Source organism: Nocardiopsis oceanisediminis (assembly GCF_048595525.1).
GTDB classification, from domain to species: Bacteria; Actinomycetota; Actinomycetes; order Streptosporangiales; family Streptosporangiaceae; genus Nocardiopsis_A; species Nocardiopsis_A oceanisediminis.
Window position 1 is genome coordinate 6,653,383 of sequence record NZ_JAFMZJ010000001.1, and the last position, 57,671, is coordinate 6,711,053.

Consider the following 57,671-nt stretch of genomic DNA (forward strand, 5'->3'; position numbering starts at 1 on the left):
CGTCAACCCCGACGAGGTCGTGGCCATCGGCGCCGCGCTCCAGGCCGGCGTGCTCAAGGGCGAGGTCAAGGACGTCCTGCTGCTGGACGTCACCCCGCTGTCGCTGGGCATCGAGACCAAGGGCGGGGTGTTCACCAAGCTCATCGAGAAGAACACCACCATCCCGACCAAGCGCTCGGAGATCTTCACCACGGCCGACGACAACCAGCCGTCCGTGCAGATCCAGGTCTACCAGGGCGAGCGCGAGATCGCCCAGTACAACAAGAAGCTGGGCGTCTTCGACCTGACCGGCCTGCCCCCGGCGCCGCGCGGCGTGCCGCAGATCGAGGTCACCTTCGACATCGACGCCAACGGCATCGTCAACGTGACCGCGAAGGACCTGGGCACCGGCAAGGAGCAGTCGGTCACCATCTCCGGCGGGTCCGCGATGTCCAAGGACGACATCGACAAGATGGTCCGCGAGGCCGAGCAGTACGCCGAGGAGGACCGCAAGCGCCGAGAAGAGGCCGAGGTCCGCAACAACGCCGAGTCCCTCGTCTACCAGACCGAGAAGGTCATCAAGGACAACGAGGACAAGATCCCGGCCGAGGTGAAGACCGAGACCGAGGGCGCCGTGGGCGAGCTCAAGAAGGCCCTGGAGGGCTCGGACATCGAGGCCATCCGCTCCGCCAGCGAGAAGGTCGCCCTGGCCAGCCAGAAGATCGGTTCGGCGATCTACGGCCAGCAGCAGGCCGCCGACGGCGCCGCCGGCGCCGGCGCCGCGCAGGACCAGGAGGAGCCGGACGTCGTCGACGCCGAGATCGTCGACGAGGACAACGGCAAGCGCGACGGGAACGCCTGACCGGCGGCCGGACTCTTCGAGGCAAGGAGGCGCAGCGAATGGCGCTGCCGGAGAACGGTAACGGCGAGAAGGGGGAAGGGCCGGTGATCCGCGACAAGCGGCGCATCGATCCGGAGACCGGAGAGCTGCGCACCCCGGAGGGGGAGGCGCCGCAGGAGGCCTCCGCGGAGGAGGCCGGCGCCGGTGCGCAGGAGCCGGTGATCGACGCGGAGGCCGTGGCGGCCGTCGAGGCGGACGTCCGGGTCTCCGAGCTCACCGACGACCTCAAGCGCCTGCAGGCGGAGTACGCCAATTACCGCAAGCGGGTCGATCGCGACCGGCAGGCGGTGAAGGAGCAGGCGCTGGCCCAGGTCCTCGGCGAGCTGCTGCCGATCCTCGACGACATCGGGCGGGCCCGCGAGCACGACGAGCTCAACGGCGGCTTCAAGTCGGTCGGGGAGTCGCTGGAGTCGCTGGTCACCCGGCTGGGGCTGAAGAAGTACGCGGACAAGGGCGACGAGTTCGACCCCAACGTGCACGAGGCCCTGACCCTCGTCCCCCAGCCCGGGGTCGAGGTGCCGACGGTGATCGAGGTGTTCCAGCCGGGGTACCTCATCGGCGAGCGGGTCCTCCGCCCGGCCCGGGTGGTCGTGGCGGGCCCCGCCGAGGAGGAGGCTCCCGCCCCCGCCGCGGACGCGGACGCCGCGCCCGCCCCCGAGGGGGAGGCCGCGGCGGAGGAGGAGGCCCCCGGGGCCGACTCCGCCGGCGGCGGACAGCAGGAGAAGTAGGAGACGTCCCCCGCCCCGGGCGCACGGCCGCGCCCGGGGCGGGGGACGCCGGCAGCGGGACACAGCGGACTCGGAAGCGGGAGAAGGCACGCGTCGATGAGCACCAAGGACTACCTCGAAAAGGACTACTACAAGGTCCTCGGAGTCTCGAAGTCGGCGTCCCAGGACGAGATCAAGTCCGCCTACCGCAAGCTCGCCCGCGCCAACCACCCCGACGCCAACACCGGCGACGAGCAGGCCGAGGAGCGCTTCAAGGAGATCTCCGAGGCGTACAGCGTCCTGTCGGACGAGAAGCGCCGCAAGGAGTACGACGACGCCCGCTCCCTGTTCGGCGGGTCCTACCGGCCGGGCGGCGGGACCGGCGCGGGCGGATTCGACCTCGGGGACCTGTTCGGCGGCGCCGGCGGGGGGACCGGCGGCGCGCCGGGCGGCGGTGAGCGGCTGAGCGACCTGTTCGGCGGGCTGTTCGGCGGCCGGGGCCGGGCCGCGTCCTCGCGGCGCGGCGCCGACGTGGAGACCGAGACCACGCTGACCTTCAACGAGGCGGCCGACGGCGTCACCCGGACGTTCGCGCTGAGCAGCGACGCCGCCTGCCCGACCTGCAAGGGCAGCGGCGCCCGGGCGGGCAGCGACCCGAAGGTCTGCCCCAAGTGCGCGGGCACCGGCCATGAGAGCAAGAACCTGGGCGGCTTCTCGCTGTCCGAGCCGTGCAGCGAGTGCAAGGGGCGCGGTCTGGTCACCGACGACCCCTGCCCGACCTGCAGCGGAAGCGGGCGCGGCAAGAGCACCCGCAGAATCCAGGCCCGCATCCCCGCCGGCGTCTCCGACGGCCAGCGGATCAAGATCGCGGGGAAGGGAGCGCCGGGCGAGAACGGGGGACCGGCCGGAGACCTCTATGTGGTGGTGCACGTGCAGAAACACCCGGTGTTCGGCAAGTCCGGGGAGAACCTGACCATCACCGTCCCGGTGACCTTCCCGGAGGCCGTGCTCGGCGCGGACATCCGGGTGCCCACGCTGAACGGGGTGTCGGTCACCGTGAAGGTCCCGCCGGGCACGCCCAGCGGGCGGACCATGCGGGTGCGCGGCAAGGGCTCCCGGCGCCGCGACGGCACCCTCGGGGACCTGCTGGTCACCGTCGAGGTGCAGGTGCCGCAGAACCTCGGGAGCGAGGCCCGCGAGGCGCTGGAGAAGTACCGGGCCGCCACCTCCGACCAGGATCCGCGCCGCGGGCTGGAGGCCCGGGCCAAGGGAGCGTGAACACGATGAACTACGGCGGCGTCGGCGACGACATCCCGGTCTACGTGATCTCGGTCGCCGCCGAACTCTCCGGGCTCCACCCCCAGACGCTGCGCCAGTACGACCGGCTGGGCCTGGTCCGGCCGGGCCGGACCTCCGGCCGCGGCCGGCGCTACTCGATGCGCGACATCCGGCTCCTCCGCGAGGTGCAGCGGCTCTCCCAGGAGGAGGGCATCAACCTCGCCGGGATCAAGCGGATCCTGGAGCTGCAGCAGGAGGTGGAGGACCTCCGGGAGACCGTGTTCCACCTGCACAACGAGCTGGAGGCGGCGCGCAGCGCGGTCGCCCGGCGCGGCGGCGCGCCCCGCCCCAAGGGGGGCGAGCTCATCCCGGTGCGGCGCACCCGGGTGACCATCTTCAACCCCGCGGCGCACCCGGGCCGCCCCCAGGACGGGCAGGGCGACCAGGGCGAGTGACCGGCCCCCCGGCGGGGCCGGCGCGACGGCCGGGGGCACCCGTGCGCCCCGGCCCCGGACCGATTTGCACGACCGCTTGGTGATTCGCGTGAAGGGGGCGGCGAACACATGAACTACAAACTCACCACGAAGAGCCAGGAGGCCCTGTCGGCGGCGATCCGCCGGGCCACCGCCGACGGTGCTCCGCAGGTCGAACCGGTGCACCTGCTCGCCGCCCTGCTGGAGCAGGGCGAGGGGATCATCCGGCCGCTGCTCAAGGAGGTCGGGACCGACCCGGACGCGCTCGCCGGGCGGACCGACCAGGCGCTGGCCGCGCTGCCCAAGGCCAGCGGGAGCACGGTCAGCGCACCGCAGAGCTCCCGCCAGCTCATCGTCTCGCTGAACACCGCCGCGCAGCGCGCCAAGCAGATGGAGGACGAGTACGTCTCCACCGAGCACCTGCTGGTCGGGCTGGCCGCCGACGGCGGCGAGGCGGCCCGGCTGCTGAACGACGCCGGCGCCGCCCCCGAGGCCCTGCTGGACGCCTTCGAGCGGGTCCGCGGACCGGGCAAGGTCACCTCGCAGAACCCCGAGGAGACCTACCAGGCGCTGGAGAAGTACGGCGTCGACCTCACCGCGCAGGCCCGCTCCGGCTCGCTGGACCCGGTGATCGGCCGGGACACCGAGATCCGCCGGGTGGTGCAGGTGCTCTCCCGGCGGACCAAGAACAACCCGGTGCTGATCGGCGAGCCCGGCGTCGGCAAGACCGCCGTGGTGGAGGGGCTGGCGCAGCGGATCGTCGCCGGGGACGTGCCCGAGTCGCTGCGGGACAAGCGGCTCATCTCGCTGGACCTGTCCGCGATGGTGGCGGGCGCCAAGTACCGGGGCGAGTTCGAGGAGCGCCTCAAGGCCGTGCTCAACGAGATCAAGGAGAGCGACGGCCAGATCATCACCTTCATCGACGAGCTGCACACCATGGTCGGCGCGGGCGCCGCCGAGGGCGCGATGGACGCGGGCAACATGCTCAAGCCGATGCTGGCCCGCGGCGAGCTGCGCATGGTCGGCGCGACCACGCTGGACGAGTACCGGGAGCGGATCGAGAAGGACCCGGCCCTGGAGCGCCGGTTCCAGCAGGTGCTGGTGGGCGAGCCGTCCGCGGCCGACACCATCGCGATCCTGCGCGGGCTCAAGGGGCGCTACGAGGCGCACCACAAGGTGCAGATCGCCGACTCGGCGCTGGTCGCCGCGGCCACCCTGTCGGACCGGTACATCACCGCGCGGTTCCTCCCGGACAAGGCCATCGACCTGATCGACGAGGCCGCCTCCCGGCTGCGGATGGAGATCGACTCCCGCCCGGTGGAGATCGACGAGCTGCAGCGCACCGTGGACCGGCTCAAGATGGAGGAGATGGCGCTGGACAAGGAGTCCGACGCCGCCTCCCGCCAGCGGCTGGAGCGGCTCCGCGCCGACCTGGCCGACCGCCAGGAGGAGCTGAACGCGCTCAACGCGCGCTGGGAGCAGGAGAAGGCCGGGCTGAACCGGGTCGGCGAGCTCAAGACCCGCCTGGACGGCCTGCGCACCCAGGCCGAGCGGGCGCAGCGCGAGGGCGACTTCACCGAGGCGTCCCGGCTGATGTACGGCGAGATCCCCGAGGTGGAGAAGCAGCTTGAGGAGGCCGCCTCGGCCGAGGCCGAGGCGGAGGCCGGGCCGGACGCGATGGTCAAGGACGAGGTCGGCGCGGACGACGTGGCCGACGTGGTCTCCTCGTGGACCGGCATCCCGGTCGGCCGGCTGATGGAGGGCGAGACCTCCAAGCTGCTCCGGATGGAGGACGAGCTGGGCCGGCGGCTGATCGGCCAGCGGGCCGCGGTCTCCGCGGTCTCCGACGCGGTCCGCCGGGCCCGCGCGGGCATCTCCGACCCGGACCGGCCCACCGGTTCGTTCCTGTTCCTCGGCCCGACCGGTGTCGGCAAGACCGAGCTGGCCAAGGCGCTCGCGGAGTTCCTCTTCGACGACGAGCGGGCGATCGTCCGGATCGACATGAGCGAGTACTCCGAGAAGCACTCGGTCTCCCGGCTGGTCGGCGCGCCCCCCGGGTACGTCGGCTATGAGGAGGGCGGCCAGCTCACCGAGGCCGTGCGGCGCCGCCCCTACACGGTGGTGCTGCTGGACGAGGTGGAGAAGGCGCACCTGGAGGTCTTCGACACCCTGCTGCAGGTGCTGGACGACGGGCGGCTCACCGACGGCCAGGGCCGGGTGGTGGACTTCCGCAACACCCTGCTGATCCTCACCTCGAACCTGGGCTCGCAGTTCCTGGTCGACCCGCAGCTGGAGAACGGCGCCAAGCGGGAGAAGGTCATGCAGGTGGTGCAGAACACCTTCAAGCCGGAGTTCCTCAACCGGCTGGACGACGTGATCATGTTCGAGGCGCTCTCCACCGAGGACCTGACCCGCATCGTCGACCTTCAGGTGGACAAGCTGGGCAGGCGGCTGGCGGACCGCCGGCTCGGACTGGAGGTCACCGCCGCGGCCCGCGAGTGGCTGGCGCTCACCGGGTACGACCCGGCCTACGGCGCCCGCCCGCTGCGCCGCCTGGTGCAGGCCGCCATCGGCGACCCGCTCGCCAAGGAGCTGCTCTCCGGCGAGCTGGCCGAGGGCGACACCGTCCGGGTGGACCTGGACGAGACCGCCGACCGGCTCACCGTCTCCCGCGCCGGGCAGCCCGCGGGGGTCTGACGCCGCGCCCGGCCGAAGGGGCCGCCTTCCCGGAAGGGGAGGCGGCCCCTTCGGCTTTCCGGGCCCGCCCCGGGCGGCGGTGCGTCCGGGGCCGCATTCCGATACATTGGGATTGAAAACGGTTTTCATTTCTGCAATGCTTCGGGCGGACCATCCCCCTGGGGCGGCCGGGCACCCTCCCTCTATCCCCGGCCGCCCCGCACTCCGCCGGAAGGAAGACCGAGCATGGCGACGACCGTCCGCCCGCAGGCGGCCGGCGGACCGGCGCGCGAGCGCCCGGGCCGGACCCGGGCGGTGCCGCTGGCCGCCGCGCTCACCGCGGCGCTGGCCGCCTCGGTACTGCTCGCGGTCTCCCTGGGCGCGGCGACGGTGCCGCCGGGCGACACCCTCCGCTACGTCTGGGCCGCACTCACCGGCGGCCCGATCGGCGCCGACGAGGTGACCCCGTACACGATCATCTGGCAGGTGCGCGCCCCGCGGGTGCTGCTCGCCGCGGTGGTCGGGGCCGGCCTCGCCGCGACCGGCGCCGCCGTGCAGTCGCTGGTGCGCAACCCGCTGGCCGACCCGTTCATCCTCGGGGTCTCCTCCGGGGCCTCGGTGGGCGCCGCCTGCGTCGTGGTGTTCGGGCTGTTCGCCGCGTTCGGCGTGTACGCCCTCTCCTTCGCCGCCTTCCTCGGCGCACTGGCCGCGTCGGCCCTGGTCTACGCGTCGGCCCGCGGCCCCGGCGGCACCGTCGCCCCGCTCCGCCTGGTGCTCACCGGCGTCGCGATGGCGTTCGGCTTCCAGGCGCTGATGAGCGTGCTGGTGTTCGCCTCCGCGGACGGCGAGGCCTCCCGGACCGTGCTGTTCTGGCTGATGGGCAGCCTGGGCTCGGCGACCTGGGGCTCGCTCCCGGTGGCCGCCGCCGCGGTGCTGCTCGCGGTGGTGGCGCTGCACCGCTCGGCCCGGTCGCTGGACGTGCTGGCGCTCGGCGACGAGACCGCCGCCAGCATGGGCGTCGACCCGTCCCGGATGCGCCGCCGGCTGTTCCTGCTCACCGCCGTGGTCACCGGGGCGCTCGTCGCGGTGAGCGGCGCGATCGGGTTCGTCGGCCTGGTCATGCCGCACCTGGTGCGGATGCTGGTCGGCGCCGGCCACGCCCGGGTGCTGCTGGTCGCCCCGCCCGCCGGGGCGCTGCTGCTGGTCTGGGTCGACCTGGTCGCGCGGACCCTGGTCGCCCCGCAGGAGCTCCCGCTCGGCGTGATCACCGCGCTGATCGGCGTCCCGGTCTTCGTCGGGCTGATGCGCCGCCGCGGCCACCTGTTCGGAGGCGCCCGATGAGGCTCTCCCTGGACTCCCTCACCGTGCGGGCCGCCGGGCGGCGGCTGGTCGACGAGCTGAGCCTGGACGTGGCCTCCGGCGAGGTGGTCGCGCTGGCCGGGCCGAACGGCAGCGGCAAGTCCACCGCGCTGCGCTGCGTCTACCGCGCGCTCCGCCCCAGCGGCGGGGCGGTGCTGCTGGACGGGGCCGACCTGGCCTCCGTCCCGGTCCGGGAGAGCGCCCGCTCGGTCGCCGCGGTCACCCAGCAGAACACCGTGGAGCTCGACTTCACCGTGGAGGAGATCGTCGCGCTGGGCCGGTTCCCGCACCGCGCCGGCGCCCCCGGCGGGCGCGAGCGGCGGCTCATCGCCGACGCGATGGAGCGCACCGACACCGCCCGGCTGGCCGCGCGCAGCGTGCTCACCCTCTCCGGCGGCGAGCGGCAGCGGGTGTTCATCGCCCGCGCCCTGGTCCAGGAGCCCCGGGTGCTGGTGCTGGACGAGCCCACCAACCACCTGGACGTGCGGCACGCCGTGGCGCTCCTGTCCGACCTGCGCGGCGCCGGCCCGACCGTCCTGGTCGCCCTGCACGACCTCAACCTGGCCGCCGCCGCGTGCGACCGCATCGCGGTGCTCCGCGACGGCGCGCTGACCGCCTCCGGGACGCCGAAGGACGTGCTCACCCCCGAGCTGGTCCGCGAGGTGTTCGGCGTCGGCGCGCACGTCGTCCCGCATCCCGCCACCGGGGCCCCGCAGCTCCTGTACGACCTCGACGAAGGGACCCCGACGTGAGAAGAGCCCGCACCTCGACCGCCCTGGCGCTGCCCGCCGCGGCGGTGCTCGCCGCAGCCGGCTGCGGCGCCGAAGTCGCCCCGGCCGAGGAGGGCGCCGCCGTCACCGTGTCCAACTGCGGCGAGGAGATCGAGTACCGCACCCCGGAGCGCCCGGTCGCCTACGACATGAGCGCCACCGAGAAGATGTTCGCCCTCGGCCTGGCCGACCGGATGCGCGGCATCGTCATGCCCGCCACCACCGAGCCGTCGGTGGAGCGCTCCCCCTACAAGGAGGACTACGAGTCGGTCGAGGTGCTGGGCACCGACGTGATCAGCCGGGAGATCGTGGTGGAGGCCCGGGCCGACTGGGTGCTGGCCGGCTGGAACTCCGGGTTCAGCGAGGAGCGCGGCATCACCCCCGAGCTGCTGGACCAGGTCGGCATCCAGAGCTACATGTTCACCGAGAGCTGCTTCGACTACGGCGACGACCCGGTGGACGTGGAGCCGGTCGAGGCGCTCTACACCGACCTGCGCGACATCGGGGCGATCTTCGGCGTGCAGGACCGGGCCGAGGCGCTCATCGCCGACATGGAGGAGCGGTTCGCCGCGCTGGAGGAGGAGGTACCCGAAGAGCGCGCCCCGGTGTTCGTCTACGACTCCGGGACCGACGAGCCGTTCACCTCCGGCGGGCAGGCCGCGCCCAGCGCGATCATCGACGCGGCCGGCGGGGAGAACGTCTTCGCCGACTTGAACGAGCGCTGGACCACCGTCGGCTGGGAGAGCGTGATCGAGGCCGAGCCGGAGGTCATCGTCATCATCGACTACGGGGACCGGCCGGCCGAGGAGAAGATCGACTTCCTGCTCTCCAACGAGCGGCTGGCCTCGGTGCCCGCGATCGAGGAGGAGCGCTTCCACGTGATCGACTACGCCGAGGCGGTCAGCGCCCCGCGCAACATCGACGCCGCCGAGGGGCTCGCCGGCTACCTCCGGTCGATCGGGCGGTGACCCGAGGCGGGCGCACCGCCGAGGCGGTGGGCGCCCCGGCACCACCTCCGTCCCTCCGCCCGTCCGCCCGCGCTCCGGGGCGGCGGGCCCCCGCTCCGCGAGCACGATGACCGCCCACGACCGGCAAGGAAGCCCATGACCGCCTCTCGCCCCGCATCCGGCGACGGCCCCGCCGCCGCCCCTGAGCAGGGCGGGGGCGCAGCACCGCCCCGCGCCGCCGGGGAGGCGGGCGGACCGCCCTCCCCTCCGGGCCCGGCGCCCGCGCCCTCCGGCGGGCGGACCGCCCCCGGCGCGCCCGGGGACACCGGGGTCCCCGGGGACCTGCGGATGGCCGCCGACCTGTGGCCGGTCCTGCTCGCCGGGGCAGTGGGACTGCTCCCGTTCACCGTGTTCGGCAACTTCCTGGTGCCGATGGCGGAGGACGCCGGCACCGGGGTGGCCGCGCTGGGGTCGCTGCGCGGCCTGGGCGGGCTGTCCGCGCTGGTCGTCGGGGTGGCGCTCGCCCCGCTGATCGACCGGCTGCCGAAGAGGCGGGCCGCCGCCGGCGCACTGGCCGCGCTGGCCGCCGCGGCGCTGCTCGGCGCCGCCGGGGAACTCCTCGCCCTCGGGGCGTTCTGCCTGCTGGTCGGGGCGGCGACGGCGGTGCTCAACCCGGCGCTGACCGCGCAGGCCGCGGACCGCTACACCTCCGACGCCGCGTCCGGGCGGGCGGCGACGCTGGTCACCGCCACCCAGTCGATGACCGCGATGCTCGCCGCTCCGCTGGTGGCGCTGCCCGCCGCGCTGTGGGGATGGCGGGGCGACCTGGTCGCGGTCGCCGCGGTCTCCGTGCTGCTCGCCGCGGTACTGCTGCTCCGCCCCGAGGGCGGGGCGCCGCCCCGGACCGGCGGGCGCACCGGCTACCTCGCGTCGTTCCGCCGCCTGGCGGGCGTCCCCGGCGCCGTGTCGCTGCTGCTGGTCGGCTTCCTGCGCACCGCGGCGTTCATGGGGTACCTGGCCTACCTGGCCGCCTTCTACGACGACCGGTTCTCCCTCGCCCCCACCGCGTTCGCGCTGGTCTGGACGGTCAGCGGCGCCTCGTTCTTCGCGGGCAACCTGTTCGCCGGCCGGATCGCCGGCGTCTCCTCCCGGATCGGCGCCGAGGTGCTGCTGCCCATCGGAGCGGCCGGCGCGACCGCCGCGACCGCCGCGTTCTACTTCGCCCCGTGGCTGCCGCTCGCCCTGGCGCTGACCTCGCTGATCGGCGCCTCGCACGCGGTGGTCGCCGCCTCCGTGGTCACCCTGCTGGTCCGGCGGTGCGGCCCGCTCCGCGGGTCCGCGCTGAGCCTCAACGCCGCGGGCCAGAGCCTCGGGGTCTTCGCCGGCGCCGCCGCGGGCGGCGCCGGCCTCGCCCTGGCCGGGCACCCGGGCACCGCCCTGGTGTTCGGCGCGATGACCCTGGCCGCCCTGCTCATCGGCGCCCCGGCCGCCCTGGGGCGGCGCGCTCCGGCGCCCTGAGGGCCCGCCGGGCGGGGCACCCGGCGCGAGCAGGACGCGTCCACCGCGGCCGTGCCGCGCGGCGGCCGCCGCGCGCCGCCGGGCCGCTGCCGAGCACTCCGGGCGGCCTCCTGTGCCCGACGGTCTCTCAGGCGGCCAGCAGCAGGGCGCGGGGGCCGCCGAAGGCGGGACCGCCGACCGGGCGGCGGGCCGGCATCGCCTCGGCCGAGGCCAGGTCGAAGTGGAGGCCGCCGATCAGGTCGATCAGCCGGAGGCCGAGGGCGCGGCGGATGGCCGCGAGGACCTCGGAGGACGGCTCCTTGCGGCCGCGCTCGACCTCGGAGAGGTAGGGCAGCGACACCTGGGCGTCGTCGGCGACCTCGCGCAGCGTCCGCCCCTGCTCCAGGCGGACCCGGCGGAGCAGCGCGCCGACCGCCTCGCGCATCAGCGGCTCGTCGTCCTGCCCCTCGGCCGGCGGCGCCGGCCGGGGCGCCCCGCCGGGCAGGGAGAAGCCGATCGGGAAGCCGCCGGAGCGGTGCTCCGCGCCGTCCTCGGCGGCCTCGTCGAGAACAGGGCGCAGGACGCGCTCGGTCATGGATGCCTCCGCTGTGCTCGGCCCGCCGTACTCGGCGCGGTGCTCGCGTGCGCCGTCCCCCCGACGATAGTTCGGAGCCCCCTCCCCCGCCATGGGGCGCCGCCCCGTTCTGCGCACGGCAGAACGCCCGGGGCGGCCGTCCCGCCCGGGGTTCTGCCCCGGCGAGCGGGCGCCTGCGGGAAGGGGGCCGCCCCTCGTCCGCGCGGCCGCCCGGTCCCTTCCCCCTTTCCGAGCGGCGCCCACCGGTACCGGCCCGGCCCCTGAACGCCCCGGACCGGATCGGCCCGCCCGGGGAGGCGGACCGCCCGAGCGGCGGCACGGGACGCCGCCCGCCCGCGGGGAGGGGGCCGCGGGCGGGCGGCGCGGGGCGCCGGTCAGGCGGCCCGGGTCGGCAGGGAGCGGGCGTCGATGATCCCGTCGATCAGGCCGTACTCCTTGGCCTGCTCGGCGGTGAAGATCTTGTCCCGGTCGGTGTCCTCGCGCAGCCGCTCGGTGCTCTGGCCGGTGTGCCGGGCGAGGATGTCCTCGATCTGGGCCCGGACCCGGAGGATCTCCGCGGCCTGGATCTCCAGGTCGGCGGCCTCGCCCTGGCCCTCGGTGGAGGGCTGGTGGAGCAGGACCCGGGCGTGCGGGAGCGCGGCGCGCTTGCCCGGCGCGCCCGCCGCGAGGAGCACCGCGGCGGCCGAGGCCGCCTGCCCCATGCACACGGTGGCCACGTCGGAGCGGACGTACTGCATGGTGTCGTAGATGGCGGTCAGCGCGGTGTTCGAGCCGCCCGGCGAGTTGATGTAGAGCTGGACGTCCCGCTCGGAGCTCTCGTGGTCCAGGTGGAGCAGCTGGGCCATCACCACGTTGGCCACCCCGTCGTCGATCGGGGTGCCGATGAAGATGATCCGCTCCGCCAGCAGCCGGGAGAACACGTCGTAGGCGCGCTCCCCGTCCGGCCGCCGCTCGACCACGGTGGGCACGGTGTAGGTGCTCATTCGCCCGCTCCCTTCTCCTCCGCCGGCTTCCGCGCCCCCATGCCGATGCCGTCCGGGACGCCGAAGCCGAACCGGCGCGCGGTGTCCCCGCCGATGTCGGCGACGCTCTCCACCACCTTGTCGATGAAGCCGTACTCTTTGGCCTGCTCGGGGGTGAACCAGCGGTCCCGCCGCTGGTCCTCGGCGACCCGGTCCCGGCTCTGCCCGGTGTGCTCGGCGATCAGCCGCTGCATGGTCTTCTTGGTGTAGGCCAGGTTCTCCGCCTGGATGGCGATGTCGGCCGCGGTCCCGGCCAGCCCGCCGGAGGGCTGGTGCATCATGATCCGCGCGTGCGGCAGGCTGTACCGCTTGCCCGCCGCGCCGACGCACAGCAGGAACTGGCCCATGCTGTAGGCCGACCCCATGACCAGGGTGGCCACGTCGTTGGGGATGAACCGCATGGTGTCGTAGATGGCCATCCCGGCGGTGACCGACCCGCCCGGGCTGTTGATCAGCAGGGTGATGTCGCGCTTGGGGTTCTCCTCGGCGAGCAGCATCAGCTGCCCGCTCACCCGGTTGGCGACCGCGTCGTCCACGGCCGCGCCGAGCAGCACGGTCCGGCCGTGCAGCAGCCGCGTCGCGATCTGGTCGTCGATGCCGCCGGCCGCTCCGGCCTCCGCGGTCGCCCGCAGTGTGTCCGCAAGCATGTGCTCCTCCTCGCCCCGGCCCTGAGGCGGGCACCCGCCCGCCGCGTCCGGTGCCCCCACCCTGCGGCGGCCGCGGACCCCGATGCCACGGTTTCTGCCGGGGGGAGATCTGCTCCCGGCAGACCGCCCCGCTGAACTGCGGCGTTCCCTTCCCGGCGACTCGGGGCCGGGGTGCGGTCGCGGTGTGGGCCACTGCCGCCGAACCGCTCCGACGGCCTCCTGCCGCCCCCGCCGGGCGGCCGATCGACGGGGCGCCCGCACGGCCGGGACGGTGTGTGAGGCCGGACATACGACGGCTGACGTACGCCGAAGACGCCCGGAGGGTGATGACGGCGGGCCCCTTCCCCCGGGAAGGTCGGGGGCATGGAGATCGGGATCTGGACCGGGGTCGTGCTGGGCGTGCTCTCCACGGCCTGCTACAGCGCGGCGGCCGTGGCGCAGCGCCGGCTGGCCGTCGCGCTGCCTGAGCCGCTGACCGGCGGGCGGCCGCTGTCGCGGCTGCTGAGGCACCCGCTGTGGTGGGCCTCGGCCGGGCTCAACGCGGGGCGGGCCGGGCTGCAGGTGGGGGCGCTGGCCTTCGCTCCGCTGACCGTGGTGCAGCCGCTCGGCGTCCTGGTCCTGGTGTTCGGCCTGCCGTGGTCGGCGCGGCTCGGCGGGCGGCGGGTCACGCCCCGGGAGTGGCGCGGCGCGGTGCTCACCGTGCTGGCGCTGGCGCTGCTGCTGTGGGCGGCGGTGACCGGCGGCCGGAGCCGCCCGATGGAGGCCTGGACCGCGGCGGCCGTGGTGGTCGGGGCGCTGCTGCTGATCAGCGGCCTCGCCTGGGCCGCGGGGCGGGCGCCCTCCCCCGGGTTGCGGAGCTGCCTGCTCGGGGCCGGCGCGGGGACCGCCTTCGGGGTGGCCTCGGCGACCACCAAGACCGCCGTCGCGGTGGCCGCCGCCGACGGCGCCGCGTTCCTGCTGCACCCCGCCGCGTGCGGCACCGCGGCGGTCGCGGTCCTCGGCCTGCTCCTGGCGCAGGCCGCCTACCAGGGCATGGAGCTGGGCGCCCCGCTCGGCGTCACCGCCGTCGCCAACCCGGTCTCCGCCTCCGTGGTCGGCGTCGCCTTCATGGGCGAGTCCTACACCGCCGGGTGGACCGGCGCCGGGATCGCGGTGCTGTGCGGGCTGCTCGCCGCCTACGGCATCGCGCTGATGTCGGTGCCGGACGGGCGCGGCCCCTCCCCGCGCCCCCGGTCCCGGCGCGCCCCTTCCCCGGACGGCGCCCCGGAGCGCTCCCCGATCCGGCCCCGCCGGCTCCCCCGCGGCCGGTTCCGGTCAGCGGACGGGTCCGCTTCGGCCCCGAAGGAGGGCCTCCTATAAGGTCGTCGGGCATCCGCACCGCCCGCACCGGGCGGTGCGCCGGAGGCCGGAGGGAGCGGCGGGGCGGAGCATGGACGAGTTCCTCGACGCGGCACTGGGGTTCCCCACGGCCCTGTTCTCCTTCGCCATGGCGGCCGTGCTCGCCTACTGGGTGCTGGCGCTGCTCGGCGCGCTCGACGTCGACCTGCTCGACTCCGGCGCCGGTGACGGCGACGGGACCGGCCCGGCCGCGCTGCTCGGCGCCGCCGGGCTCCGCGGAGTGCCGGCCACCGTCTCCCTGTCCCTGCTCATCGCGCTGGCCTGGTTCTTCAGCCTGGTTGGGAACGTCGTGATCGATTCCCTCGCGGGGTCGCTGTCCACCCCGGTCCTCATCGTCCTCGGCGTCCTCGCCCTGATCATCGCCGCCACCCTGGCCTGGGGGGTGACCAGCGCCATCGTCATGGGGGTGCGCCGATTCCTCCCGGGCGTGCGGGCGGCGCGCACCTCCGGCAAGCTGGTCGGGCGCACCTGCACCGTGCGCACCCTGCGGGTGGACCGCGAGTTCGGGCAGGCCGAGGTGGTCTCCGGGGACGGAACGACCATGCTCATCCAGGTGCGCACGATCGACGACGAGCCGCTCGCCTCCGGCGACACCGCGCTGATCTTCGACCACGACGCCGAGGCCGGCTTCTTCCGCGTCTCCCGGTTCGACCCGGCCCTGGACCCCGGGGAGTCCTGAGCCCCGGGTTCCCCCGAGGCCGCTTGCGGCCAGGCAGGACGCGGAACCGGGGGGTTCCGGTCCGCGTCGCATCCAGCGGGTCGGAACCGGAAGAGCGGCCCGCGGGGACCCCGCACCCGCCCCCGCCGCTCACCCCCGCGCCGGGTCCGCGGCCCGCCGTACTCATCCCCTCGGCAGGTAGGGAGACCAGCCCCGTATGGAAGCCATCGGCATCGCCGGCGGTGTGCTCATCGCCGCTCTCGTCCTCATCGCGATCGTGCTCCCGATCATCCTCATCCGCCTGTTCCGCAAGGTGAAGCAGGGTGAGGCGCTCATCATCTCCAAGGTCCGCGATGTCGACGTGACGCTGACCGGCGCGGTCGTCCTCCCGGTGCTGCACAAGGCCGAGCTGATGGACATCTCACAGAAGTCCATCCTGCTGGAGCGCTTCGGCAGGAACGCTCTGACCTGCAAGGACAACATCCTCGCCGACATCCGGATCAAGTTCTTCATCCGCGTCAACCCGGAGAAGACCGACATCCTGCGGGTCGCCAAGAACATCGGCGTGGAGAACGCCAGCAGCCAGGAGAAGCTGCAGGACCTCTTCGACGCCAAGTTCGAGGAGGCGCTGAAGACCGTCGGCAAGTACTTCGACTTCGAGGACCTGTACACCCAGCGCAAGGAGTTCCGCGACCGGATCGTCGAGGTCATCGGCAACGACCTGTACGGCTACGTCCTGGAGGACGCGGCCATCGCCGACCTCAAGCAGACCCCGCTGGACCAGCACGACCCGAACAACATCCTCGACGCCGAGGGCATCACCAAGATCACCGAGCGCACCGCCATCCAGCACCGGCGCACCAACGAGCTGGAGAACGAGCGCGACAAGGAGATCAAGCGGAGCGACACCGAGACCGCCGAGACCCTGGCCGAGCTGGAGCGCCAGGAGGCCGAGGCGAAGGCCCGCGCCACGCGCGAGATCGAGACGATCCGGGCCCGCGAGGAGGCCGAGACCCAGCGCGTCCAGGCCGAGGAGGCGCTCAAGGCGCGCGCCGCCCAGCTCCGCACCGAGGAGCAGCTGGGCGTGCAGCGGGAGAACCAGCAGCGCGAGATCGCCGTCGCGGAGAAGAACCGCGAGCGCGTCATCGCGGTGGAGTCCGAGCGGATCGAGAAGGACCGGCTGCTGGAGGTCGTCGCCCGCGACCGCGAGGTGCAGCTCTCCACGATCGCCAAGGACAAGGAGGTCGAGGCGGAGAAGCGCGAGGTCGCCGACGTCATCCGGGAGCGGGTCGCGGTGGACAAGACCGTGGCCGAGCAGGAGGAGGCGATCAAGCGGCTGCGCGCCGTCGAGGAGGCCGAGCGGGAGCGCCAGGCCATCATCATCAAGGCCGAGGCCGAGGCGCAGGAGAACCTGGTCAAGGACATCAAGGCCGCCGAGGCCGCGGAGGAGGCGGCCAAGCACCGCGCCGCCGAGGAGCTCACCCTGGCCGAGGCCCGGCAGCAGGCCGCCGACCTGGACGCCCGCTCCCGGATCCGGCTGGCCGAGGGCAAGCAGGCCGAGGCCGCCGCGGAGGGGCTGGCCGCCGTCCAGGTGCGCGAGTCCGACGCCGCCGCGGTGGAGAAGGTCGGCCGCGCGGAGAACACCGTCGCCCGGGAGAAGGCCGCGATCGAGGCCGAGGCCATCGCCGCGAAGCTCAAGGCCGAGGCGGAGGGCCTGAACGACAAGGCCGGCGCGATGGCCGCGCTGGACCAGGTCAGCCGGGAGCACGAGGAGTACCGGCTGCGCCTGGAGGCGGAGAAGGAGGTCCGCCTGGCCGGGATCGACGTGCACCGGCAGGTCGCCGAGGCGCAGGCCACGGTGCTCGCCACCGGGCTGGAGAACGCCGACATCAACATCGTCGGCGGCGACGGCATGTTCTTCGACCGGATGGTCAACTCGATCGGGCTGGGCAAGGCGGTGGACGGCTTCGTCGGCAACTCCGAGGTCGCGCAGAACCTGGCCGGGCCGTGGCTGAGCGGCGAGGCCGACTTCACCGCCGACATGTCCCGGCTGCTCGGCTCGGTGGACACCGCCGACCTGAAGAACCTCACCGTCTCCGCGCTGCTGGTCAAGCTGATCAGGGGCGGCTCGCCGGAGTCGGACAAGCTGCAGCGGCTCCTGGAGACCGCCCGCGAGCTGGGCGTCGCCGACCACAGCGTGGCCGCACTGGCCGCCCTCGACGGCGCGAAGCGGTGATCGGCGCGTGACCGGCGTGCAGACCGACGGGCCCTCCGCCGCGGCGGAGGGCCCCGCCCCCGGCTCCGGCCCGGCCTCCGAGCTCGACGCCGGGACCTACGAGGTCCTCCGCGGCCGCCTCGCCGAGCAGGCGGCCGAGCTGTCCCGGCGCGCCGAGCGGCTGAACGAGCGCCGGCTGGAGGTGTTCGGCTCCAGCGAGCTGCGGCTGCTGGGCACCGAGCGCATCCGCACCGAGCACAACTGCGTGCCGCGGGACATCGTGGCCGTGGGCGGGCTGATGCTGTTCGGCTACAACGTGTTCATCGGCCTCAAACCGGAGACCACCGTCGGCGACGTGTTCGCGCTGCACGCCTTCGAGCGGGAGCACGGGGGCGACGGGTTCCGGTTCGCCGAGGCCGGCCGCGGCGAACTCCCCGGCCTGCTCGACGAGGACCGGTTCCGCCGCGACTTCGGCGAGCTGTACCGCTACTACAAGGACACCCGGCTGATGCAGCTGCGCCGGGTCGAGGGGCGGCTGCTGGCGGTCTTCCAGACCGGGCCGCGCACCGACGACACCCGGGTGCTGCGCTGGTCGGTCACCCCCCGCGGCGAGGTCTCCTACCGGGACAACCGGGGCGAGAAGGACCACGTCTTCCCGTCCCCGTACGACTTCGCCTGGACCGAGACCACCCGGGAGGACCACGTCCTCGGCCGCCACCCGCACATCTCCGTCCAGGGGAAGGTGTTCGTGGAGACGGTCGGCGGCGACCTGACCGTGAAGGTGGAGAACAACACCGAGGTGGGCGAGGGCGTCTACAGCGAGCCGGTGGCCGAGCCGCTGCAGAGCCTGGCCGACGCCGAGGTGCACTACGCCGAGGTGGGGCCGCTGATCCTGCTCCGGGTCCGGCCCTACAACGAGGACGCCCACCGGTACCTGGTGTTCAACACCCGCACCAAGGAGGTCGTCCGCCTCGACGGGATCGGCCGGGCCTGCCGGCGGCTCCCCGAGGACCAGGGCATCATCTTCCCCGGCGGCTGCTACCTGGCGACCGGGGCGGTGAAGACCTTCGACACCGACATCGCCGACCTGGAGTTCGAGCGGACCATCCGGTCGCCCAACGGGGAGGACGTGCTCTACGCCTTCCACGGGCGCGCGGAGGGGCGCAGCCTGCTGCTGCCCTACAACGTGATCCGCAAGGAGGTCGCCAACCCGATCGACTGCCACGGGTACTCGCTCTTCGACGACGGCACCCTGGTGGTGTTCCGCAGCTCCGGCGACGAGCCGACCCGGGTGCACCCGCTGCAGGTGTGGGCCACCCCGTTCGTCTCCGACGTGCACGCCGCGGCGCAGCCCGCGGGCACCGGCCCGCTGGAGCGGATCGGCAACGCCGACCTGGTGCGCGGCATCTCCGACTGCCTGTCCATCACCCGGATGGTGGACGAGATGTCGCCGTCCACCGCGGTGTTCGAGGCGCTCATCGCGGCCTGCCGGCGGCTCGGCGACCACTACCACTGGCTCGGCGAGGAGGAGCTGGGCGCCCTGGCCGGGCCGGTCCAGGAGGTGCGCGCCACCGCCGGGCAGGTGCTGGAGGAGTTCGAGAAGGTCCAGGCGCTGACCGCGCAGGCCGCCGAGGCGATGGACGCCGCCGAGGCGGAGGCGGCCGCGCTGGTCCGCCGGGCCCGCGCGGAGGGCGGCGGCTCCGCCGACGCCTGGGTCGGCCTCCTGGCCGAGCTGCGCCGGGCGCAGGGCCGGGCGGTGGCCCTCGGCGAGATGCGCTACATCGACGCCGACCGGGTGGACGGCCTGCGGCGGCGGCTCGCCGAGGAGCTGGACGCCACCGGCCGCCGCGCGGTGGAGTTCCTCCGCGGCGAGGAGGCGTTCGCCGCCTACCACGCCGAGGTGGACCGGCTGGCCGCCGAGGCGGAGGCGATCTCCTCGGTCGCCGGGGCCGGGCCGGTGTCCGACCGGCTCGCCGAGCAGACCGAGGGCCTGGAGGCGGTCACCGAGGTCGTCGGCGCCCTGGACATCGGCGACGCGCAGGTGCGCACCGCGGTTCTGGAGCGGATCGGCGAGGTGGCCGGTGCGGTCAACCGGGCCCGCGCCGCCCTGCGGGCGCGCCGCCGGGAGCTGATGGACTCCGAGGGGCGCGCCGAGTTCGCCGCCGAGTTCGCGCTGCTCGGCCAGGCGGTGACCGCGGCGCTGGCCGCCGCCGACACCCCGGACGCCTGCGACGAGCAGCTCGGCCGGCTGATGCTGCGGCTGGAGAACCTGGAGTCGCGGTTCGCCGAGTTCGACGACTTCCTCACCGACCTGGCCGCCAAGCGGGAGGACGTCTACGAGGCGCTGTCCGCGCGCAAGCAGGCGCTGCTGGACGAGCGGGCGCGCCGGGCCGACCGGCTGGCCGCCTCGGCCGAGCGGATCCTGTCCGGGGTGCGGCGCCGCGCCGCCGCCCTGGAGTCGGTCGACGACGTCAACACCTACTTCGCCTCCGACCCGATGGTGGCCAAGCTCCGCTCGACCGCCGAGGAGCTGCGCGGCCTGGGCGACACGGTGCGCGCCGAGGAGCTGGACGGCCGGGTCAAGGCGGCCCGGCAGGAGGCCGGGCGGGCGCTGCTCGACCGGATCGACCTCTACGACGACGGCGGGGAGACGCTGCGGCTGGGCCGGCACCGGTTCGCGGTCAACACCCAGCCGATCGACCTGACCATGGTGCCGCACCGGGGCGAGATGGCCGTGACGGTGACCGGCACCGACTTCCGGCAGCCGGTGCGCGACCCGGACTTCCAGGCCACCCGGGGGTTCTGGGAGCAGCTGCTGCCCTCGGAGTCGCCGGAGGTGTACCGGTCGGAGCACCTGGCCGCGGCGGTGCTGGCGGACGCCGAGGCGGGCGCGGACGGCCCGACGGTGGCGGAGCTGTCCGAGGCCGCGCTGGGCGGCGGAGGCGGGCTGGCCGCCGCGGTGCGCGGTGCCGCCGAGGCCCGCTACGACGAGGGGTACGAGCGCGGCGTGCACGACCACGACGCCGCGCTGATCCTCCGCGAGGTACTGCGGCTGCGGGCCGGCGCCGGGCTGCTCCGGCATCCGGCGCGGGCGCGCGCCGCGGCCCGGCTGTTCTGGGCGTTCGGCACCGCGCCGGAGGCCCGGGAGGCGTGGCGGACCCGGGCGGTCTCGCTGTCCCGGGCCCGGGACGCGTTCGGGCTGCGCGGCTCGCCGGCGGTCGGCGCCCTCCGCGCCGAGCTGGCCGGCGCGATCGGCGCGTTCCTCGGCGGGGCGGGGCTGCCGGACGCCCCCTCGGCGGCGGCCGGCGGCTACCTGTTCGAGGAGCTCTCCCAGGCCCCGGCGGGCTTCGGCACCAGCGCGGAGGCCCGGTCGCTGCTGGAGGGGTTCCGCGCGGCGCTGGGCGGGCCGTCGTCCGCGGCGCACAAGGAGTTCGCCGCCGACCTGGCCGCGCTGGGCGGGCTGGCCGAGCGGCACCAGCTCGCCTCGGCCTGGCTGGGCGGCTACGCGGCGACGCTGGACGGCGCCGCGCCCCCCGCCGACGTGCTGGAGGAGGCGGTCGCTGCGGAGCTGTGCGGGGCCGAGGTCCAGCAGTACGACTCCTCCGCCGAGCTGTCGGCGAGCGTGGAGGGGCTGCTCGGCACGCACCCGCGGATCGCGGAGCGCCGCCTGGAGCTGCGGCTGGACGAGTTCCTGGAGCGCACCCGGCGGTTCCGCGAGGAGCGCGCCCCGGCGTTCCGGGAGTACCTGCGCCGCCGCAACGAGCTGGTCGGGGCGGAGCGGTCCCGGCTGCGGCTGGAGGAGTACACGCCCAAGGTGATGAGCGGGTTCGTCCGCAACCGGCTGCTGGACGACTCCTACCTGCCGCTGATCGGCGACAACCTGGCCAAGCAGCTGGGCTCCGCGGGGGACGGCAAGCGGACCGACAACAACGGCCTGCTGCTGCTCATCTCCCCGCCCGGCTACGGCAAGACCACCCTGATGGAGTACGTGGCGAGCCGGCTCGGCCTGGTGTTCGTGAAGGTCAACGGCCCTGCGCTGGGGCACGCGGTGACCTCGCTGGACCCGGCGGACGCGCCGGACGCCACCGCCCGCCAGGAGGTGGAGAAGATCGGGTTCGCCCTGGAGATGGGGAGCAACGTGCTGCTCTACCTGGACGACATCCAGCACACCAACCCGGAGCTGCTGCAGAAGTTCATCTCGCTCTGCGACGGCCAGCGCCGGATGGAGGGCGTCTGGGAGGGCCGCACCCGCACCTACGACCTGCGCGGCAAGCGGTTCGCGGTGTGCATGGCGGGCAACCCCTACACCGAGCAGGGGCAGAAGTTCCGGATCCCGGACATGCTGGCCAACCGGGCCGACGTGTACAACCTCGGCGACGTGCTCTCCGGCAGGGAGGACGTGTTCGCGCTCAGCTACATCGAGAACGCGCTGACCGCCAACCCGGTGCTGGCGCCGCTGTCCGGCCGGGACCGCGGCGACACCGAGCTGCTGGTGCGGATGGCCGGCGGCGACGACTCGGTCCGCCCGGACCGGCTCTCCCACCCGTACTCGCAGGTGGAGCTGGAGCAGATCCTGGCGGTGCTGGGCAAGCTGCTCCGGGTGCAGCAGGTGGTGCTCGCCGTCAACCAGGCCTACATCGCCTCCGCGGCGCGCTCCGACGACGCCCGCACCGAGCCGCCGTTCCGGCTGCAGGGCTCCTACCGGAACATGAACCGGCTGGCGGAGAAGGTGGTGCCGGTGATGAACGACGCCGAGCTGGAGGCGGTGATCGACGACCACTACCTCGGCGAGGCGCAGACCCTCACCTCCGGCGCCGAGGCCAACCTGCTCAAACTGGGCGAGCTGCGCGGCACCCTCACCCCGGAGCAGGCGGAGCGGTGGGCCGAGGTGAAGGCCGGCTACCTGCGCGCCAAGGCGCTGGGCGGCGACACCGACGACCCGCTCTCCCGCGCGGTCGGCGCGGTCGGCCTCCTCGCCGACCGGGTCGGCGACGTCCACTCCGCCATCGAGCGCGCCGCGGACCGCTTCCCGGGCCCGGGCTGACCGGCCGCGAAGCCGCCACCGGGCCACTCTGCCCGGGATCTCCCGACCAGAGTGGCCCTTAAATTGATATCTTGGAGAGCAGGATGGAGATACAGGAAAGGAATGGTGAAAGATGTCCAGAACCGTGCTTGATCTTGATGACGAAGCGCTGGCCATCGCCGCGGAAGAACTCGGCACCAAGACGAAGGTCGAAACCGTGAACCGGGCCTTGGCAGAGATCGCCGCCAGACGCCGCTCCCACGAGTTCATCGACCTCGTCGACGAACTCGACCTGGACCTCTCTCCGGAAACGATGCGGGAAGCCTGGCGTTGACACACTACCTGGTGGACAAATCCGCCTACGAGACGGTGAAGCGCAGCCCGGAGGCGAAGGAGGCTCTCCACGACCTCGTCTCGCACGGAGGGACCATCGCGATGTGCGAAATGGTCATCCTCGAACTCCTCTACTCGGCCCGCAATCTGAGCGACTACGAGCGTCTCAGGGATTCCTACCAGAGGCTCCCTTGGCTCGAGACCACGAGCTCCGCGCTCCGCAGAGCTGTGGATGTGCAGCATGAGCTGGCGCGCAAGGGCCTGCACCGCCGCCCTCTCCCCGATCTCATCATCGCGGCGACCGCCGAGGAGCACGGCGCCACCATCGTCCACTATGACAAGGACTTCGACCTGATCTCCGGCATCACAGGCCAGCCGACCCGCTGGATCATCCCCGTCGGCCAGGTCTGACACCGCCTCGTCCGGCGGACGGTCGCGGCCCTCCCCCCTCCGGACCGTCACCCCGGCGGCCTACCATTCGGGCCATGTCCTGGTACACCCCGGTCCCGGTGGCCGATGACCTCTCCGCGGAGCTGGCCACCGGGTGGACCGCGCGCGCCGGCGGGGCGCACATGCTGGTGCCGGACGGCTGCGTGGACGTGCTGTGGCTGAGCACCGGCCGGATCGTGGTGTGCGGGCCGGAGACCTCCGGGTGGTCGTTCGAGCTGCCCGCAGGGACCGAGGCGGTGGGGGTGCGGTTCCGCCCCGGGCTGGCCGCCGCCGCACTGGGGCTGGACACCCCCGGGTCGCTGAACCGGCGGATCGACCTGGCCGACGTGCTCGGTGCCCGCACCCAGCGGATCCTGCTGGAGCGGATGGACGGGGCCGGCACCGCGGAGCACCGGCTGCACCTGCTCCAGGACGGGGTGCGCGAGCGGCTGCGCACCGTACCGCCGCCCCGCGCGGTGCACGGGTCGGCGCGGACCGCCGCGCTGGTCTCCGGGATGCTCGGCGACGACCCGTCGTCGCCGGTGGCCGAGCTGGCCCGCGCCGCCGGGCTCAGCGAGCGCCAGCTGCACCGGCGCTGCACCTCCGCGTTCGGCTACGGCCCGGCGGTGCTCCGCCGCATCCTCCGCCTGCAGCGCTTCCTCCGCCTGGCCCGGCACCCCGCCGCCACCACCGACCTCTCCGTCCTGGCCGCCATGGCCGGCTACACCGACCAGCCGCACCTCAACCGGGACTGCCGGGCCCTGGCCGGTGTCTCCCCCCGCGTCCTGCTCGGCCTGGAGCTGAGCGACATCACCGCCTGAGCTGCGGCGACACGCATTTGACTTCGAGTTAACTCGAACTTCTAGGCTCCTCGGTGACCTCCCCGCCGACCAGAGGAGCCCGATGACCGAGCCGACGCCGCCCAAGGCCGGCCCGCGCGAGTGGACCGGCCTGGCCGTGCTCGCCCTCCCCGTCTTCCTGATGTCGGTGGACCTGACCGCGCTGCACCTCGCCCTCCCGCACCTGACCGCCGAGCTCGGCGCGGACAGCGCGCAGCAGCTGTGGATCCTGGACGTCTACGGCTTCCTGCTGGCCGGGCTGCTCATCACCATGGGAACGGTGGGCGACCGGATCGGCCGCCGCCGGCTGCTGCTGATCGGCGGCGCGGCCTTCGGCGCCGCCTCCCTGGTCGCGGCCTACGCCCCGACCGCGGAGGCGCTGATCGCCGCGCGGGCCCTGCTCGGCGTCGCCGGGGCCACGCTGATGCCGTCCACCATGTCGCTGCTGCGCAACATGTTCCTCGACGACCGCCAGCGCGCCATGGCCATCGGGATCTGGATGAGCTGCTTCTTCGCGGGCAGCGCGGCGGGCCCGCTCATCGGCGGCGTGCTGCTGGAGTGGTTCTGGTGGGGATCGGTCTTCCTGATGGCCGTGCCGGTCATGCTGCTGCTCCTGGTCACCGGGCCGTTCCTGCTGCCGGAGTTCCGCGCCCGGGAGGCCGGCCGGATCGACCCGCTCAGCGTGCTGCTCTCGATGGCCGCGGTGCTGCCGCTCGTCTACGGCCTCAAGGAGGCCGCCAAGGACGGGTGGGGGGCCGGAACCGCGGCCGCCGTCCTGGCCGCCGCGGTCTTCGGGTGGCTCTTCGTCCGCCGGCAGCACCGGCTCGACGCCCCGCTGCTCGACCTGTCGCTCTTCCGGCACCGCGTCTTCTCGGTCGGGCTGGGGTCGGTGCTGGCCGCCAACGCGCTGATGGGCGGGTTCGTCCTGCTGCTGGTGCAGTACCTGCAGCTGGTGGAGGGCCTCTCCCCCGCCCTGTCCGGGGCGTGGATGCTGCCGTTCGCGCTGACCACCCTGGTCGCCGCGCTGGCCACCCCGCCGGTGGCGGCCCGGCTGGGCGAGCGGGCGACCATCATCGGCTCGCTGCTGATCGGGGCCGCCGGGTTCGTCCTCGTCGCCGTCGCCCCGGACGGCCCGGCCGCCTTCGCCTGGACGCTGGCCGCCACCGCCGTGGTCGCCCTGGGCATGACCCCGCTGGGGGTGCTGGTGGTCACCCTGGCCATCGGCGCCGCCCCCAAGGAGCGGAGCGGGTCGGCCTCCGCCGTCACGGAGACCTTCGGCGAGATGGGGGCGAGCCTGGGCGTGGCGCTGATGGGCGCGCTGGCCACCGCCGTCTACCGGACGGCGGCCGAGGGCGGGCTGCCGCCGGGGGCCGCCGACGGGGCCCGGGAGAGCCTCCCCGGCGCCGCCGCGGCCGCGGCGGACCTGCCCGCGGAGGCGGCCGCCGAGCTGATGTCCGCGGCCCGGGAGTCCTTCCTCACCGGCTTCACGGTGATCGGCGCGGCCGGCGCCGCCGGAGCCCTGGCGCTGGCCGTCCTGATCGGCCTGTTCCTCACCCCGCCCGCCCCTGCCCCCTCCCCCGCCGAGGAGGCGGACGGCGCGAGGGCCGCGACCTGACCCGCACGTCCGGGGGCTCCGCCCGGACCCCACCGCCCCGGCCGGCGCGCGGATCGCGGCCGCGCCGGCGGAAATCACGGCGGAAATCCGGCCGGGGCCGAACGAATCCGCGAATCGCGGACGAAGAACGTCCGCATCCAGGGGGATGATCCTGATATGGAGAACGGCAGCGGGAACCGGATCGACCGCCGGACGCTCAACCGGACGGCACTGGAGCGGCAGTGGCTGCTGCGGCGCGAGCCGCGCTCGGCCCTGGACGCGGTGCGGCACCTGGTCGCGGTGCAGGCCCAGGAGGCCAACCCGCCCTACGTCGGGCTGTGGACCAGGCTGGCCGCCTTCGAAAAGGACGACCTGGCCGGGCTGCTGCACGGCCGGGAGGTGGTGCGCTCGTCGATCCTGCGCGGCACCCAGCACATGGCCGCCGCGGAGGACTTCCGCTGGATCCGCCCGCTGGTCCAGCCGCTCCTGGAGCGGACCTGGAGATCCTCGTTCGGCAAGCACAACCCGGGCGTGGACCCGGAGGAGGCCGCCAAGGCCGCCGCGGAACTGCTCGCCGGCCGCCCCCTGACCCGCCCCGAGCTGGCCCGCCTGCTCGCCGAGCGGTGGCCGGACTGCGACCGGAGGGCCCTGGGCTGGCTGGCGCAGTCGATGCTGCCGCTGATCCACGAACCGCCGAGCGGGCTGTGGGGCAGGAGCGGCCGCACCCCGTTCACCCTGGCCGAGGAGTGGATGGCCGCCCCGATGGAACCCGGCCGCCCGGTGGCCGACCTGATCCGCCGCTACCTGGCGGCGTTCGGCCCGGCCTCGATCCGCGACTTCCACGCCTGGTCGGGGCTGAGCCGGACCCGGGAGGTCTTCGACGGCCTCCGCCCCGAGCTGCGCACCTTCACCGACGAGACCGGCCGCGAACTCTTCGACCTGGCGGACCTCCCGACGGCCTCCCCTGACGCCGAGGCCCCGGTCCGCCTCCTCCCCGACTTCGACAACCTGCTGGTCGCCTACCACGACCGGACCCGGGTCATGCAGGACGACGTCCGCCGCCGCGTCTGCATCGGCGCCGTCGTCGCCCCGACCGTCCTGGTCGACGGCGAGGTCCGCGCCATGTGGCGGGTGACCGAGCGGAACGGCACGGCCGTCCTCACCGTCGAGGAGTTCACCCCCACCCGAGGCGAAACCCGCGGAGCGATCACGGAGGAGGCGGCCCGCCTCCTGGGCTTCTGGTCCCCGGAGGCGGCGGACTACGACATCCGCTTCACCCGCGCGGAGTAGGAAGGAAGCCCCGCACACGCGGGGAGCACGGGTCGGACGGTCAGGAGGACAAGTCGAGGACCGGACCATCCCCGCGTACGCGGGGAGCACCGGCTAGAGGGGTCGCGCCATTTGGGGTCGAGGGGCCCATCCCCGCGTACGCGGGGAGCACTCTTGCTGAACTGGGATTCTCCCGAGCCGCAGGGCCGTTTTCAATCACTTCGCATCGAACCCTCGGCAGGGGCGCCCCCTCTGCTCGCCCGGGAACGGCGGCCCCCCGCAGAAAAACCATGCCGTGCCGAAAGCCCCCGAGCCCTACGATGCCCGGGTGGAATTCTCAGGTGGCTGGGACAGCAGGGCGGTACTCGTCGACGGGCACTGGGTGGAGCGCAGCCCGCGCAGCCCGGAGGCGGCCGGGTCGCTCCGCCGGGAGGCGGTCCTGATGCCCTGGCTCGCTCCCCGCCTCCCGCTCCCGGTACCGGTCCCGGAGATCGTCGGCGCCGATCCGCTGGTCGTGCGGCACGAACTCGTTCCCGGTGAACCGCTCGACGAGTCCGGGGAGGCCTCCGAGTCCATCGGCCGCCTCCTCGGCCTGTTCCTCCGCGCCCTGCACGGGGTCCCCGTCGATGAGGCCGTCCGGCACGGGCTGCAGCCGGCCGCCGAGGCGCGGCGCGAGCACGAAGACCTTCTCGACCGGTTCCGCGCCGAGGTCGTCCCGCTGCTCCCCGCCGACTACCGGACCGCGGCATCGGCTCTCCTCGCAACCGCCTCCGGCCTGCCGTTCGACACCGTCGTCCACGGCGATCTCGGTCCGGAGCACGTGCTCACCGACGGCGCTTCGCCCACCGGTGTCATCGACTTCGGCGACGCGCACGCCGGCGACCCCGCCATCGACCTGGCCTGGGCCCTGAACGGGGCCGCCCCGCCGTTCGCCCGCGCCGTCGCCGCGGCCTACCGGCCGTCCGGCGGCGACCTCGACCGGGCACTCACCTGGCACCGGCTCGGCCCCTGGCACGAGGTGCTGCACGGCATCGACACCGGGACCCCCGCCTACGTGCGGAGCGGCCTGGACGGGGTCCTGGGCCGGCTCACCGGCGGGTGCGCGGCTTCCTGACGGCCCACTTCACCGGCCGTCATCCGGGGAAGCGGGGTCACCGACGCGGACGAGGTCGACAGGCGAGTCGAAGCACGCATGCTCCGCAAGCAGGTTCTCGCGCGCCCGGATGCCCCCACCTTCTGGGCCATCATCGACGAGTCGGCGCTACGCAAGGTCACACCGGACCTCGCGGACCAGCTCCAGCATCTCCTCGACGTGCAGCGCTCGAACCTGCGGATCCAGGTTCTTCCTGACCGTCTGGGACCGCATGCGGCCATGACGGGGCAGTTCGTGCTCCTAGACTTTCCAGAGGACCCCGGCGTCGTTTACCTGGAGAGCGCCGAGGATCAGCTCTTCCTGGAAGACCCGGTCGAGCTGCGACAGTACGAGCTGCTGTACGGCTACGTGCAGTCGTCGGCCCTCAGTGTGGACGACTCTCGCGCGTTCATTCAGGAGCGACTGAGCGCGATCACATAGAAGGTACGAGATGCCCGATATTTCCCACCGCAAGTTCCATAAGAGCAGCTACAGCTCAGGCAAGCAGGAGAACTGCGTCGAGGTCGCCGAGGGCGCCGCGACCCTCGTCCGCGACACCCAGAACCGCAGTGCGGGGTACCTGTCCGTCCCGGCTCGCGAATGGCGCGCCTTCCTGGAAGCCCTGAAGAGGGACGACATCTAGGGAACCCAGGACAGCAGGAAGCCCCCGGCGTGCACGCCGGGGGCTTCCGCCATACATACCCGATGTATTTCCCACCGGGAGTGTACCCCGGGGCGCGCCGGCGGCCCAGGTGCCGGATCCGGTCACGCCCTGCTGGGGAGCGGCTCTTGGAGGCCGGTGCGCCGAGGTGATGCAGGCGCAGATCGACAAGCTCATCGAGGCGTCAGAAGGGGCGATCCGATCAAGGTTCAAGTGCTCGCGCTAGAGGTAGGACTCCACACAGGTACCGCCGAGGCGTTCACCTTCCTGGACCTTCTTTCTCCAACGTCGCGGATCCCTCGATCGGAGGCCTCCGTCGCCCGGCTGCATGAACTCCGCAGCAACTACCAGTAGTAGGAACCGTGGACCAGAACCTTCACTTCGAGTTCCGCAAGAGCAGCTACAGCGTCGGCAAGGGACAGGACTGCGTCGAAGTCGCCGACACCCTGCGCGCCTCCGCGGTCCGGGACTCCAAGCACCCGGGGGCCGGGCACCTCATGTTCCCCGCGGACGAATGGAAGTCCTTCATCGACAGCGTGAAGCACAACCGCTTCTGAGCTGAGGAAACACGTGAGGCCCCGGCGATAACACCCGCCGGGGCCTCACGTGTGCTTCACCTGAAAGCATCCCGCGCGCATTCTACGTCGCTCGCTGTTGCACGCCTAGTCATCGAACCCGGTCCCCGGAACGCGGATCGCCTCGGATTCAGGCTCCGATCAGTCGCCCGCCCGCCCGAGCCGCACCTCCAGGCCGTCGAGGACCCGCTGGAGGCCGTAGTCGAACGAGGCGTCGCGGACCTGCGCCGGGTCCTCCTTCCCGTCGGCGATGTAGCGGGCGTGCAGCCGCCGGTAGGGGCGGGCGGCCTCCTCCGCCGCCGGGCGCAGGCGGCGGTGCCACTCGTCCTCGCCGATCCCGCTGCGGGCGACCGTGGTCTTCCACGCCGCCTCGCTGCTCGCCGACCCCAGCACGAAGGCCACCAGGGTGTTGAGCGCGCCGTCGGCGTCGACCGGGCCGAAGCCCCCCGCCTCGAACAGGGCGAGCATCCCCTCGTGCAGCCGCATCACGTTCGGCCCCAGGTAGGCCATCCCGATCTCGCCGATCAGCGGCGCGATCCAGGGGTGGCGGAGCACCACCGACCGGATGCTCCCGGCGCACACGGCCGCCGCCCCGCGCCACTCCCCCGGAGCATCGGCCTGCGGCACCTCGATCTCGCCGTAGACCTCGTCCACGACCAGTTCGAGCAGCTCGTCGCGGTTGGCCACGTGCCGGTAGAGCGAGGTGGCCCCGGCGTTCAGCCGGCCGCCCAGGCGGCGCATGCTCAGCGCGTCGAGCCCCTCCCCGTCCAGCAGCCGGACCGCCTCGGCCACGATCTGCTCCCTGCTCAGCGCGGGCTGCTCGCGCCGCTTCCGCGACCGGGTCCACGCCGAGGCGATGGGGCGCTCGCCGTCGTCCGCCATGTCCTCTCCTCCCGTTCCGGGCCACCGTAGCGCACGGTGTTCGCCATTGCGCACACCCATCCCGATGAGTACAGTGTGCGCAATCAAGCGAACGGTGTACGCATCATCGCGCCGGGCCATGGCGGCAGAGGGAGCGGCGCCCGCCCCCCACCCTCCGCCGACCTCTGCCCCGGCAGACTCCGACGAGGAGGAGAAGAACATGACGGTCCGCGAAGCGCCCCGCAGCACGCGCACGCCCGACCCCGCCCGCTGGCAGGCCCTGCTGGACGAACTGCTCGCCGCCCACCGCGTGCCCGGCGCCGCCCTGGCCGTGCTGGTCGACGGAGAGGTCCACGAGCTGGCCGCCGGTGTCCTGCACCAGGGCACCGGCGTCGCCGCGACCCCCGACTCGGTCTTCCAGCTCGGCTCGGTCGCCAAGGTCTACACCGCCTCCCTCATCATGCGGCTGGCCGACTCCGGCGACCTCGACCTGGACGCACCGGTGCGCGACGTGCTGCCGGACTTCGCCGTGGCCGACCCGGACGCCTCCGCGTCGGTCACGCCCCGCCTGCTGCTCTCGCACACCTCCGGCATCAGCGGGGACTTCACCCTGGACACCGGACGCGGCGACGACTGCCTGGCCCGCTACGTCGACGCCTGCCGGGACGTCACCCTGGACTGCCCGCCGGGGACGGTCGCCTCCTACAGCAGCACCGGCTACAACGTCCTGGGCCGGATCGTCGAGGTGCTGACCGGCCGGGTCTGGGACCGGGCGCTGAAGGAGCTGCTGCTCGCCCCGCTCGGACTGGAGCAGACCATGACGCTGCCCGAGGAGGTGCTCCGGTTCCGCGCGGCCATGAGCCACCTGGAGGGGCCGGGCGGCGGCCCCGAGCCCGCGCCGGAATGGAACGCCCTGCCCCGCTCGGCCGGCCCCTACGGCGGGGTCTGCGCCACCGCCGGCGACGTGGTCCGGTTCGCCCGGATGCACCTGGACGGCGGCACCGCCCCGGACGGCACCCGGGTGCTCTCCGCCGAGAGCGCGGCGGAGATGCGCCGCCGCGTGGTGGACGTGCCGGACAAGTGGACGGTCGGCGCGGACGGCTGGGGCCTGGGCTGGCCCCTGTACGACTGGGGCGGCGTCCCCGGCTTCGGCCACGACGGCGCCACCCTCGGGCAGTACTCCTACCTGCGCGTCGTCCCCGAGGCGGGCGTCGCCGTCGCGCTGCTGACCAACGGCGGGGCCGCGCGGCGGCTCTACGCCGACCTCCTCCGCGAACTCCTCGCCGAATCGGCCGGGGTGCGGATGCCGGACCCCTTCGGGCCGCCGGCGCGGCCCCCCGCGATCGACCCCGCCCCGTTCATCGGCACCTACCCGCGCGAAGGCGTCACCACCAGGGTGGCCGAGCGGTCCGGCGCACTGCACATGGTCTACGAGCTCACCGGAGGAATGGCGGCCTTCTCCCCGCCGATCGAGGCCGAGCTGGTGCCGGTCGCCCGGCAGACCGGCCGGGGCCCGGACGGGGAACCGGTCCCCGAAACGGTCTTCGCGGCCTCCGGCGCGGGCACCGCGTTCAACGAGGACTGGATGCCGGTGGTCTTCTCCGCCCTACCGGACGGCACCCCGTACGTCTCCATCGGCATGCGCGCGGCCCCGAAGGAGGCCCCGGCCATACCCTAAGCGGCGGGGCTAGGCGGCGGGCGGGTCCTGGGCGGCCAGCTCTTCGGCCAGTTCCATGCAGCGCAGGCGGGCCGGGGAGAAGTCGTAGGGCATCTTGCCGACGGCTTCGTACGCGCTCATGGAGCCGGCTTCCCCCCTGCCGCCGCCGGGGCCGGCCCCGTCCCCGCCGTCCTCGGCGGCGGCAGGGTGCAGAGCGTCCCAGGCGTCGCAGAGGGCGTCGTCGTCCTCGCTCAGGCCGGACTCCTCGATGGCGGCCTGCAGGGCGCTTTCGAAGGCGTGCCGCTCGGCGGCCACCCGGGCCACCCGCGGATCATCGACGGCGACGCCGTCATCGAGCGCCTCCTCGGCCTCGTCGATGCGGTCGGACTCCTCCCGCAGAGCGGGGTGCGCGGCCAGGGCGACGAAGCGGGCGGCCTGGAGGGCCGCGCCGAGCGGGCCGAAGATCCGCTCGGTGACCAGCAGGCCGTCCAGGTCCGCCTGGCGCAGGGCCCCCTCGGGCAGGCCCTTGAGGCGCTCGGTGACGAAGTCGGAGAGCAGGCCCATCCGGCTGCCTTCGGTGCGCATCCGCCGCACGGCGGCCCGCTGCCGCCGCAATTCCGCCTCCTTCTCGGCGAGGGTCTCCTCCAACCGCTCCAGGACGCCCGCGACGCCGTCTCCGCCGTCCGCATGGGCGGAGGCCGCGCCGGCGGTGAAGGCGTCACGGATGTCGTCCAGGGCGACCCCGGCCTCGGCCGTCTTGCGGATCCACAGCAGGCGGATCATGTCCTCGTACCCGTAGCGGCGGCGGTCATCGCCGCCCCGCTCGGGCTCGGGGAGCAGGCCGATCTCGTGGTAGTGGCGGATCGCCCGCGGCGTGGTGCCGGCGAAGGCCGCCGCGTCACCGATCCCGACCCGGCGGGGCGGCATGAAAGACGAGAGCATGGGCAGGGGCCTTTCCTCAAGGGAGCGGGACGCGAGTCCACTGGACCACATGCCGCTGCGGAAGGTGCAACCCCGTCCGCACCGTCCCGCGCCGATGCCGGGGAACACGCCCTCCCCCCGCACCCGCGGCGGGTGGCCCCTCGGCCGGCCGGCACCGGTCCCGCCCTGGCCCGGGGCGGGGGAAGCGGCCGCAGGCCGCCCGCCGGACCGGGTCAGCCCGTACTGCGGAACGACCGCATGAAGTGCGTCACCAGCCGCTGGGCCGTCCGGCCGGCCCGTTCCGGGTCCGGCTCGGCGGCCACGGACGCCGCGACGGCGTCCGTGGCCAGCCGCAGGTCCCGACCGGTGACCGCCGCCGCGACCCGGCCGCCCTCCTGCGCGCTCGCCAGGAGCCGGTGCAGCCCGCGGTGGACCCGCTCGTCGAGGTCGCGCGCCAGGTCGGGAAAGCGCTCCCGGTGGTCCGGTGCGCACGCGCGCGTGGCGACCGCCTCGGCGGCGACGAGCCGCAGGGCGCGCTCCAGCGCCAGGTCGGCCGGGACCGTCCGGGCCAGCTCCTCGAAGCGCTCCGCCAGTTCCGCCGCGGCGTGCTCGGCCAAGTCCGCCACGAGCGCGTCCCGGCCCGGGAAGCGCCGGTGGACGGTGGCGACCGAGACCCCGGCGCGGCGGGCCACGTTCTGCACGGTCGCCTCCAGGCCGCGTACGCGGAAGACCTCTCGGGCGGCCCGCAGCACGCTGATCCGGTTGAGCCGGGCGTCCCGCCTCAGCTCCCGGTACCCGTCCCCGGGGTGGATCTGCGCGTCCTCGTCCACGTCTCGTCTCACTTCCGCGCCGTCGGGATGGGCGGCCGACGGGCCCTGGTTGCCCACGTCGGTACCGGCCGCCACCGGTGAGAACCCACAGACGAGGCGGGGGCTTCCCCCGCACAGGGAGGAACCATGCGCGCAGTCCGCTACGGACGCTACGGAGGACCCGACGTCCTGAGCGTCGTCGACGGGCTCACCCCGCCCCCGGTGGGCGCCGCCGACGTGCGGGTGCGGGTGTCCGCCGCGGCCGTCGGCGGCGGCGAGGCCCCCATCCGCGCCGGACGGCTGCGCCGGGTGCTGCGCCAGCGCCTTCCGGCCGGGACGGGCGTCGATTTCGTGGGGACCGTCGCCCAGGCCGGGCCGGCCGTCACCCGCGCGAGCGCCGGCGACCTGGTGTGGGGGGTGATGCCGCACGGCACCTTCGGCTCCATCGCCGAGTCGGTCGTCGTTCCCCAGGAGCGCATCGCCGCCGCCCCGGCGTCGGTCCCGGCCCAGGAGGCGGCCGCGCTGCCGGCCTCGGGCACGACGGCACTGCACGCCCTGACCCGCCGGGGGCGGCTGCGCCCGGGGCAGCGGCTGCTGGTGCGCGGAGCCGCCGGGGGCGTGGGGGTGGTCGCCGTGCAGCTCGGAGCCGCCCTGGGCGCGCACGTCACCGCACTGGCCGGGGCCGACCACCTCTCCTGGCTGGGCGGACTGGGCGCCTCCGAGGCCTTCGACCACCGCAGTACGAGGGTGCAGGACCTGGGGCGGTTCGACGTGATCCTCGACCTGGTCGGCACGGAAATGGCCCCGCTGCGGAGCCGCCTCGTCCGCGGGGGCACGCTGTTCCCGCTCGCCCTCGACCCGGGCCGACCGATCCGATCGGCCCTGTGGACGGCGGCGGGCGGCCTCGACCGGCGCACACGGCTGAGCCCGTTCAGCAACGATCCCTCCCCGCAGGAGCTGGAGGAGCTGGCCGCCCTGGTGGATGAAGGCGCGGTCAAGCCGGTGGTCGCCGCCGTGCTGTCGATGGACGACATCGCCCAGGCGCACCGCATGCTCGAACGCGGCGGGGTGCGGGGCAAGATCATCGTGACCCCCTGACCGGGCGGCGGAACGCGGCGGGCCGGGTGCGGGGCCGACGACGGCCGGCCGACGCACCCGGGCCGCCCGGAACCGCCGTACGGGTCTCGGGCAGGCAGGGCCCCGGCCCGGCCGGGGTAGGCCGTCCTGCTCCCCTGAACAGGAGCCGTCCCCGCACACGCGGGGCGGATCTGACCCTGATGCGCGACGAGATGCGAACCGGCGAGCCATCCCCGCGTACGCGGGGCGGATACTTCTCGACCTGGGGCTCTCTCCGGGTCAGGGCTCGTTTTCATTCGCTTCCGTCGAGGACCCCGCTCCCGTCCTCCGGCCCTTTCCCCTTTCGGGAAAGGCCTGGGCGGTCACTCCGTCCGCGAGCGGGAGCGCGGCTCCTCCCCCAGTGCGTCCACGCCCCAGCTGGAGAGGAGGCGGAGCGCCTCCGCCGAGGGGGAGTCCGGTTCGGCGTGGTAGGTGACCAGGGACTGGGGTGAGCCGTCCGGGAGGTGGAAGGTCTCGAAGGCGAGCGTCAGGTCGCCCACCACCGGGTGGTGGAAGCGCTTGGTGCCGTGCCCCTTCTCCCGCACGTTGTGCGCGGCCCAGAGCAGCCGGAAGTCGTCGCTCTTCACCGACAGCTCTCCGACCAGTGAGGACAGCTTCGGGTCGTCCGGGTAGCAGCCCGCGTCCATCCGCAGGTAGCTGACGATGTCGGCCGCCTTCGAATCCCAGTCGACGAACAGCTCCCGGTAGTCCGGCCGGAGGAAGACCAGCCGCGCCCAGTTCCGCTCCTGGGGCGGCAGCTCCCCCCAGTCGCCGAACAGCGCCGCGGCCATCCTGTTCCAGGCGAGGATGTCGGACCGGCGCCCCACCACGTACGCCGGCACGCCCTCCATCGTGTCCAGCAGCTGCCGAAGCGCGCTCCGCACCTTCTGCGTCCGCGCCTCCGCCTTCTTCTTGTGCCGCTTCGGCTTGGCGAGGTGGGTGAGGTGCGCGTGCTCGGCCTCGGTCAGCCGCAGCGCCCTGGCGATCGAGTCCAGCACGTCCGCCGAGACGTTGCGCCCGTTGCCCTGCTCCAGGCGGGTGTAGTAGGCCGCGGAGACCCCGGCGAGCTGCGCCAGTTCCTCCCGGCGCAGCCCCGGCACCCTCCGGTAGCGGCCGTAGTCCGGCAGCCCGACGTCCTCCGGCTTCAGCCGCGCCCGGCGGGTGCGCAGGAACTCGCTGAGCTCGGACCGGCGGTCGATCTGCCCCTCTTCCGCCCCGGATTCCGAACCGGGGCCGGCCGGCCCGCTCCCCTCATCCGATCGTTCTTCCATGCCGTCCAGTATTCCCCGTGTCAGCTGCGGGAACGTGATCCTGTCAGTGGTAGGAACGGCGGTCGTAGGCAGAACGGAGGCCTGGGAGAACCCGGAGCGCCGCGGCATGCTCGGTACCGTGCCCGGTTCTAGAGGGAGACCGGGCGCAGACCGATTTCTAGGAGCACTCACCGATGACCACCGTCGCCGCTTACGCCGCACCCGCGGCCAAGGCCCCGCTCGAGCGCACCGCCATCGAGCGCCGCCCGGTCGGCGAGTTCGACGTCCTGATCGACATCAAGTACGCGGGCATCTGCCACTCCGACATCCACCAGGCCCGGGAGGGGTGGGGCGAGGCGATCTTCCCCATGGTCCCCGGGCACGAGATCGCCGGCGTCGTCGCCGAGGTCGGTCCCGGCGTCACCCGGTACGCGGTCGGCGACCGGGTGGGCGTGGGCTGCTTCGTCGACTCGTGCCGCGAGTGCGAGTACTGCCGCAAGGGCGAGGAGCAGTACTGCGCGAAGGGCGCGGTCAACACCTACAACGACCTGGACGGGAACGGGGAGCCCACCTACGGCGGCTACTCCCGGGCCGTCGTGGTCGATGAGAACTACGTCCTCCGGATCCCGGACGCGCTGCCGCTGGACGCGGCCGCGCCGCTGCTGTGCGCGGGCATCACCACCTACTCGCCGCTGAAGCGCTGGCAGGCCGGTCCGGGCAAGAGCGTCGCCGTGGTGGGCATGGGCGGCCTCGGGCACATGGGCGTCAAGATCGCGCACGCGCTGGGCGCCGAGGTGACCGTGCTCAGCCAGTCGCTCCGCAAGGAGGAGGACGGGCTGCGGCTGGGCGCCGGCCACTACTACGCCACCGCCGACCCGGCGACCTTCGAGAAGCTGGCCGGCTCGTTCGACCTGATCCTGTCCACGGTGTCCGCCCCGCTGAACCTGGACGCCTACCTGTCCCTGCTCAAGCCGGACGGCGCGCTGGTGAACGTGGGCGCACCGGAGGAGCCGGTGTCGATCAACCTGTTCTCGGTCATCGGCGGCCGCAAGACGCTCGCCGGATCGATGATCGGCGGCATCGCGGAGACCCAGGAGATGCTGGACTTCTGCGCCGAGCACGGCTTCGGCGCCGAGATCGAGCTGATCAGGGCGGACGAGATCAACACGGCTTACGAGCGCGTGCTCGCCAGCGACGTCCGGTACCGGTTCGTCATCGACGCGTCGAGCATCTGACCCGGGGAGGCGGCGGGCTCCCCGCCCTCACGCGGGGAGCCCGCCGCACGGCTCGGCCCGGCCGGCGAGCGGATCGGTCGGCGGCCGGGTCAGGGCCTCCGGCCGAAGAAGGCCAGCAGGCGGTCCTGCTCCGAGGCGTCGTCCGGGACCGGGACCGCCGGGCCGCAGATGCCCTCCATGCGGATGGCGTCGCCCCACTCGTGGGAGCCGATCCACAGCCTGTGGACTTCATCGGCGGGAAGGGCCTCGTCCTGGCCGGTGGCGCGGGCGATGTCCCAGGCGTGGACGACCAGGTCCGTGCCGAGGAACTCGTCGACGGTCTTCTCGATGCTGGTGCGGCCGAAGTATCCGTCGTACTCCTTGCCCGCCCGCTCCGGGTCGTCCAGCAGGTCCTGCATCGCCGCGACCGCCTCGGACCAGGCCTTCTTCGGATCGTCGGCGGCGGTGCGCGGAAGGTCCAGCTTCACCCCGGCGTAGCCGGGCATGTTGCGGTGGTTGTCCAGCATGTGGTCGAGCACGTCGCGGGCGGTCCACCCCTCGCAGGGCGACGGGGCGTCCCAGCCGTCCTCGGGGACGGCCTCCACCCGGCGGGTGAACTCGGCGGCGCGGACACGGTATCGCTCGGAGATCTCGCTCATGGGCCCAGTCTCCGCTCCCGGTGCGACCCGGGGCTTGGACGGATCGGACGTCTTCGCCCCGGAGTCAGCGGTCGCCGGGGAAGCGGAGGGCGCCCCGGCGAAGGGGGCGCGGTCCGTCAGACCCGATCCGTCAGGCGCCGTCGTCCGCCGCGTCGCTGGCGAGCAGCGCGATCTGCACCCTGTTGTTCAGGTCCAGCTTGGTGAGGATCCGGGAAACGTGCGTCTTCACCGTGGGCAGGCTCATGTAGAGGCCGGCGGCGATCTCCGCGTTGGAGGCGCCGCGGCCGATCGCGGCGGCGACCTCGCGCTCCCGGTCGCTGAGCGCGGCGAGGCGCTCCCGGGCGCGCCGGCGGCGGGCGGCGGTCTCGTCGACCGGTCCGGTGACGTGCGCGATGAGCCGGCGGGTGACCGCCGGGGAGAGCACCGGTTCCCCGGCGCGCAGCCGGCGCAGCGCGGCGACGATGTCCTCCGGGCGGGTGTCCTTCAGCAGGAACCCGGCGGCGCCGGCGCGCAGCGCGCGCAGCACGTGCTCGTCGGTGTCGAACGTGGTCAGGATGATGACCTCGGGCCCGTCCGGCAGGGCGCGCAGCGCCTCGGTCGCCTCCAGGCCGTCGGTGCCCGGCATCCGGATGTCCATCAGCACCACGTCCGGGCGGGTCCGCCGGACCAGGTCCATCACCTCGGAGCCGTCGCCGGCCTCGCCGACCACCTCCACGTCCGGCGCCCCGCCGAGCATCAGCACCAGCCCGGACCGGACCAGGGCGTCGTCGTCGACGAGCAGTACGCGGACGGGAGGCTGGGACTGGGTGTCGGTCATGGGGGCCAGGGTAACGACACCGCGGCCGGAGCGGCCCGCTCCGGCCGCCGCACCGGCCCGGTCAGGGCGGCCAGGGAAGCCAGGCGCGCACCCGGAAGCCGCCGTCCGGGGCGGGGCCGTGCTCCAGGCGGCCGCCGACCAGGGCGGCGCGCTCGGCCAGGCCGATCAGGCCCTGTCCGGAGCCGGCCGGGAGCCGCCGGCCGGCCTCGGCCGCGGGGCCGGAGGCGACCCGCACGGTCAGGCCCTGCTCCCGGCCGCCCTCCAGCACCACCTCGACCTCGGCCCCCGGGGCGTGCTTGCGGGCGTTGGTCAGCGCCTCCTGGACGATCCGGTAGGCGCTGCGGGCCAGCGTGCCCGGGGCCCGCTCCGCGTCCGCGCCGTCGACCCGGCGGTCCAGCCGGACGCGCATGCCCGCGTCCGCGGACTCCGCCACCAGCTCCTCCACCCCGGCCAGGGTCGGCTGCGGGCGCTCCGCGCCGGCGCCCCCGTCCTCCTCGCCGGAGCGGAGCATGCCGATCACCTCGCGCAGGTCCTGCAGGGCCTGGTGGGCGCTCTCCCGGATCACCCCGGCGGCCTGCGCCACCTCCTCCCGGGAGGCGTCGGTGCGGTAGGCCAGCGCGCCGGCGTGCACGCTGAGCAGGGAGAGCCGGTGCCCCAGGGCGTCGTGCATCTCCCGGGTGATGCGCTCCCGCTCGGCCCTCCTGGCCTGCTCGGCGAGGAGCCGGGCCTCCCGTTCGGCCAGCCGGACCTGCTCGGCCCGGAGCTCCGCCTCCCGCTCCGCGCGCACCGCCCGCTCGCGGAGCGAGCCGATCAGCCGCCGCCGCGCGCCGACCAGCGCCCCCCAGCCGATGACCGAGAAGGAGATGACCGCGGTGAGCACCGCTCCGAACAGCAGGTTGCCCCAGATCGGGATGGTCAGGTCGCGCCAGATGAGCGTGTTGGCCGCGCCGCAGGCGACCGAGAGCAGGCCGAGCAGGAGCGCGGTGCGCGGCGGCCGGCGCACGGCGACGCCGTAGAGCGCCACCAGCATCGCCCCGGCGGCCGCACCGGAGACCGCGGAGAGCAGTACCGAGGCCAGGGCGACCGGCACCGGCCGGCTGCGGCGCGCCCACACCAGCAGGCAGCCGGTGGCCCAGCCGTAGAAGTCGGCGGTCACCGCCCAGCGGGGCACGGACATGGGTGCGTCGTCCAGCTCGTAGGCCAGCGCCACCAGCGCGGCCCAGCCCACCGCGAACAGGAACGCCGGCACGTCCAGCGCCCACTCCCGCGCGGTCCTGCGCCGCGCGCGCCGCTTCCGCTCCATCGGCGCCCCTTCCCGCTCCGGCCCTGCCCGTCGGATCAAGCTCGCGGAGGAGGGCGCCGCCGCCCGCCACCGCCCCCGCATTGTCCTGGACGCTCCCGCGGCCCCGGCGGTTTCCCGGGACGGCGCGGATCACACCCGCTTGACCTGGAGCGCGCTCCAGCATGCATGCTCCCCCGTATGACCGATTTCCTCACCCCCTCCGAGGCGGCGGCGCGCTTCGGCGTCAGCGTCGACGCGCTCCGCTACTACGAGCGCGAGGGCCTGCTCCCCCCGGTCGAGCGCGACCCCGGCGGGCGGCGCCGGTACCGCGCCGGCGACCTGCAGATGCTCGAACTGATCCGGTGCCTGCGCGACACCGGGATGCCGATCGCCCGGCTGCGCGAGTTCGCCGGGATGGTCCGGGAGGGCGACGCGACCATCGGGCGGCGCGCCGACTTCCTGAGCGAGCACGACGAGCGGCTGGACGCCCGGATCGCCGAGCTCCGCTCGCACCAGCGGGCCATCCGGCACAAGATCGGCTACTACCGGTCGGTGCTGGAGGAGACCGCCGCCGTGCAAGCGGAAGGGGTCTGAGCATGCGCTACCGGACCATCGGGACCGGGGCCGCGGCCCGCAGGGTGAGCACGCTGTGCCTGGGCGCGCTGCCGTTCGGCACCGCCGTGGACGAGGCGGACTCGTTCGCGCTGCTCGACCGGTTCGCCGAGGCCGGCGGGACCTTCGTCGACACCTCCGACGCCTATTCGTTCTGGCTGCCCGGCCGGGTCGGCGGGGAGAGCGAGGCGGTGCTCGGCCGCTGGCTGCGCTCGCGCGGGGCGGGCGGCGAGACGGTGGTCGCGACCAAGGCCGGCGCGCGCCCGGCGGCCCGGGGCGGGGTCCGCCCGCGCGGCGGTGCGGGGTACGAACCGGAGGGGCTGTCCGCGGCGGCGGTGCGCGCGGCGGTCGCCGGGTCGCTGGAGCGGCTCGGCACCGACCGGATCGACCTGCTCTACGCGCACGTGCCCGATCCGTCGACCCCGCTCGCCGAGACCGCCGGCGTCTTCGCCGACCTGGTGGAGGAGGGGGCGGTGGGGCTGCTCGGGATCAGCAACCACGAGGCGGAGGACATCGGGCGGGCGCGGGCGCACGCCGCCGCCCGCCCCCGGGTCGAGGTCGCCCAGTACCGGCACAGCTACCTGCGGCCGCTGCCCGGCGCCGCGCTGCCGGAGTCGGCGCACGTGCACACCACCCCGGAGCTGCTCGGCCGGATCCGCGCCGAGGGCATGCCCCTGGTCGCCTACAGCACGCTGATCAGCGGCGCCTACACCCGCGCCGACCGCCCGCTGCCCGCCGCCTACGACCACCCGGGGACCCGGGAGCGGCTGCGCGCGCTGGACCGGGTGGCCGCCGAGACCGGCGCCACCCGGAACCAGGTCGTCCTCGCCTGGCTGATGGGCGGGCCGGAGCCGGTGGTACCGCTGGTCGGCGCGAGCACCCTCGCCCAGCTGGACGAGGTGCTCGCCGCCGCCGAACTCGACCTCACCGCGGAGCAGCGGGAGCTGCTCGACACGGCCGGTTGAACCGCCTTCGCCTTACATCTACCGATATAAAGCCCGAAACAGACTTTCCTCGCACACGCCGCTGAACACTCGAACTATTTATTTCAGAAAATCGGAATCGGTCTCCCCGGGGGCGGCAATTCGCCTCCGGGGAGAACCGCGTGCACCGCAAGGCCCGAATTTTCCCGGCCGGATCGGATTCGGACTTTTTATATCGTGTCCGCAACCCCGGCATCCCGACGTTCAGGCTGATCATGACGGCCTCCTCCGCTCCGAACCCGGGAGATCCGCCATGTCCGAATGACACCACCCCGCCGCACTTCCGGGTTTTTCCACAGCCCCTGTTCACAATCGACCGCATGCCGGGAGAAACGCGGTGGTAGAACGGGTGGCGACCGAGCGCGCTCCTCCACCGAGGAGCGGACAGGGCGGAATCACCACCGACCCCCGACGGCGCCCCCGCGCGCCCCGGCCGCCCCCGCTCGGGCGAACCCCCGAATCAACGACCCTCTTTTTCCCGAGCACGCAGAAACGGCGGTGCACTGTGACCGAGCAGCTCGAATCCGAGAGCGGCGCACAGAACGGCGGTGCCGAGCAGTCCCGACTCAGCCTGGGGACGGCGGCCGCACGGAACCTGGCGACGACCACCAAGACCCCGCCGCAGATGCAGGAGATCTCCTCGCGGTGGCTGCTGCGCCTGCTGCCCTGGGTGCGCACCGCCGGCGGCGCCTACCGGGTGAACCGCCGGCTCAGCTGCGTGGTGGGCGACGGCCGGGTCTCCTTCACCAACACCGGTGCCGAGATCTCGGTCGTCCCGCAGGAGCTGCGCGAACTGCCGCTGCTCCGCGGCTTCGAGGACGACGCCCCGCTCGCCGCGCTCGCCGGCCGCTTCCAGCAGCGGGAGTACGCGGCGGGCGAGCCCATCGTGCAGGCGGGCGACGCGGCCGAGCACGTCCACCTGATCGCGCACGGCAAGGCCAACGAGATCGGCACCGGCGAGTTCGGCGACCCCGTGGTGCTGGAGACCCTGGTCGGCGGCGACCACTTCGGCGACCTCTCGCTCGTCGACGAGGACGACCGGTGGGAGATCACCGTCAAGGCGGTCACCGCGACCACCGTGCTCTCCCTGCACCGGTCGGACTTCCAGGAGGTCGCCGACAACTCCTCGGAGCTGCGCGAGCACGTGTCGGCCTTCCTCGCCGGCCGGGACACCCCGCGCAACGAGCACGGCGAGGCCGCGATCGGCATGTCCTCCGGGCACACCGGCGAGCCCGACCTGCCCGGCACCTTCGTCGACTACGAGCTCTCCCCGCGCGAGTACGAGCTGAGCGTCGCGCAGACCGTGCTGCGCGTGCACACCCGGGTCGCCGACCTCTACAACGAGCCGATGAGCCAGGTCGGCGAGCAGCTCCGGCTGACCATCGAGGCGCTGCGCGAGCGCCAGGAGCACGAGATGGTCAACAACCGCGAGATCGGGCTGCTGCACAACGCGGACCTGTCCCAGCGCATCCCCACCCGCACCGGGCCGCCCACCCCCGACGACATGGACGAGCTGCTCAGCCTGGTGTGGAAGGAGCCCACCTTCTTCCTCGCCCACCCGCGCGCCATCGCCGCGTTCGGCCGGGAGTGCTCCGAGCGCGGCATCTACCCGCAGAGCGTGGACTACGCCGGGCACCACGTCCCGGCCTGGCGCGGGGTACCGATCTTCCCGTGCAACAAGATCCCGGTCTCCTCCACCCGCACCTCCTCCATCATGCTGATGCGCGCCGGCGAGGAGAACCAGGGCGTGGTGGGCCTCAACCAGACCGGCCTGCCCGACGAGTACGAGCCCGGGGTGTCCGTGCGCTTCATGGGCATCAACGAGAAGGCGATCATCTCCTACCTGGTCAGCACCTACTACTCGGCCGCGGTGCTGGTGCCGGACGCGCTGGGGGTCCTGGAGCACGTGGAGATCGGCCGAGAGGGCTCCTGAGCCGCGATGCACCCCTACGAGATCCCGGCGTTCTACACGCCCCACCCCGCGCGGCTCAACCCGCACGCGGAGGCCGCGCGGGCCCACTCCAGAGCCTGGACGGAGGAGATGGGCATCCTCGACGACACCGGCCCGGACGGCTCCCCCGTCTGGACCCGGGCGAAGTACGAGGCGCACGACTTCCCGCTGCTGGCCGCCTACACCCACCCGGACTGCTCCGAGGAGGTCATGGGGCTGGTCGCGGACTGGTACGTGTGGGTGTTCTACTTCGACGACCACTTCCTGGAGATGTTCAAGCGCGGCCGGGACCGCGAAGCCGCCCAGGCCTACCTGACCGGCCTGCGCGCCTTCATGCCGCTCGACCCGGAGGCGGAGGTCCCGGAGACCTCCGCCCCGGTCGAGCGGGCCCTGGCCGACCTGTGGCGGCGCACCGCCCCGACGATGTCGGTGGACTGGCGCGAGCGGTTCCTCGGCTACACCCGGAACCTGACCGACGAGTCGCTGCGCGAGCTGGTCTCCATCGCCTCGGGCGAGGTCGCCAACCCCATCGACTACCTGCAGATGCGCCGCCGGGCCGGGGGCGCCGAGTGGTCCGCCGGGCTGGTCGAGGCGGCCCTGGGCGCGGAGCTGCCGGCCCGCGTCGCCCGCACCCGCCCGCTGCGGGTGATCACCGACTCGTTCGCCGACGCCGCCGGCATGCACAACGACGTCTACTCCTACCAGCGCGAGGTGGAGGAGGAGGGCGAGCTGGACAACGGCGTCCTGGTGATGGACACCTTCTTCGGCTGCGGACCGCAGCGCGCCGCGGAGATCATGCGCGACGTGGTCGGCTCGCGGATGCGGCAGATCGAGAACACCGCCGCCACCGAGCTCCCGGCGCTCTTCGCCGAGCACGCCCTGGACCCCGGGGAATGCGGCCGGGTGCTGCGCTACGTGAAGGGCCTGCAGGAGTGGTTCTCCGGCACCGACGAGTGGCACCTGCGCTCCGGCCGCTACCCGGGCGCGGCGGCGGCCGGCGCCCCCGGGGGGCCACCGGGCGCCGAGGGCCTGGGCACCGCCGCGGCGCGCGCCGCGGCGACGCTCTCCCTGGGGGCGCGCGCGCTGGCCGCCGCGCACGCCCCGGTGCCGCGGACCCCGGCCGAACCGGTGCGGGTCCCGGCGTTCGCCATGCCCTACCCGCACCGGGTCAGCCCGCACCTGGAGGCGGTCCGGGCGCGCGCCCGGGACTGGGCGCGCCGGACCGGCCTGCTGGACGGCCGGGTCTGGGACGAGGCGGCCTTCGAGGCCGCCGACCACCCGCGGTTCGCGGCGCTCACCCACCCCTGGGCCGACCGCGACACCCTGGAGCTGGTCTGCGGCTGGCACCTGTGGAGCTCCTACCTGGACGACCTGTTCGCCCAGGAGTTCAAGGTGCCCCGGGACGCCCCGGGGGCCCGCGCCTACCTGGAGGCGCTCTGGGCGCTCATGCCACCGGACCCGGCGGCCGCCCCCGCGCCGGCCGACCCGGCCCAGCTCGGCCTCGCCGACCTGTGGCGGCGCACCGCGCCGGTACTGCCGGAGGCGGTCCGGCGGGAGTTCCCCGGCCTGCTCCGGGAGTTCACCGGGTCCTGGCTGTGGGAGCTCGGCAACGACACCCAGCACCGCATCCCGGACCCGATCGACTACATCGAGATGCGCCGCCGCACCGGCGGCACCGCGTTCTCCCTGGCCCTGGCCCGGCTGGCGCTTCCCCGCCCCGGGGGCGAACCGCTCCCCGAGGAGTTCCTCGCCTCCGACCAGGTCCGCTCGCTCACCGAATCGTGGTCCGACATCGGGCCGCTCCGCAACGACATCGCCTCGTTCCGCCGGGAGATGGAGGAGGAGGCCGAGGTCAACAACGGGGTGCTGGTGGCGCAGCGGTTCTTCGGGATCACCGCGCAGCAGGCCGCCGACGTCCTGGCGGACGCGGCCGACGCCCGGCTCCGCGAGTTCGACCGGGCCTCCCGGCAGGACGTCCCGGCGCTCTGCGCGGAGCTCGGCCTGGAGGGGTCCGCCCGGTCCCTGGTCGACCGCTACGTCGAGGCGCTGCGGCTGTGGCTCGCCGGGCACCGGGAGTGGACGCTGACCACCGGCCGCTACCGGGCCCGGGAGGCCGGGCCGCGGCCGCCGGCCCTCAACCGCCTGCTGGGCGGAGCGCGCGGCCTGGGCACCTCGGCCGCCCGGCCGCCCGGGCGGAGAGACCTCGACCCCCGACTGGACGGACGGTGCACATCATGACCCTCACCCCGGAGACGGACGCCGCCGGCGGCCCCGACGGCGGAGCCGCTTCGCGGCAGAGCCTCGACACCCGGGCCGCGCGGCAGCTGTCCACCACCACCAAGACGCCCCCGCAGACCCGGGAGACCTCGCCGCGCTGGCTGCTCCGGATGCTGCCGTGGGTGGAGGTGCCCGGCGGCGCCTACCGGGTGAACCGGCGGCTCACCCACCGGGTGGGCGACGGCCGCGTCCCCGTGGTCGGCGAGCGCACCGACCCCCGGCCGCTCCCGGCCGGCCTGCGCGAGCTGACCGTGCTGCGCGGGCTGGACGAGGGCGCGGACGGCGGCATGGCGGCGCTGTGCGCGGTCGCCGACGCCTTCACCGCCGCGCGGTACCACCCCGGCGACGTGATCGCCGAGGCCGGCCGCCCCGCCGACCGGGTGCTGCTGATCGCGCACGGCCGGGTCCGGCGGACGCGCTCCGGCGAGCACGGCGACCCGGTGCTGCTGGGCACCATGACCGCGGGGGAGGTGGCCGGCTCCGCCGTGCTCGGCGCCGACGGCTCCCGGGCCGACGGCGCCTGGCCGGAGACGCTGCGCGCCGCCACCCCGTGCACCGTGCTGGAGCTGACCCGCGAGGCCTTCCGCAGGCTGCGGGACCGCTCCCCGCTGCTGGACCGGCGGGTGCGCGCCGCCGCCGAGGCCCCGCCCCCGGACGGCAACAAGTACGGCGAGGCGGCGATCTCGATGGCCGCCGGGCACACCGGCGAACCCGACATCCCGGGGACCTTCGTCGACTACGACCCGGCGCCGCGAGAGTACGCGCTCGGCATCGCGCAGACCGTGCTGCGCGTGCACACCCGGGTCGCCGACCTCTACAGCGAGCCGATGGACCAGCAGGAGCAGCAGATCCGGCTGACCGTCGCGGCGCTGCGCGAGCGCCAGGAGCACGACCTGGTCAACGACCCCGGCTTCGGGCTGCTGCACAGCGCCGACGCCAAGCAGCGCATCCCGGCCCGCAGCGGCCCGCCCACCCCGGACGACCTGGACGACCTGCTCTGCCGGCGGCGCCGGTCGGACTTCTTCCTCGCGCACCCGGCGGCGATCGCCGCGTTCGGCCGGGAGTGCACCCGGCGCGGCGTGCTGCCGGAGACCGCCCAGGTCGCCGGGCGCACCGTCACCGCCTGGCGCGGGGTGCCGCTGCTGCCCTGCGACAAGATCCCGGTCAGCCGGACCCGGACCACGTCGGTGCTGGTGATGCGGACCGGCGAGGAGCACTCCGGGGTGGTCGGGCTGCACCGCACCGGGCTGCCCGACGAGTACGAGCCCGGGGTGTCCGTGCGGCAGATGGACATCGGCGGCCAGGCCGTCCGGCGGTTCCTCGTCACCGCCTACCACTCGGCCGCCGTGCTGGTACCCGACGCCCTCGGCGTACTGGAGGGGGTCGAGCTCGGCCGCTGACCGCCCGCGCCCGACGGCCGACTCCAGCGCCACCGACCCGACCGCCGAACGAACGGGAGGCCCCGTGACCGCCATCGACTCCGCCACCGAGCCGGCCGCCGCCGGCCCGGCGGCCACCGCCCGCACCACGACCGAGATCCTGACCGGGGCCCGCGACCTGGTCGCCCCCGCGCTGCGCGAGGCCGCCGACGGCCTGCCCGAGCCGATGCGCCGCATCGCCGGGTACCACTTCGGCTGGTGCGACGCCGAGGGCCGCCCCGCCTCCGAGGACGGCGGGAAGGCGCTCCGCCCCGCCCTGGTGCTGCTGGCCGCGGAGGCGGTCGGCGGCACCGCCCGCGCGGCGCTGCCCGCCGCCGTCGCGGTGGAGCTGGTGCACAACTTCTCCCTGCTCCACGACGATGTGATGGACGGAGACACCACCCGGAGGCACCGGCCCACCGCGTGGAGCGTGTTCGGCCCCAGTCCGGCGGTGCTCGCCGGGGACGCCCTGCTCACCCTCGCCTTCGAGGTGCTGGCCGCCGACGGCTGCCCGCGCGCCGCGGAGGCCGGGCGGATGCTGGGCGCGGCGGTGCAGGCGCTGGTCGGCGGGCAGGCCGCCGACCTCTCCTTCGAGCGCCGCAGCGATGTCGACCTGGCCGAGTGCACCACCATGGCCTGCGGGAAGACCGGGGCGCTGCTCGGCTGCTGCACCGCGCTGGGCGCGCTGCTCGGCGGCGCCGAGCCGGACCGGGTGGACGCGCTGCGCGACTTCGGCGCGGATCTGGGGCTGGCCTTCCAGATCACCGACGACCTGCTCGGCATCTGGGGCGACCCGGCCGCCACCGGGAAGCCGGTCCACTCCGACCTGCGCAGCCGGAAGAAGTCGCTGCCGGTGGTCGCCGCCCTGACCTCGGGGACCGACGCCGGCGAGCGGCTGGGCGTCCTGCTCGCCGGGGAGGAGCCGATGACCGACGAGGCGGCGGCGCACGCGGCGGAGCTGGTGGAGGCCGCCGGGGGCCGGGCCTGGTGCGATGAGCGCGCGGAGGAGCTGCTGGAGCGCTCCTCGGCCTCGCTGGACAGCGCCGCCCTGCGCGAGGCGCCCCGCGAGGAACTGGCCGCCCTGGCCCGCCTCGCCGCGCACCGCGATGGCTAGGCCCCGCTCCCGGGCCCTCCACGGGTTCGCATCCGCGGGGGCGACACCGACGGCACCGGCCGTGCCCGGCCGCACGTCCCAGGACGGACACCGCGAACGGCCGCCCACCCGCTTCCCCGAGAACAGCGCAGGTCCCAGCGCCCCCGAGCCCTGCACACACCTCCGGCCCGCCACCGGGCCGGGACCGGCGGCACCGGCCGCCCCCGGCCTGAGCCCGATCACCGGCCGGGCGGCCATCCCGCCGCGGCGGCCGCGCGGTGCCGGGGAGCCGTGCCGGTCCGCCCCTGGGCCGGTGCCGGGCGGAGCCGCAGGGCCGGGCCGCCGTGTCTCCCCGCGCCTCCGGGCGGCGCGGAAGCGGGCTCCGGCACGGAGCCCGGGAGCCCGGAGGGCGGCCCGGCCCGGAGGCCGGGGTCCCGGCCCGCCGGCGCCCCGGGCCGGGGAAGAGCGGGGACTCGCCGCCGCCCCCCGCCCTGCCTCTGAGGCCGCGCCGGCGTGCCCCGCACCCGCCGGGAGGCGGCGGCCGGCCCGGAGGACGGAAACGGCTCCCCCACGCTCCGGACCGGTTCCGGGGTCCCCGCCCCGTCCCTCTTCAGGCCGTCGCGGGTCGTCGGCGCTCCCACCGCCCCGGACCGGGGCGCACCGCCCGGCGGAACCGGCACCGGGCCGGGAGCGGCGGAGACCGCCCCGGTCGGCGCCCCCGGGCCGCGGAACCGGCGGGCCGTCCGTCCCGATCGGGGCGGCACGAGCGCCGCTGCGGGCGCCGTCCCCCTGACCGCCGCCGCGGAGCGGCCCGCAGCACAGGACCGACCCGCGGCGCAGTCCCGCACACCGACCCTTGAGGAGGCCCTTCCCATGCCCACCAGCGACTCCGACGCCGCCGGCGGGGGAACGCCCCCGCGGGCGCTCGTCGCCGACGCCCTGCTGCCCCCCGACGGCCCCGCGGTGCCCTGCCCGGCGGGCGTGCTGCTCGCCGGGGAGCTCGCGCGGGCCGGCGCCGCGCACCGGAGCGGACCGATCCCGCTGCCCGGTCCGGGGGCCGAGGAGGGGGCGATGACCGCCGTGTTCGACGGCCCGGACGGCGGGGCCGTCGGCCTCGGCGCGGCCGCGGCCCCGGACGACCCCGCCGCCGGGGAGGCCGTCCGCGCGGCGTTCGGCGCCTGGCGGGCGGTGGCCGGCGTGCCGCGCCGGGTGCTGCTCGCCGCGCCGCGCTCGTTCTGCGCCGGGGTGGAGCGGGCCGTGGAGGCGGTCGAGCGCGCCCTGGAGCGGCACGGTCCGCCGGTGTACGTGCGCAAGCAGATCGTGCACAACACCCGGGTCGTCGCCGAGCTGGAGGAGCGCGGCGCGGTCTTCGTGGACGAGCTGGACGCCGTCCCGGAGGGCGCGGTGACGGTCTTCTCCGCGCACGGCGTCTCCCCCGCGGTGCACGCCGAGGCCGAGCGCCGCCGGCTCGGGGTGATCGACGCGACCTGCCCGCTGGTCTCCAAGGTGCACGCCGAGGCCCGGCGGTTCGCCGGGCGGGGGGACACCGTCGTGCTCATCGGGCACGCCGGGCACGAGGAGGTGGAGGGCACACTGGGCGAGGCGCCGGAGCGGACGGTGCTGGTGGAGAACGCCGAGCAGGCCGCGGCCCTGGAGGTGGACGACCCCGGCCGGGTCTCCTACCTGACCCAGACCACGCTGGCGGTGGACGAGACGGCCGGCGTGGTGGACGCGCTGCGCGGCCGCTTCCCCGAGCTGCGCGGCCCCGACTCCGCCGACATCTGCTACGCCACGACCAACCGCCAGGAGGCGCTGTCCGCGATCGCCGCCGAGACCGACCTGGTGCTGGTGGTCGGGTCGGACAACTCCTCCAACTCGGTGCGGCTGGTGGAGCTGGCCGAGCGGCACGGGATCCCGGCCCACCTGATCGACGGCCCCGCCGACATCCGCCCCGGCTGGCTGGAGGGGGTGTCCGCGATCGGGCTCACCGCCGGCGCTTCGGCGCCGCCGGTGCTGGTGGAGGAGGTCATCGCGGCGCTGCGCGGCCTGGGCCCGCTCTCGGTGACCGAGCACGAGACCACCCGCGAGACGGTCCGCTTCTCCCTGCCGTCCCCGGTCCGCCGCGGCTGACCGCCGTACGGCCGCTTTGGCCCGTGCGGCACCGACCGAGGGGGGCGGGGTCCCGCACCCGCTCCGGCCGGCAGCGGAAGAGCACTTCCGCGCAGGGCCGCCCCGGCCGGGAGGCCGCCCTGCCCGCGCACCGAAGCCGCCGGCGCCCCCGCCCCGCCCTCGCACCGCCGATGGGAAACGCGCGCCCCGGTCGGCGGCCGCAGGCCGGCGCGGCCGCGCGCCGGGGAGCGGCCTTCCGCCGCGTTGGTCTCGGCGGAATGGGGAGGAGAGGCGTTCCCCGCGCCCCTTCACCCCATCGACGGTCTCGGCCCCGGCGCCTCCGCGGCGGCATCGGCACCCGGGCGGGCTCACCGGCCGACCCGCGCCCCGGGCCGAGAGGGACCGGAGCCGGTCCGAGCCGGGCGCGGCGCGGCGCGGAAGGCCCGCGGGCCCTGTCCCGGGTCCGGGCGGGCTGCGGGAGGAGCCCTTTCCCGGCCGCGCCCCGCGATCCCTCCGGCCGCCCGTCCGGCGGCGCGGCGCCCGTCCGGACCGCCGGTGCCGCCGCCCCTGTTCTCCCGGCGACGGGCCCGGTACGGTCCTCCGCAGACGGCTTCGGGCCCGCCCCGGGTCCGCTTCCCCCGGGTGGGGAAAGGCGGCCCTCCCGGCCGGTGCGCACACCCGCCGCGGCCGCCGCCGGAGCGAGGCCCGGCCGTGCGGCGCGTCTCGCGGTGCACCGGCCCGGGGCGGGGTAGCCAGGACCCTGAAGGCGTACGGCACCGGACGAGGAGACGGCATGGTGGAGCGGTTCGACGCGATCGTCATCGGAATGGGGCCGGGCGGGGAGACGGTCGCCTCACGGCTGGCCGCCGCCGGGCGGCGGGTGGCCGTGGTGGAGAGGGAGCTGATCGGCGGGGAGTGCGGCTACTACGCGTGCATCCCGTCCAAGGCGCTGCTGCGCCCGCCCGAGGTGCGGGCCGAGGCGCGGGGCGCCGCGGGGACCGCGGAACCCGCACTGGACTGGGAGGGGATCCGCGCCTACCGGGACTCCATGGTGCGCCACCGCGACGACTCCCGGCAGGTCGCGGGGTACGAGGAGCAGGGCGTCGAGGTCGTCAAGGGCGAGGCCCGGCTGACCGGCCGCGACCCGTGGCGGGTGGCGGCCGCGGGGCGGGAGCTGACCGCGCCGGAGGTGGTGCTGGCCACCGGGTCGTCGCCGCTGGTCCCGCCGGTGGAGGGGCTGGACTCGGTCGAGGTGTGGACCAACCGGGAGGCGACCGCGCTGGACCGGATCCCGTCCTCGGTCGCGGTGATCGGCGGCGGCGCGGTCGCGGTGGAGATGGGCCAGTTCCTCGTCCGGATGGGCGCCCGGGTGACGCTGCTGGAGCGCGGCGGCCACCTGCTCGGCCGGGAAGACCCGCGGCTCGGCGCAGCGGTGGCCGAAGCGCTCCGCGCCGATGGGGCGGACGTGCGCACCGGCACCGCGGTGCAGCGGGCCCGCCGCGCCCCCGACGGGTCGGCGGTGCTGGAGCTCGACGGGGGCGGCGAGGTCTCCGCGGAGGTGGTGCTGGCCGCCACCGGCCGGGTGCCGAACACTTCCGGCCTGGGCCTGGAGGAGCTGGGCGTGCCGGTGGGTCGGCGCGGGGTGGAGGTGGACGACCGGTGCCGCGCCGCGGAGGGGCTGTGGGCGGTCGGCGACGCCACCGGCACCGCGCTCCTCACCCACGTCGCGAAGTACCAGGGCCGGGTGGTCGCCGACAACCTGCTCGGCCGCGAGCGGCGCACCGACTACACCGGGGTGCCGCGGGTGCTGTTCACCGATCCCGAGGCGGCCGCGGTCGGCCTCACCCCGGCCCAGGCCCGGGAGATGGGGCTGGAGACCTCCTACGCCGAGATCGACCTGACCGCCGAGCTGGCCCGGCCGTGGACCTACTCGACCTCCCCCACCGGCCGGCTGGCGGTGCTGGCCGACCACCGGCACGGGGTGCTCCTCGGCGCATGGGCCCTCGCCCCGATGGCGGGCGAGTGGATCCACTTCGCCGCCCTGGCGATCCGCGAGCGGATCCCGGTCGACCGGCTCACCGACGGCATCGCCCAGTTCCCCACCTACAGCGAGGGCTACCTCATCGCCCTGGAGCGACTGGAGCCCTGACCTGCAACGACGCGAAACAGGTAGGAGTGGGACGAGCCCTCCGGCCGAGCGCGGCGCCCCACGGAGCGAAGGTTCAAGCGGGCGGCGACGGCGGGAGGGGGCACCGGCCGGCCGGTCGGGCGCGGCGCCTCACGGGGGCGGCCCTCAAGCAGGCGGCGACGGCGGGAGGGGGCGTGCCAGCCAGTCGGTCGGGCGCGGCGCCTCGCGGAGCGAAGGTCAAGACGGGCGGTGACGGCGCCGGTGGAGGCGGGGTTCGGGTGTCGCCCGGGTGCGGCGCCCCGCGAAGTGCAAGTTCAAGCGGGCAGCGAAGGCGGCGATGGGGACCGGCCGGTCGGTCGAGTGCGGCGCCTCACGGGGCGAGGGCTCAAGCGGGCAGCGAAGGCGGGAGTGGGTGGGCGCCGCGTTCACCGGCCCGGTCGAGCCTCCCGGCGGGAGGAGGCGGCGCCCCGGTGGAGGAGGCGGGCCGCCCGGCCGCGCCGCCAAGGGTGGCCATATCCCCTATGCCGGGTTTGCGGCAGGGAACGGGCGGGGGCGGGGGCGCCCTGTGCACCTCCGCAGCACCCCGATTACATCTACCAGCGAGTAGTAAGCCCCGAAGCCCCCGCCACCTCCTCGTCGATTACCCAGAGTGGCCAAAGTGGGGCCTTGTGGGGTGCGAATGCGACATCTCACTCCCGCGCCGCCCCTTCCCAGGTTCCGGCCCCTGCTTTGCGGCCTTCCGGGCGGCTCGAACCCCCGAACACCGGTCCGATCAGGGCGATTCAGGCCTCTCGGGGGCCGATCCGGCCCGGGATGCGCGCCCAGGAATCACCGGGGTGCTCTCGCGGTGCGCAGGGCGCTCTGCCCCACCATCACCCTGCGTATTCGCCCAGGTCGGAGAGGGGCAGCGGTTTCAAGGGCGGTCGGCCCCGGCGCCCGGGCGACGCGGGAACGGCGATCCTGCCCGCTCTGCCCGCCCCGGCCGCGCCCACCTGCCCTGCCGCGCAGGACCGACCGGCCGGTTCCCACCGCCGCCTTCGCTGCCTGCTTGAAGCCTCGCCCCGTGGGGCACCGCGCTCGGGTGACCGCCTGCACCCCGCCCCCACCTCTGCCGTCGCCGCTGGTCTGAACCCCACCCCGTGAGGTGCCGCGCCGGACCGACCGGCCGGTGCCCACCGCTGCCGCCGCTGCCCGCTTGAGCCCCGGCCCCGCGGGGCGCCGCGCTCGGCTGGGGCGTCCGACCGCGTCCCTTCCTTCGCCGTCGCCGCCTGCTTGGACCTTCGCTCCGTGGGGCGCCGCGCCCGACCGACTGGCCGGTCCCCCTCCCGCCGTCGCCGCCCGGCTGACCCCGGTCCGGTGCGGCCTCTGCGCGTCCTTCAGTGGTGGAAGCCGATCCGATCGCCGCCGCCGCGCGCGCCGGAGGAGAGCTCCTGCAGCGATCGCCGCATGTCCTCGGCCAGCAGGGCCGCCTTGTCGGCGCTGATGCCGTGCCGGATCAGCACCCGCTGGACGACGGTGCGGTCCCGGTCGGGCGGGAGCGGGTAGGCGGGCACCTGCCAGCCGCGGGTGCGCAGCCGGTCGCTCAGGTCGTACAGGGTGAACCCGGCCTCCGGGTCGGCGAGCGTGTAGCTGACCGCGGGCAGCGCGCCGCTTCCCGGGTAGAGCAGGGTGAACGGGCCCATGCCGGAGATCTCCTCCGCCAGCGCCGCGGCGGTGTCCAGGCAGCGCTGCTGGATCTTCCGGTAGCCCTCCCGGCCCAGCCGCACGAAGTCGTAGTACTGGGTGATGACCTCGCCGCCGGGGCGGCTGAAGTTGAGCGCGAACGTCGGCATGTCGCCGCCGAGGTAGTCCACCCGGAACACCAGGTCCTCGGGGAGCAGGTCGGCGGTGCGCCACACCGCCCAGCCGACGCCCAGCGGCGCCAGCCCGTACTTGTGCCCGGAGGCGTTGATCGAGGCGACCCGCTCCAGGCGGAAGTCCCACTCCAGCCCGGTCTGGCAGAACGGGGCGACGAAGCCCCCGCTGGCGGCGTCCACGTGCAGCGGGACGTCGACGCCGGTGTCCCGCTGGATCGCGTCCAGCTCCGCGGCCAGACCGGCGATGGGCTCGTAGTCGCAGGTGTAGGTGACGCCCAGGATGCCGACCACGCCGATGGTGTTCTCGTCGACGTGCGCCCGGAGCCGGTGCGGGCGCAGCCCGGTCTCGCCCTGCTCCAGGGGCACCCGGCGCAGCTCCACGTCGAAGTAGCGGGCGAACTTCTCCCAGCAGATCTGGACCGGCCCGCACACCAGGTTGGGCCGGGAGGCGTCGGCGCCGGCGGCCCGGCAGCGCTCCCGCCACCGCCACTTCAGCGCGAGCCCGGCGAGCATGGCCGCCTCGCTGGAGCCGGTGGTGGAGCAGCCGACGGTGTTCCGGGGGTCGGGGGAGTTCCAGAGGTCGGCGAGGATGCGCACGCAGCGCGACTCGATCTCCGCGGTCTGCGGGTACTCGTCCTTGTCGATCATGTTCTTATCGAGGTTCTCCGCCATCAGCCGCCGGGCCTCCTCGTCGGCCCAGGTGGTGCAGAAGGTGGCGAGGTTCTGCGAGGAGTCGCCGTCCAGCGAGAGCTCGTCGCGCACCAGCGCGTAGGCGACCCGGGGGTCCGCCTCCCGGTCGGGCATCCGGTACCGGGGCAGCGGCCTGCCGCTCAGCGGCGCGGCGTAGACGTCGTCCGGGCGCCCCTCGGCGCGGCCGGCTTCGTGCGGGGCCATGGGTCCTCCTCCCGCCCGGGCGCCGGGCGCCCCGGGCCGTCACCGTTCCGGAGCGGCGGTCCGCCCTCTGCGCACGCTATGCGCGGCCCCCTCCCCCGGCGGCTCCCGCCGTGCCCTTTGACCGACTCCGCACCGGACGGTTACCCGCCCCGGGCGTCACACGGCCCAGGAGCGGTCGTAGTCCGGGTGGCCGGCGTAGGCCGCGGCGAGGTGCTCGACCGCCTTGCGCCACGCGTGCAGCGCACCCCAGGCCTCGGGGGTGCCGGGGGTGCCGCCCCGGCTGCCGCTCGCGCGGGCGACCGCGCCCATCTGCTCGCGGTGGGCCCGGACGTACTCGTTGACGATCCGCCTCTTGGCCGCGACGTCGGCGCGGGCCCGCCCGGGCCCGCCTGTTCCGGGCGAGGCTGCGTGCGCGGCCCGCTCGTCCTCGTCCAGGCGCGTGCTGAGAAAGTCGACGATGGTCACCCGGGGGTGCTCCCTTCGCGGGTTCGGTGGCCTTACCGCGTCGTATACCACCCCGCGCGGCCGGGGGCACCTCTCCGACGCGGCCAGAGACGGACATTTCAACCGGGCCGGAGGAAGCTGGTTGAATCTACCCGTGATTCCGAAGAGCATCTCCGAAACCGCCATTGAGCTGCACGTCGTGCGTGTCTTCTGCGGCGATGGCGGGACCGGCGGCAACCCGCTGGGGATCGTCCCGGACGGCCCGGCCGTGCCCGACCGGGCGCGCCGCCAGGCCCTGGCCGACCGACTCGGCTTCAGCGAGACCGTCTTCATCGACGACCCGGGAACGGGTGCGGTGGACATCTACGCCCCCGGCGCCCGGCTGCCGTTCGCCGGGCACCCCCTGCTCGGGGTCGCCTGGCTGCTGCGCCGCACCGGCTTCCCGGCGGAGGGCCTGGTCACCGAGGCCGGACCGGTGCCCGCCTGGGAGGACGGCGGCGCGGAGGGCACCGGCTGGATCCGCGCCCGCCCGGAGTGGGCGGCGGGGCGGCGCACCGAGCGGTTCGGTTCGGCCGCCGAGCTGGAGGCCCTGGACGGCCCGCCGGAGGGCGAGGGGTGGCTGTACGCGTGGGCGTGGCTGGACGAGGCCGCCGGCCGGGTCCGCACCCGCGGCTTCCCGCGCCGCCCCGGCGGCGTCCCCGAGGACGAGGCGACCGGGGCGGCGGCGATCGTGCTCACCGCGGAGCTGGGCCGGCCGCTCGACATCCACCAGGGCCGCGCCTCACTGATCCGCACCCGGCCGGGACCGGACGGGACGGTGGAGGTCGGCGGCCGGGTCGTCCCGGTGGAGACCCGCACCGTCGAGGCCTGATCCGCCTCTGAGCGGGGGTCCGGGGCGGGGGTACCGCACCGGGGCGCGGAGGAGAGCCGGGCGGTTCGGCGCGGTGGCCGGGCGGAGCCGGACGTAGCGGCGCGGACGGGCGGAGCGGCGCCTTGCGGCGGTGCCGGCCCGGGCCGGCGGTCGAGTGTTCATCGCACTGGGTTCTGCTTCCCGCTGCCCCGGGAGGGGGCGGCATAGGGGTGGCGGTCAGGAGGTGAAGACGTAGGAGTCGAGGCCGGCGGGCACGCGGTCGGGGTCGAGGGTGAAGTCTGCCCAGACGCGCAGGCCGAGGTTGAGCCTGGGATGCGGGAGCACCTGGAGGTAGCCCCAGGCGGTGGCGCAGGCGGTGAGCAGGAGGAGGCCGCGCTGGCTTTCGGCTTGCGCCCAGTCCTCGGCGGTGCGGTGGTCGGGGACGGCGGGGCGGGTGTGGGTCCATCCGCCGTCGGTGATCTCCAGCCGGAGGAGGTCGGGGCGGAGCAGGTTGAGGCTGCGGACGACTTCGCCGCCGGGTTCGCCGGAGGCGGTGTAGTTGACGGCGTTGGCGAAGAGTTCGGAGCAGCAGAGCCGGAGGGTGTCGATGGTGTCGTCGGGGAAGCCGGCGAGGTCGCGTTGGATGTCGCGGCGCAGGCGGGAGGCTTGGGAGAGCGAGCCGGGATAGATCCGCGGCTCCCAGCGGGTGGAGCGGAACGGGCGGGAGGTCTCGGGTGTAGCGGACATGGTGCCCCCAGGAGGTTCGTGCGCGGTCGGTGGCGGCGCCGGTACGACCAGTGAGCGATAGCATGCCGAGGCTAGCCGGAAAATACAACAGCCTGATTTAAACTCAGTTGGAATATCCCTGGATGAGAAGTTTTGCTTAGGGGAAGGCCGCTATGATCGCGACACCTGGAAGGCCAGCTCGGAGAGACGCGATGTCGAATTCGATTCCCGTGAGGCGCCGCCACCTGATCATCCAGCTCAAGAAGCTCCGCTCTGGAGCCGGTCTGTCCCAGGAGGCCGTCTCGCGCGAGATGGGGTGGGACAGGCAGAAGATCCTGCGTATCGAAGCCGGACGCTTCCAGCGGATCAACTCGGCCGACGTGGTGGCCTTGTGCAAGCTGTACGGAGCGAGCGAGGAAGAGTCACGCGAGCTGGTCGAGATCGCACTTCAAGCCCGGAAGCACAAGCCCTGGTGGTTCCGGTACAAGGAAGTCTTCCCTGGACCGTTCGTCAGCCTTGAAGCGGAGGCGACGCAGATCCAGGACTTCACCATCGGGCTTGTTCCCGGTCTATTCCAGACTCGCGCCTACATATCCGCCCTTATCGCTCGCTCTGCGGATATCGCAGAAGACGAGGCCGTTCAGCGCATCGACTTCCGGATGGAACGCCAAGCCTCCGTACTCGAACGCGACTCCCCACCCGCTATCTGGAGCATCATCGACGAGGCTGCCCTCCGGAGGAAGGTCGGGGGAGCCAAGGTGATGAAA

The 57,671-nt window shown here is 74.5% G+C and carries 48 protein-coding genes (2 of these 48 only partly in view); 35 read left to right on the forward strand and 13 right to left on the reverse strand.

Annotated elements, in window-relative coordinates; all coding sequences use genetic code 11:
* The 9 genes from dnaK to J0910_RS29140 all read left to right on the forward strand — a co-directional run.
* On the forward strand, positions 1–841 hold the final stretch of the coding sequence (gene dnaK, locus J0910_RS29100) for a molecular chaperone DnaK (protein WP_420161704.1). The gene continues 1,007 nt to the left of window position 1, outside the view; 841 of the gene's 1,848 nt are visible here — the last part of the coding sequence; the start codon falls outside the window, past its left edge; its stop codon occupies positions 839–841.
* A gap of 38 nt (positions 842–879) precedes the next feature.
* The gene (grpE, locus tag J0910_RS29105) at positions 880–1,608 is read left to right on the forward strand and encodes a nucleotide exchange factor GrpE (protein ID WP_420161705.1); all 729 of its coding nucleotides are present in this window, start codon (positions 880–882) and stop codon (positions 1,606–1,608) included.
* 96 nt (positions 1,609–1,704) lie between these two features.
* Positions 1,705–2,865, forward strand: a complete 1,161-nt coding sequence (dnaJ, locus tag J0910_RS29110) for a molecular chaperone DnaJ (protein WP_420161706.1) — start codon at positions 1,705–1,707, stop codon at positions 2,863–2,865.
* A 5-nt stretch (positions 2,866–2,870) separates the two neighbouring features.
* Positions 2,871–3,320, forward strand: a complete 450-nt coding sequence (locus J0910_RS29115) for a heat shock protein transcriptional repressor HspR (RefSeq protein WP_420162120.1) — start codon at positions 2,871–2,873, stop codon at positions 3,318–3,320.
* 108 nt (positions 3,321–3,428) lie between these two features.
* Complete coding sequence (gene clpB, locus J0910_RS29120; protein ID WP_420161707.1) at positions 3,429–6,035, forward strand: ATP-dependent chaperone ClpB; 2,607 nt, start codon at positions 3,429–3,431, stop codon at positions 6,033–6,035.
* 225 nt (positions 6,036–6,260) lie between these two features.
* The gene (locus J0910_RS29125; RefSeq protein ID WP_420161708.1) at positions 6,261–7,355 is read left to right on the forward strand and encodes a FecCD family ABC transporter permease; all 1,095 of its coding nucleotides are present in this window, start codon (positions 6,261–6,263) and stop codon (positions 7,353–7,355) included.
* Complete coding sequence (locus tag J0910_RS29130) at positions 7,352–8,125, forward strand: ABC transporter ATP-binding protein (protein ID WP_420161709.1); 774 nt, start codon at positions 7,352–7,354, stop codon at positions 8,123–8,125. The genes J0910_RS29125 and J0910_RS29130 overlap by 4 nt, the downstream gene beginning before the upstream one ends.
* Entirely contained in the window at positions 8,122–9,111 is a 990-nt protein-coding gene (locus J0910_RS29135) for an ABC transporter substrate-binding protein (protein WP_420161710.1), read from the forward strand. Before J0910_RS29130 ends, J0910_RS29135 begins: the two co-directional genes overlap by 4 nt.
* A 135-nt stretch (positions 9,112–9,246) precedes the next feature.
* Entirely contained in the window at positions 9,247–10,608 is a 1,362-nt protein-coding gene (locus J0910_RS29140) for an MFS transporter (protein WP_420161711.1), read from the forward strand.
* A 127-nt stretch (positions 10,609–10,735) separates the two neighbouring features.
* Here J0910_RS29140 and J0910_RS29145 read toward each other — a convergent pair whose 3' ends face one another.
* From J0910_RS29145 to J0910_RS29155, 3 genes are all read right to left on the reverse strand, one after another.
* Entirely contained in the window at positions 10,736–11,182 is a 447-nt protein-coding gene (locus tag J0910_RS29145; RefSeq protein WP_420161712.1) for a helix-turn-helix domain-containing protein, read from the reverse strand.
* Between the two features lie 374 nt (positions 11,183–11,556).
* A complete protein-coding gene (locus J0910_RS29150; protein ID WP_420161713.1) occupies positions 11,557–12,165 on the reverse strand; it encodes a ClpP family protease in 609 nt (202 codons plus the stop codon).
* Positions 12,162–12,851 (reverse strand): ClpP family protease, encoded by a 690-nt coding sequence (locus J0910_RS29155; protein WP_420161714.1) that lies wholly within the window; start codon positions 12,849–12,851, stop codon positions 12,162–12,164. Before J0910_RS29155 ends, J0910_RS29150 begins: the two co-directional genes overlap by 4 nt.
* 363 nt (positions 12,852–13,214) lie before the next feature.
* Between J0910_RS29155 and J0910_RS29160 the strand changes: the two genes are divergently transcribed.
* The 13 genes from J0910_RS29160 (at position 13,215) to J0910_RS29220 (ending at position 28,959) form a co-directional block, all read left to right on the forward strand.
* Positions 13,215–14,210, forward strand: coding sequence for a DMT family transporter (locus J0910_RS29160; protein WP_420161715.1), 996 nt, complete (start codon positions 13,215–13,217; stop codon positions 14,208–14,210).
* Between the two features lie 70 nt (positions 14,211–14,280).
* Complete coding sequence (locus tag J0910_RS29165; protein ID WP_420161716.1) at positions 14,281–14,928, forward strand: DUF1449 domain-containing protein; 648 nt, start codon at positions 14,281–14,283, stop codon at positions 14,926–14,928.
* A gap of 196 nt (positions 14,929–15,124) precedes the next feature.
* Positions 15,125–17,143, forward strand: a complete 2,019-nt coding sequence (locus J0910_RS29170; RefSeq protein ID WP_420161717.1) for a flotillin family protein — start codon at positions 15,125–15,127, stop codon at positions 17,141–17,143.
* A gap of 7 nt (positions 17,144–17,150) precedes the next feature.
* Entirely contained in the window at positions 17,151–22,166 is a 5,016-nt protein-coding gene (locus J0910_RS29175; protein ID WP_420161718.1) for a DNA repair ATPase, read from the forward strand.
* A 112-nt stretch (positions 22,167–22,278) separates the two neighbouring features.
* A complete protein-coding gene (locus J0910_RS29180) occupies positions 22,279–22,479 on the forward strand; it encodes a type II toxin-antitoxin system VapB family antitoxin (protein ID WP_420161719.1) in 201 nt (66 codons plus the stop codon).
* Between the two features lie 11 nt (positions 22,480–22,490).
* On the forward strand, positions 22,491–22,889 hold the full coding sequence (locus J0910_RS29185; RefSeq protein ID WP_420161720.1) for a PIN domain nuclease: 399 nt from the start codon (positions 22,491–22,493) through the stop codon (positions 22,887–22,889).
* Positions 22,890–22,963: 74 nt separating this feature from the next.
* Positions 22,964–23,728, forward strand: coding sequence for a helix-turn-helix domain-containing protein (locus J0910_RS29190; protein WP_420161721.1), 765 nt, complete (start codon positions 22,964–22,966; stop codon positions 23,726–23,728).
* Positions 23,729–23,810: 82 nt separating this feature from the next.
* Positions 23,811–25,361, forward strand: a complete 1,551-nt coding sequence (locus J0910_RS29195; RefSeq protein ID WP_420161722.1) for an MFS transporter — start codon at positions 23,811–23,813, stop codon at positions 25,359–25,361.
* Between the two features lie 156 nt (positions 25,362–25,517).
* Positions 25,518–26,630 (forward strand): winged helix DNA-binding domain-containing protein, encoded by a 1,113-nt coding sequence (locus J0910_RS29200; RefSeq protein WP_420161723.1) that lies wholly within the window; start codon positions 25,518–25,520, stop codon positions 26,628–26,630.
* A 307-nt stretch (positions 26,631–26,937) separates the two neighbouring features.
* Positions 26,938–27,723: a phosphotransferase family protein gene (locus J0910_RS29205; protein ID WP_420161724.1), complete on the forward strand. Its 786-nt coding sequence runs from the start codon at positions 26,938–26,940 to the stop codon at positions 27,721–27,723.
* A gap of 21 nt (positions 27,724–27,744) precedes the next feature.
* Positions 27,745–28,182 carry a DUF5753 domain-containing protein gene (locus tag J0910_RS29210; protein WP_420162121.1) on the forward strand — a complete coding sequence of 146 codons (438 nt, stop codon included), beginning with the start codon at positions 27,745–27,747 and terminating at the stop codon, positions 28,180–28,182.
* A gap of 10 nt (positions 28,183–28,192) precedes the next feature.
* Positions 28,193–28,384, forward strand: a complete 192-nt coding sequence (locus tag J0910_RS29215; RefSeq protein ID WP_420161725.1) for a DUF397 domain-containing protein — start codon at positions 28,193–28,195, stop codon at positions 28,382–28,384.
* Between the two features lie 380 nt (positions 28,385–28,764).
* Positions 28,765–28,959 (forward strand): DUF397 domain-containing protein, encoded by a 195-nt coding sequence (locus tag J0910_RS29220; protein WP_420161726.1) that lies wholly within the window; start codon positions 28,765–28,767, stop codon positions 28,957–28,959.
* 159 nt (positions 28,960–29,118) lie between these two features.
* Here the strand turns inward: J0910_RS29220 and J0910_RS29225 are convergent, their stop codons facing one another.
* On the reverse strand, positions 29,119–29,859 hold the full coding sequence (locus tag J0910_RS29225; protein WP_420161727.1) for a TetR/AcrR family transcriptional regulator: 741 nt from the start codon (positions 29,857–29,859) through the stop codon (positions 29,119–29,121).
* Positions 29,860–30,058: 199 nt separating this feature from the next.
* Between J0910_RS29225 and J0910_RS29230 the strand changes: the two genes are divergently transcribed.
* Complete coding sequence (locus tag J0910_RS29230) at positions 30,059–31,516, forward strand: serine hydrolase domain-containing protein (RefSeq protein ID WP_420161728.1); 1,458 nt, start codon at positions 30,059–30,061, stop codon at positions 31,514–31,516.
* Positions 31,517–31,525: 9 nt separating this feature from the next.
* Here the strand turns inward: J0910_RS29230 and J0910_RS29235 are convergent, their stop codons facing one another.
* Both J0910_RS29235 and J0910_RS29240 read right to left on the reverse strand, forming a co-directional pair.
* Positions 31,526–32,437 (reverse strand): MerR family transcriptional regulator, encoded by a 912-nt coding sequence (locus J0910_RS29235; RefSeq protein WP_420161729.1) that lies wholly within the window; start codon positions 32,435–32,437, stop codon positions 31,526–31,528.
* Positions 32,438–32,649: 212 nt separating this feature from the next.
* Positions 32,650–33,321 carry a TetR/AcrR family transcriptional regulator gene (locus tag J0910_RS29240; RefSeq protein WP_420161730.1) on the reverse strand — a complete coding sequence of 224 codons (672 nt, stop codon included), beginning with the start codon at positions 33,319–33,321 and terminating at the stop codon, positions 32,650–32,652.
* A 51-nt stretch (positions 33,322–33,372) separates the two neighbouring features.
* Between J0910_RS29240 and J0910_RS29245 the strand changes: the two genes are divergently transcribed.
* Positions 33,373–34,323, forward strand: a complete 951-nt coding sequence (locus tag J0910_RS29245) for an NAD(P)-dependent alcohol dehydrogenase (RefSeq protein ID WP_420161731.1) — start codon at positions 33,373–33,375, stop codon at positions 34,321–34,323.
* Between the two features lie 341 nt (positions 34,324–34,664).
* Here the strand turns inward: J0910_RS29245 and J0910_RS29250 are convergent, their stop codons facing one another.
* Complete coding sequence (locus J0910_RS29250) at positions 34,665–35,612, reverse strand: helix-turn-helix domain-containing protein (protein WP_420161732.1); 948 nt, start codon at positions 35,610–35,612, stop codon at positions 34,665–34,667.
* Between the two features lie 173 nt (positions 35,613–35,785).
* Between J0910_RS29250 and J0910_RS29255 the strand changes: the two genes are divergently transcribed.
* The gene (locus J0910_RS29255) at positions 35,786–36,826 is read left to right on the forward strand and encodes an NAD(P)-dependent alcohol dehydrogenase (protein ID WP_420161733.1); all 1,041 of its coding nucleotides are present in this window, start codon (positions 35,786–35,788) and stop codon (positions 36,824–36,826) included.
* An 89-nt stretch (positions 36,827–36,915) separates the two neighbouring features.
* Here J0910_RS29255 and J0910_RS29260 read toward each other — a convergent pair whose 3' ends face one another.
* From J0910_RS29260 to J0910_RS29270, 3 genes are all read right to left on the reverse strand, one after another.
* Complete coding sequence (locus J0910_RS29260) at positions 36,916–37,464, reverse strand: TIGR03086 family metal-binding protein (RefSeq protein WP_420161734.1); 549 nt, start codon at positions 37,462–37,464, stop codon at positions 36,916–36,918.
* Positions 37,465–37,594: 130 nt separating this feature from the next.
* Positions 37,595–38,281: a response regulator transcription factor gene (locus tag J0910_RS29265; protein ID WP_420161735.1), complete on the reverse strand. Its 687-nt coding sequence runs from the start codon at positions 38,279–38,281 to the stop codon at positions 37,595–37,597.
* A 61-nt stretch (positions 38,282–38,342) separates the two neighbouring features.
* Positions 38,343–39,584 carry a sensor histidine kinase gene (locus tag J0910_RS29270; protein ID WP_420161736.1) on the reverse strand — a complete coding sequence of 414 codons (1,242 nt, stop codon included), beginning with the start codon at positions 39,582–39,584 and terminating at the stop codon, positions 38,343–38,345.
* 177 nt (positions 39,585–39,761) lie between these two features.
* Between J0910_RS29270 and J0910_RS29275 the strand changes: the two genes are divergently transcribed.
* The 8 genes from J0910_RS29275 to J0910_RS29310 all read left to right on the forward strand — a co-directional run bounded on the left by J0910_RS29275 (position 39,762) and on the right by J0910_RS29310 (position 52,155).
* On the forward strand, positions 39,762–40,157 hold the full coding sequence (locus J0910_RS29275; RefSeq protein ID WP_420161737.1) for a MerR family transcriptional regulator: 396 nt from the start codon (positions 39,762–39,764) through the stop codon (positions 40,155–40,157).
* Between the two features lie 2 nt (positions 40,158–40,159).
* A complete protein-coding gene (locus tag J0910_RS29280; RefSeq protein WP_420161738.1) occupies positions 40,160–41,140 on the forward strand; it encodes an aldo/keto reductase in 981 nt (326 codons plus the stop codon).
* A 523-nt stretch (positions 41,141–41,663) separates the two neighbouring features.
* Complete coding sequence (locus J0910_RS29285) at positions 41,664–43,091, forward strand: family 2B encapsulin nanocompartment shell protein (protein ID WP_420161739.1); 1,428 nt, start codon at positions 41,664–41,666, stop codon at positions 43,089–43,091.
* A gap of 6 nt (positions 43,092–43,097) precedes the next feature.
* A complete protein-coding gene (locus tag J0910_RS29290) occupies positions 43,098–45,347 on the forward strand; it encodes a terpene synthase family protein (RefSeq protein WP_420161740.1) in 2,250 nt (749 codons plus the stop codon).
* On the forward strand, positions 45,344–46,786 hold the full coding sequence (locus tag J0910_RS29295; protein ID WP_420161741.1) for a family 2B encapsulin nanocompartment shell protein: 1,443 nt from the start codon (positions 45,344–45,346) through the stop codon (positions 46,784–46,786). Before J0910_RS29290 ends, J0910_RS29295 begins: the two co-directional genes overlap by 4 nt.
* 64 nt (positions 46,787–46,850) lie before the next feature.
* A complete protein-coding gene (locus J0910_RS29300; protein WP_420161742.1) occupies positions 46,851–47,918 on the forward strand; it encodes a family 2 encapsulin nanocompartment cargo protein polyprenyl transferase in 1,068 nt (355 codons plus the stop codon).
* A gap of 852 nt (positions 47,919–48,770) precedes the next feature.
* The gene (locus J0910_RS29305; RefSeq protein ID WP_420161743.1) at positions 48,771–50,027 is read left to right on the forward strand and encodes a 4-hydroxy-3-methylbut-2-enyl diphosphate reductase; all 1,257 of its coding nucleotides are present in this window, start codon (positions 48,771–48,773) and stop codon (positions 50,025–50,027) included.
* A 772-nt stretch (positions 50,028–50,799) separates the two neighbouring features.
* Entirely contained in the window at positions 50,800–52,155 is a 1,356-nt protein-coding gene (locus J0910_RS29310; protein ID WP_420161744.1) for a dihydrolipoyl dehydrogenase family protein, read from the forward strand.
* 1,355 nt (positions 52,156–53,510) lie between these two features.
* Here the strand turns inward: J0910_RS29310 and gad are convergent.
* Positions 53,511–54,884, reverse strand: a complete 1,374-nt coding sequence (gad, locus tag J0910_RS29315; RefSeq protein ID WP_420161745.1) for a glutamate decarboxylase — start codon at positions 54,882–54,884, stop codon at positions 53,511–53,513.
* 156 nt (positions 54,885–55,040) lie between these two features.
* Positions 55,041–55,349: a DUF6221 family protein gene (locus tag J0910_RS29320; protein WP_420161746.1), complete on the reverse strand. Its 309-nt coding sequence runs from the start codon at positions 55,347–55,349 to the stop codon at positions 55,041–55,043.
* Positions 55,350–55,482: 133 nt separating this feature from the next.
* Here J0910_RS29320 and J0910_RS29325 point away from each other — a divergent pair, with 133 nt between their 5' ends.
* Positions 55,483–56,199 carry a PhzF family phenazine biosynthesis protein gene (locus J0910_RS29325; protein WP_420161747.1) on the forward strand — a complete coding sequence of 239 codons (717 nt, stop codon included), beginning with the start codon at positions 55,483–55,485 and terminating at the stop codon, positions 56,197–56,199.
* Between the two features lie 216 nt (positions 56,200–56,415).
* On the opposite strand, the gene J0910_RS29330 is transcribed toward J0910_RS29325, so the two are convergent.
* On the reverse strand, positions 56,416–56,925 hold the full coding sequence (locus J0910_RS29330; RefSeq protein ID WP_420161748.1) for an ATP-binding protein: 510 nt from the start codon (positions 56,923–56,925) through the stop codon (positions 56,416–56,418).
* A 191-nt stretch (positions 56,926–57,116) separates the two neighbouring features.
* Between J0910_RS29330 and J0910_RS29335 the strand changes: the two genes are divergently transcribed.
* A protein-coding gene (locus J0910_RS29335; protein WP_420161749.1) for a helix-turn-helix domain-containing protein crosses the window boundary here: on the forward strand, positions 57,117–57,671 show its 5' portion. It continues 279 nt past the right edge of the window; 555 of the gene's 834 nt are visible here — the first part of the coding sequence; its start codon is at positions 57,117–57,119; its stop codon lies off the right edge, out of view.

Coding starts and splice junctions, on each gene's coding strand:
- grpE (WP_420161705.1), top strand. CDS start 880: ATGGCGCTGCCGGAGAACGGTAACGGCGAGAAGGGGGAAGGGCCGGTG.
- J0910_RS29115 (WP_420162120.1), top strand. CDS start 2,871: ATGAACTACGGCGGCGTCGGCGACGACATCCCGGTCTACGTGATCTCG.
- J0910_RS29290 (WP_420161740.1), top strand. CDS start 43,098: ATGCACCCCTACGAGATCCCGGCGTTCTACACGCCCCACCCCGCGCGG.
- J0910_RS29310 (WP_420161744.1), top strand. CDS start 50,800: ATGGTGGAGCGGTTCGACGCGATCGTCATCGGAATGGGGCCGGGCGGG.
- J0910_RS29265 (WP_420161735.1), bottom strand. CDS start 38,281: ATGACCGACACCCAGTCCCAGCCTCCCGTCCGCGTACTGCTCGTCGAC.
- J0910_RS29145 (WP_420161712.1), bottom strand. CDS start 11,182: ATGACCGAGCGCGTCCTGCGCCCTGTTCTCGACGAGGCCGCCGAGGAC.
- gad (WP_420161745.1), bottom strand. CDS start 54,884: ATGGCCCCGCACGAAGCCGGCCGCGCCGAGGGGCGCCCGGACGACGTC.
- J0910_RS29260 (WP_420161734.1), bottom strand. CDS start 37,464: ATGAGCGAGATCTCCGAGCGATACCGTGTCCGCGCCGCCGAGTTCACC.
- clpB (WP_420161707.1), top strand. CDS start 3,429: ATGAACTACAAACTCACCACGAAGAGCCAGGAGGCCCTGTCGGCGGCG.
- J0910_RS29250 (WP_420161732.1), bottom strand. CDS start 35,612: ATGGAAGAACGATCGGATGAGGGGAGCGGGCCGGCCGGCCCCGGTTCG.
- J0910_RS29235 (WP_420161729.1), bottom strand. CDS start 32,437: ATGCTCTCGTCTTTCATGCCGCCCCGCCGGGTCGGGATCGGTGACGCG.
- J0910_RS29230 (WP_420161728.1), top strand. CDS start 30,059: ATGACGGTCCGCGAAGCGCCCCGCAGCACGCGCACGCCCGACCCCGCC.
- J0910_RS29150 (WP_420161713.1), bottom strand. CDS start 12,165: ATGAGCACCTACACCGTGCCCACCGTGGTCGAGCGGCGGCCGGACGGG.
- J0910_RS29140 (WP_420161711.1), top strand. CDS start 9,247: ATGACCGCCTCTCGCCCCGCATCCGGCGACGGCCCCGCCGCCGCCCCT.
- J0910_RS29225 (WP_420161727.1), bottom strand. CDS start 29,859: ATGGCGGACGACGGCGAGCGCCCCATCGCCTCGGCGTGGACCCGGTCG.
- J0910_RS29305 (WP_420161743.1), top strand. CDS start 48,771: ATGCCCACCAGCGACTCCGACGCCGCCGGCGGGGGAACGCCCCCGCGG.
- J0910_RS29130 (WP_420161709.1), top strand. CDS start 7,352: ATGAGGCTCTCCCTGGACTCCCTCACCGTGCGGGCCGCCGGGCGGCGG.
- J0910_RS29160 (WP_420161715.1), top strand. CDS start 13,215: ATGGAGATCGGGATCTGGACCGGGGTCGTGCTGGGCGTGCTCTCCACG.
- J0910_RS29270 (WP_420161736.1), bottom strand. CDS start 39,584: ATGGAGCGGAAGCGGCGCGCGCGGCGCAGGACCGCGCGGGAGTGGGCG.
- J0910_RS29165 (WP_420161716.1), top strand. CDS start 14,281: ATGGACGAGTTCCTCGACGCGGCACTGGGGTTCCCCACGGCCCTGTTC.
- J0910_RS29190 (WP_420161721.1), top strand. CDS start 22,964: ATGTCCTGGTACACCCCGGTCCCGGTGGCCGATGACCTCTCCGCGGAG.
- J0910_RS29215 (WP_420161725.1), top strand. CDS start 28,193: ATGCCCGATATTTCCCACCGCAAGTTCCATAAGAGCAGCTACAGCTCA.
- J0910_RS29125 (WP_420161708.1), top strand. CDS start 6,261: ATGGCGACGACCGTCCGCCCGCAGGCGGCCGGCGGACCGGCGCGCGAG.
- J0910_RS29195 (WP_420161722.1), top strand. CDS start 23,811: ATGACCGAGCCGACGCCGCCCAAGGCCGGCCCGCGCGAGTGGACCGGC.
- J0910_RS29170 (WP_420161717.1), top strand. CDS start 15,125: ATGGAAGCCATCGGCATCGCCGGCGGTGTGCTCATCGCCGCTCTCGTC.
- J0910_RS29180 (WP_420161719.1), top strand. CDS start 22,279: ATGTCCAGAACCGTGCTTGATCTTGATGACGAAGCGCTGGCCATCGCC.
- J0910_RS29245 (WP_420161731.1), top strand. CDS start 33,373: ATGCGCGCAGTCCGCTACGGACGCTACGGAGGACCCGACGTCCTGAGC.
- J0910_RS29200 (WP_420161723.1), top strand. CDS start 25,518: ATGGAGAACGGCAGCGGGAACCGGATCGACCGCCGGACGCTCAACCGG.
- J0910_RS29295 (WP_420161741.1), top strand. CDS start 45,344: ATGACCCTCACCCCGGAGACGGACGCCGCCGGCGGCCCCGACGGCGGA.
- J0910_RS29330 (WP_420161748.1), bottom strand. CDS start 56,925: ATGTCCGCTACACCCGAGACCTCCCGCCCGTTCCGCTCCACCCGCTGG.
- J0910_RS29155 (WP_420161714.1), bottom strand. CDS start 12,851: ATGCTTGCGGACACACTGCGGGCGACCGCGGAGGCCGGAGCGGCCGGC.
- J0910_RS29255 (WP_420161733.1), top strand. CDS start 35,786: ATGACCACCGTCGCCGCTTACGCCGCACCCGCGGCCAAGGCCCCGCTC.
- J0910_RS29280 (WP_420161738.1), top strand. CDS start 40,160: ATGCGCTACCGGACCATCGGGACCGGGGCCGCGGCCCGCAGGGTGAGC.
- J0910_RS29275 (WP_420161737.1), top strand. CDS start 39,762: ATGACCGATTTCCTCACCCCCTCCGAGGCGGCGGCGCGCTTCGGCGTC.
- dnaJ (WP_420161706.1), top strand. CDS start 1,705: ATGAGCACCAAGGACTACCTCGAAAAGGACTACTACAAGGTCCTCGGA.